The sequence below is a fragment of the Thermococcus sp. MAR1 genome, assembly GCF_012027305.1.
Classification (GTDB): Archaea; Methanobacteriota_B; Thermococci; order Thermococcales; family Thermococcaceae; genus Thermococcus.
Genome location: NZ_SNUF01000001.1, coordinates 1,312,981 through 1,365,845 on the forward strand (window position 1 = coordinate 1,312,981; position 52,865 = coordinate 1,365,845).

At 54.7% G+C, this 52,865-nt stretch carries 64 protein-coding genes and 1 CRISPR repeat array (2 of these 65 only partly in view); of the genes, 27 read left to right on the top strand and 37 right to left on the bottom strand.

What is annotated here, in order from left to right:
• From smc to E3E25_RS07480, 5 genes are all read right to left on the bottom strand, one after another.
• Nucleotides 1-974, bottom strand: partial view of a chromosome segregation protein SMC gene (gene smc, locus E3E25_RS07460; protein ID WP_167892457.1) — the 5' end (the start) only. Its footprint begins 2,593 nt before the window's first position; the window shows 974 of its 3,567 coding nt (coding positions 1-974); the start codon lies at nt 972-974; the stop codon falls past the left edge of the window.
• 58 nt (nt 975-1,032) lie between these two features.
• The gene (locus tag E3E25_RS07465; RefSeq protein ID WP_167892458.1) at nt 1,033-1,458 is read right to left on the bottom strand and encodes a DUF835 domain-containing protein; all 426 of its coding nucleotides are present in this window, start codon (nt 1,456-1,458) and stop codon (nt 1,033-1,035) included.
• A 173-nt stretch (nt 1,459-1,631) separates the two neighbouring features.
• Nucleotides 1,632-2,033, bottom strand: coding sequence for a methylmalonyl-CoA epimerase (gene mce, locus E3E25_RS07470; protein ID WP_167892459.1), 402 nt, complete (start codon nt 2,031-2,033; stop codon nt 1,632-1,634).
• The gene (gene meaB / locus E3E25_RS07475; RefSeq protein WP_167892776.1) at nt 2,030-2,989 is read right to left on the bottom strand and encodes a methylmalonyl Co-A mutase-associated GTPase MeaB; all 960 of its coding nucleotides are present in this window, start codon (nt 2,987-2,989) and stop codon (nt 2,030-2,032) included. Before meaB ends, mce begins: the two co-directional genes overlap by 4 nt.
• Before the next feature lie 47 nt (nt 2,990-3,036).
• Nucleotides 3,037-3,468, bottom strand: coding sequence for a cobalamin B12-binding domain-containing protein (locus E3E25_RS07480; protein WP_167892777.1), 432 nt, complete (start codon nt 3,466-3,468; stop codon nt 3,037-3,039).
• A gap of 119 nt (nt 3,469-3,587) precedes the next feature.
• Here E3E25_RS07480 and E3E25_RS07485 point away from each other — a divergent pair, with 119 nt between their 5' ends.
• Nucleotides 3,588-4,244 (top strand): PHP domain-containing protein, encoded by a 657-nt coding sequence (locus tag E3E25_RS07485; RefSeq protein ID WP_167892460.1) that lies wholly within the window; start codon nt 3,588-3,590, stop codon nt 4,242-4,244.
• Between the two features lie 82 nt (nt 4,245-4,326).
• A CRISPR array of direct repeats spans nt 4,327-5,373; the repeat unit is 30 nt; unit sequence CTTTCAATTCTCCTAGAGTCTTATTGCAAC.
• A gap of 455 nt (nt 5,374-5,828) precedes the next feature.
• Here the strand turns inward: E3E25_RS07485 and E3E25_RS07490 are convergent.
• The 7 genes from E3E25_RS07490 to E3E25_RS07520 form a co-directional block, all read right to left on the bottom strand.
• Entirely contained in the window at nt 5,829-6,389 is a 561-nt protein-coding gene (locus E3E25_RS07490; RefSeq protein WP_167892461.1) for a Maf-like protein, read from the bottom strand.
• Nucleotides 6,390-6,494: 105 nt separating this feature from the next.
• Nucleotides 6,495-6,680, bottom strand: a complete 186-nt coding sequence (locus E3E25_RS07495; RefSeq protein ID WP_167892462.1) for a hypothetical protein — start codon at nt 6,678-6,680, stop codon at nt 6,495-6,497.
• A complete protein-coding gene (locus tag E3E25_RS07500; RefSeq protein WP_167892463.1) occupies nt 6,658-6,906 on the bottom strand; it encodes a hypothetical protein in 249 nt (82 codons plus the stop codon). The genes E3E25_RS07495 and E3E25_RS07500 overlap by 23 nt, the downstream gene beginning before the upstream one ends.
• Nucleotides 6,893-7,132 carry a hypothetical protein gene (locus E3E25_RS07505; protein ID WP_167892464.1) on the bottom strand — a complete coding sequence of 80 codons (240 nt, stop codon included), beginning with the start codon at nt 7,130-7,132 and terminating at the stop codon, nt 6,893-6,895. Before E3E25_RS07505 ends, E3E25_RS07500 begins: the two co-directional genes overlap by 14 nt.
• Nucleotides 7,125-7,358, bottom strand: coding sequence for a hypothetical protein (locus tag E3E25_RS07510; RefSeq protein ID WP_167892465.1), 234 nt, complete (start codon nt 7,356-7,358; stop codon nt 7,125-7,127). Before E3E25_RS07510 ends, E3E25_RS07505 begins: the two co-directional genes overlap by 8 nt.
• A complete protein-coding gene (locus E3E25_RS07515) occupies nt 7,348-7,581 on the bottom strand; it encodes a hypothetical protein (protein WP_167892466.1) in 234 nt (77 codons plus the stop codon). The genes E3E25_RS07510 and E3E25_RS07515 overlap by 11 nt, the downstream gene beginning before the upstream one ends.
• 46 nt (nt 7,582-7,627) lie before the next feature.
• Nucleotides 7,628-9,436, bottom strand: a complete 1,809-nt coding sequence (locus tag E3E25_RS07520) for a PINc/VapC family ATPase (protein WP_167892467.1) — start codon at nt 9,434-9,436, stop codon at nt 7,628-7,630.
• A 108-nt stretch (nt 9,437-9,544) separates the two neighbouring features.
• Here E3E25_RS07520 and minD point away from each other — a divergent pair, with 108 nt between their 5' ends.
• The 7 genes from minD to E3E25_RS07555 all read left to right on the top strand — a co-directional run bounded on the left by minD (nt 9,545) and on the right by E3E25_RS07555 (nt 17,312).
• Nucleotides 9,545-10,282, top strand: coding sequence for a cell division ATPase MinD (minD, locus tag E3E25_RS07525; protein ID WP_167892468.1), 738 nt, complete (start codon nt 9,545-9,547; stop codon nt 10,280-10,282).
• On the top strand, nt 10,279-11,022 hold the full coding sequence (locus E3E25_RS07530; RefSeq protein WP_167892469.1) for an ATP/GTP-binding protein: 744 nt from the start codon (nt 10,279-10,281) through the stop codon (nt 11,020-11,022). The genes minD and E3E25_RS07530 overlap by 4 nt, the downstream gene beginning before the upstream one ends.
• 121 nt (nt 11,023-11,143) lie before the next feature.
• Nucleotides 11,144-12,586, top strand: coding sequence for an asparagine synthase (glutamine-hydrolyzing) (gene asnB / locus E3E25_RS07535; RefSeq protein ID WP_167892470.1), 1,443 nt, complete (start codon nt 11,144-11,146; stop codon nt 12,584-12,586).
• A 146-nt stretch (nt 12,587-12,732) separates the two neighbouring features.
• Nucleotides 12,733-13,932: a cell wall-binding repeat-containing protein gene (locus E3E25_RS07540; protein ID WP_206204685.1), complete on the top strand. Its 1,200-nt coding sequence runs from the start codon at nt 12,733-12,735 to the stop codon at nt 13,930-13,932.
• Between the two features lie 38 nt (nt 13,933-13,970).
• Nucleotides 13,971-14,999, top strand: coding sequence for a glycosyltransferase family 4 protein (locus E3E25_RS07545; RefSeq protein WP_167892472.1), 1,029 nt, complete (start codon nt 13,971-13,973; stop codon nt 14,997-14,999).
• Nucleotides 15,000-15,040: 41 nt separating this feature from the next.
• Complete coding sequence (locus E3E25_RS07550; RefSeq protein ID WP_167892473.1) at nt 15,041-16,060, top strand: L-threonylcarbamoyladenylate synthase; 1,020 nt, start codon at nt 15,041-15,043, stop codon at nt 16,058-16,060.
• Nucleotides 16,061-16,124: 64 nt separating this feature from the next.
• On the top strand, nt 16,125-17,312 hold the full coding sequence (locus tag E3E25_RS07555; protein WP_370456659.1) for a hypothetical protein: 1,188 nt from the start codon (nt 16,125-16,127) through the stop codon (nt 17,310-17,312).
• 16 nt (nt 17,313-17,328) lie between these two features.
• Here E3E25_RS07555 and E3E25_RS07560 read toward each other — a convergent pair whose 3' ends face one another.
• On the bottom strand, nt 17,329-17,757 hold the full coding sequence (locus tag E3E25_RS07560; protein WP_167892778.1) for a hypothetical protein: 429 nt from the start codon (nt 17,755-17,757) through the stop codon (nt 17,329-17,331).
• An 81-nt stretch (nt 17,758-17,838) separates the two neighbouring features.
• Here E3E25_RS07560 and E3E25_RS07565 point away from each other — a divergent pair, with 81 nt between their 5' ends.
• Nucleotides 17,839-18,543 (top strand): nucleotidyltransferase domain-containing protein, encoded by a 705-nt coding sequence (locus E3E25_RS07565; RefSeq protein WP_167892475.1) that lies wholly within the window; start codon nt 17,839-17,841, stop codon nt 18,541-18,543.
• 81 nt (nt 18,544-18,624) lie between these two features.
• Here E3E25_RS07565 and serS read toward each other — a convergent pair whose 3' ends face one another.
• The 3 genes from serS to E3E25_RS07580 form a co-directional block, all read right to left on the bottom strand.
• On the bottom strand, nt 18,625-19,992 hold the full coding sequence (serS, locus tag E3E25_RS07570; RefSeq protein WP_167892476.1) for a serine--tRNA ligase: 1,368 nt from the start codon (nt 19,990-19,992) through the stop codon (nt 18,625-18,627).
• A gap of 74 nt (nt 19,993-20,066) precedes the next feature.
• Nucleotides 20,067-21,269 (bottom strand): gephyrin-like molybdotransferase Glp, encoded by a 1,203-nt coding sequence (glp, locus tag E3E25_RS07575; RefSeq protein WP_167892477.1) that lies wholly within the window; start codon nt 21,267-21,269, stop codon nt 20,067-20,069.
• A gap of 64 nt (nt 21,270-21,333) precedes the next feature.
• The gene (locus tag E3E25_RS07580) at nt 21,334-21,489 is read right to left on the bottom strand and encodes a hypothetical protein (protein WP_167892478.1); all 156 of its coding nucleotides are present in this window, start codon (nt 21,487-21,489) and stop codon (nt 21,334-21,336) included.
• Between the two features lie 130 nt (nt 21,490-21,619).
• On the opposite strand from E3E25_RS07580, the gene E3E25_RS07585 reads away from it, so the two are divergent.
• From E3E25_RS07585 to E3E25_RS07595, 3 genes are all read left to right on the top strand, one after another.
• On the top strand, nt 21,620-22,381 hold the full coding sequence (locus tag E3E25_RS07585) for a hypothetical protein (RefSeq protein ID WP_167892479.1): 762 nt from the start codon (nt 21,620-21,622) through the stop codon (nt 22,379-22,381).
• Nucleotides 22,378-24,888: a CDC48 family AAA ATPase gene (locus E3E25_RS07590; protein WP_167892480.1), complete on the top strand. Its 2,511-nt coding sequence runs from the start codon at nt 22,378-22,380 to the stop codon at nt 24,886-24,888. The genes E3E25_RS07585 and E3E25_RS07590 overlap by 4 nt, the downstream gene beginning before the upstream one ends.
• Nucleotides 24,889-24,963: 75 nt before the next feature.
• Nucleotides 24,964-25,290: a PRC-barrel domain-containing protein gene (locus tag E3E25_RS07595; RefSeq protein ID WP_167892481.1), complete on the top strand. Its 327-nt coding sequence runs from the start codon at nt 24,964-24,966 to the stop codon at nt 25,288-25,290.
• Between the two features lie 9 nt (nt 25,291-25,299).
• Here E3E25_RS07595 and E3E25_RS07600 read toward each other — a convergent pair whose 3' ends face one another.
• Nucleotides 25,300-26,007 carry a metallophosphoesterase gene (locus tag E3E25_RS07600; protein ID WP_167892482.1) on the bottom strand — a complete coding sequence of 236 codons (708 nt, stop codon included), beginning with the start codon at nt 26,005-26,007 and terminating at the stop codon, nt 25,300-25,302.
• Between the two features lie 93 nt (nt 26,008-26,100).
• The gene (acs, locus tag E3E25_RS07605) at nt 26,101-27,495 is read right to left on the bottom strand and encodes an acetate--CoA ligase alpha subunit (RefSeq protein WP_167892483.1); all 1,395 of its coding nucleotides are present in this window, start codon (nt 27,493-27,495) and stop codon (nt 26,101-26,103) included.
• 194 nt (nt 27,496-27,689) lie between these two features.
• Here acs and E3E25_RS07610 point away from each other — a divergent pair, with 194 nt between their 5' ends.
• Both E3E25_RS07610 and fen read left to right on the top strand, forming a co-directional pair.
• Entirely contained in the window at nt 27,690-28,160 is a 471-nt protein-coding gene (locus tag E3E25_RS07610; RefSeq protein WP_167892484.1) for a phosphate-starvation-inducible PsiE family protein, read from the top strand.
• A gap of 48 nt (nt 28,161-28,208) precedes the next feature.
• The gene (gene fen, locus E3E25_RS07615; RefSeq protein ID WP_167892779.1) at nt 28,209-29,234 is read left to right on the top strand and encodes a flap endonuclease-1; all 1,026 of its coding nucleotides are present in this window, start codon (nt 28,209-28,211) and stop codon (nt 29,232-29,234) included.
• Between the two features lie 15 nt (nt 29,235-29,249).
• On the opposite strand, the gene E3E25_RS07620 is transcribed toward fen, so the two are convergent.
• From E3E25_RS07620 to E3E25_RS07650, 7 genes are all read right to left on the bottom strand, one after another.
• Nucleotides 29,250-30,149: a transcription initiation factor IIB gene (locus E3E25_RS07620; RefSeq protein WP_088864994.1), complete on the bottom strand. Its 900-nt coding sequence runs from the start codon at nt 30,147-30,149 to the stop codon at nt 29,250-29,252.
• Nucleotides 30,150-30,187: 38 nt separating this feature from the next.
• Nucleotides 30,188-30,466: a hypothetical protein gene (locus E3E25_RS07625; protein ID WP_167892485.1), complete on the bottom strand. Its 279-nt coding sequence runs from the start codon at nt 30,464-30,466 to the stop codon at nt 30,188-30,190.
• A gap of 15 nt (nt 30,467-30,481) precedes the next feature.
• Complete coding sequence (locus E3E25_RS07630) at nt 30,482-30,820, bottom strand: DNA-binding protein (RefSeq protein WP_088180786.1); 339 nt, start codon at nt 30,818-30,820, stop codon at nt 30,482-30,484.
• Nucleotides 30,821-30,923: 103 nt separating this feature from the next.
• Nucleotides 30,924-31,376 (bottom strand): 30S ribosomal protein S19e, encoded by a 453-nt coding sequence (locus tag E3E25_RS07635; RefSeq protein WP_167892486.1) that lies wholly within the window; start codon nt 31,374-31,376, stop codon nt 30,924-30,926.
• Between the two features lie 3 nt (nt 31,377-31,379).
• Nucleotides 31,380-31,796, bottom strand: a complete 417-nt coding sequence (locus tag E3E25_RS07640) for a YhbY family RNA-binding protein (protein ID WP_167892780.1) — start codon at nt 31,794-31,796, stop codon at nt 31,380-31,382.
• A gap of 57 nt (nt 31,797-31,853) precedes the next feature.
• The gene (locus tag E3E25_RS07645; protein ID WP_167892487.1) at nt 31,854-32,249 is read right to left on the bottom strand and encodes a type II toxin-antitoxin system VapC family toxin; all 396 of its coding nucleotides are present in this window, start codon (nt 32,247-32,249) and stop codon (nt 31,854-31,856) included.
• Nucleotides 32,246-32,494, bottom strand: a complete 249-nt coding sequence (locus E3E25_RS07650) for an AbrB/MazE/SpoVT family DNA-binding domain-containing protein (RefSeq protein ID WP_167892781.1) — start codon at nt 32,492-32,494, stop codon at nt 32,246-32,248. The genes E3E25_RS07645 and E3E25_RS07650 overlap by 4 nt, the downstream gene beginning before the upstream one ends.
• A gap of 93 nt (nt 32,495-32,587) precedes the next feature.
• Here E3E25_RS07650 and E3E25_RS07655 point away from each other — a divergent pair, with 93 nt between their 5' ends.
• On the top strand, nt 32,588-33,229 hold the full coding sequence (locus tag E3E25_RS07655) for an asparagine synthase-related protein (RefSeq protein ID WP_167892488.1): 642 nt from the start codon (nt 32,588-32,590) through the stop codon (nt 33,227-33,229).
• Between the two features lie 32 nt (nt 33,230-33,261).
• On the opposite strand, the gene rpl18a is transcribed toward E3E25_RS07655, so the two are convergent.
• The 7 genes from rpl18a to E3E25_RS07690 all read right to left on the bottom strand — a co-directional run bounded on the left by rpl18a (nt 33,262) and on the right by E3E25_RS07690 (nt 38,302).
• Nucleotides 33,262-33,492, bottom strand: a complete 231-nt coding sequence (rpl18a, locus tag E3E25_RS07660) for a 50S ribosomal protein L18Ae (protein WP_167892489.1) — start codon at nt 33,490-33,492, stop codon at nt 33,262-33,264.
• Nucleotides 33,493-33,509: 17 nt separating this feature from the next.
• On the bottom strand, nt 33,510-34,196 hold the full coding sequence (locus tag E3E25_RS07665; RefSeq protein ID WP_167892490.1) for a translation initiation factor IF-6: 687 nt from the start codon (nt 34,194-34,196) through the stop codon (nt 33,510-33,512).
• 27 nt (nt 34,197-34,223) lie between these two features.
• Nucleotides 34,224-34,493: a 50S ribosomal protein L31e gene (locus E3E25_RS07670; RefSeq protein ID WP_167892491.1), complete on the bottom strand. Its 270-nt coding sequence runs from the start codon at nt 34,491-34,493 to the stop codon at nt 34,224-34,226.
• A gap of 10 nt (nt 34,494-34,503) precedes the next feature.
• On the bottom strand, nt 34,504-34,659 hold the full coding sequence (locus E3E25_RS07675) for a 50S ribosomal protein L39e (RefSeq protein ID WP_088180793.1): 156 nt from the start codon (nt 34,657-34,659) through the stop codon (nt 34,504-34,506).
• Nucleotides 34,660-34,778: 119 nt separating this feature from the next.
• Entirely contained in the window at nt 34,779-36,467 is a 1,689-nt protein-coding gene (locus tag E3E25_RS07680; RefSeq protein ID WP_167892782.1) for a methylmalonyl-CoA mutase, read from the bottom strand.
• A gap of 87 nt (nt 36,468-36,554) precedes the next feature.
• Entirely contained in the window at nt 36,555-37,367 is an 813-nt protein-coding gene (locus E3E25_RS07685) for an ABC transporter permease (protein WP_167892492.1), read from the bottom strand.
• Complete coding sequence (locus tag E3E25_RS07690) at nt 37,364-38,302, bottom strand: ABC transporter ATP-binding protein (protein ID WP_167892493.1); 939 nt, start codon at nt 38,300-38,302, stop codon at nt 37,364-37,366. The genes E3E25_RS07685 and E3E25_RS07690 overlap by 4 nt, the downstream gene beginning before the upstream one ends.
• Nucleotides 38,303-38,366: 64 nt before the next feature.
• Here E3E25_RS07690 and E3E25_RS07695 point away from each other — a divergent pair, with 64 nt between their 5' ends.
• From E3E25_RS07695 to E3E25_RS07715, 5 genes are all read left to right on the top strand, one after another.
• A complete protein-coding gene (locus tag E3E25_RS07695) occupies nt 38,367-39,233 on the top strand; it encodes an MBL fold metallo-hydrolase (protein ID WP_167892783.1) in 867 nt (288 codons plus the stop codon).
• A gap of 262 nt (nt 39,234-39,495) precedes the next feature.
• Nucleotides 39,496-39,780, top strand: a complete 285-nt coding sequence (locus tag E3E25_RS07700; protein ID WP_167892494.1) for a hypothetical protein — start codon at nt 39,496-39,498, stop codon at nt 39,778-39,780.
• Between the two features lie 115 nt (nt 39,781-39,895).
• Nucleotides 39,896-40,384: an Hsp20/alpha crystallin family protein gene (locus E3E25_RS07705; protein ID WP_167892495.1), complete on the top strand. Its 489-nt coding sequence runs from the start codon at nt 39,896-39,898 to the stop codon at nt 40,382-40,384.
• A 134-nt stretch (nt 40,385-40,518) separates the two neighbouring features.
• Nucleotides 40,519-42,906: a CDC48 family AAA ATPase gene (locus E3E25_RS07710; RefSeq protein ID WP_167892496.1), complete on the top strand. Its 2,388-nt coding sequence runs from the start codon at nt 40,519-40,521 to the stop codon at nt 42,904-42,906.
• Between the two features lie 81 nt (nt 42,907-42,987).
• Nucleotides 42,988-43,485, top strand: coding sequence for a transposase (locus tag E3E25_RS07715; RefSeq protein ID WP_167892497.1), 498 nt, complete (start codon nt 42,988-42,990; stop codon nt 43,483-43,485).
• 3 nt (nt 43,486-43,488) lie between these two features.
• Here E3E25_RS07715 and E3E25_RS07720 read toward each other — a convergent pair whose 3' ends face one another.
• Together E3E25_RS07720 and E3E25_RS07725 are read right to left on the bottom strand one after the other, a co-directional pair.
• Complete coding sequence (locus E3E25_RS07720) at nt 43,489-43,638, bottom strand: hypothetical protein (RefSeq protein ID WP_167892498.1); 150 nt, start codon at nt 43,636-43,638, stop codon at nt 43,489-43,491.
• Between the two features lie 163 nt (nt 43,639-43,801).
• Complete coding sequence (locus E3E25_RS07725) at nt 43,802-43,951, bottom strand: hypothetical protein (RefSeq protein WP_167892499.1); 150 nt, start codon at nt 43,949-43,951, stop codon at nt 43,802-43,804.
• Between the two features lie 64 nt (nt 43,952-44,015).
• Between E3E25_RS07725 and E3E25_RS07730 the strand changes: the two genes are divergently transcribed.
• Nucleotides 44,016-44,540, top strand: coding sequence for a M67 family metallopeptidase (locus E3E25_RS07730; protein WP_167892500.1), 525 nt, complete (start codon nt 44,016-44,018; stop codon nt 44,538-44,540).
• Here the strand turns inward: E3E25_RS07730 and E3E25_RS07735 are convergent.
• The gene (locus E3E25_RS07735) at nt 44,537-45,271 is read right to left on the bottom strand and encodes a molybdopterin-guanine dinucleotide biosynthesis protein MobB (protein WP_167892501.1); all 735 of its coding nucleotides are present in this window, start codon (nt 45,269-45,271) and stop codon (nt 44,537-44,539) included. The two genes, E3E25_RS07730 and E3E25_RS07735, sit on opposite strands and share 4 nt — an antisense overlap.
• 9 nt (nt 45,272-45,280) lie before the next feature.
• Entirely contained in the window at nt 45,281-45,496 is a 216-nt protein-coding gene (locus E3E25_RS07740; protein WP_167892502.1) for an LSm family protein, read from the bottom strand.
• 62 nt (nt 45,497-45,558) lie between these two features.
• On the opposite strand from E3E25_RS07740, the gene E3E25_RS07745 reads away from it, so the two are divergent.
• Entirely contained in the window at nt 45,559-46,389 is an 831-nt protein-coding gene (locus E3E25_RS07745; RefSeq protein ID WP_167892503.1) for a hypothetical protein, read from the top strand.
• Between the two features lie 235 nt (nt 46,390-46,624).
• Complete coding sequence (locus E3E25_RS07750) at nt 46,625-47,905, top strand: sodium-dependent transporter (RefSeq protein ID WP_240910796.1); 1,281 nt, start codon at nt 46,625-46,627, stop codon at nt 47,903-47,905.
• 6 nt (nt 47,906-47,911) lie between these two features.
• Here E3E25_RS07750 and E3E25_RS07755 read toward each other — a convergent pair whose 3' ends face one another.
• Nucleotides 47,912-48,607, bottom strand: coding sequence for a 6-hydroxymethylpterin diphosphokinase MptE-like protein (locus E3E25_RS07755; RefSeq protein WP_167892505.1), 696 nt, complete (start codon nt 48,605-48,607; stop codon nt 47,912-47,914).
• 130 nt (nt 48,608-48,737) lie between these two features.
• Between E3E25_RS07755 and E3E25_RS07760 the strand changes: the two genes are divergently transcribed.
• The 4 genes in view from E3E25_RS07760 to E3E25_RS07775 are tightly spaced (at most 47 nt apart) and all read left to right on the top strand, a layout consistent with a single transcriptional unit that may run on beyond the window.
• Nucleotides 48,738-50,297, top strand: a complete 1,560-nt coding sequence (locus tag E3E25_RS07760) for an ABC transporter substrate-binding protein (RefSeq protein WP_167892506.1) — start codon at nt 48,738-48,740, stop codon at nt 50,295-50,297.
• Between the two features lie 47 nt (nt 50,298-50,344).
• Nucleotides 50,345-51,364, top strand: a complete 1,020-nt coding sequence (locus E3E25_RS07765; RefSeq protein WP_370456660.1) for an ABC transporter permease — start codon at nt 50,345-50,347, stop codon at nt 51,362-51,364.
• A 10-nt stretch (nt 51,365-51,374) separates the two neighbouring features.
• Nucleotides 51,375-52,223: an ABC transporter permease gene (locus E3E25_RS07770; protein ID WP_167892785.1), complete on the top strand. Its 849-nt coding sequence runs from the start codon at nt 51,375-51,377 to the stop codon at nt 52,221-52,223.
• Between the two features lie 5 nt (nt 52,224-52,228).
• Nucleotides 52,229-52,865 carry the 5' portion of an ABC transporter ATP-binding protein gene (locus E3E25_RS07775; RefSeq protein WP_167892507.1) on the top strand. It continues 335 nt past the right edge of the window, so only the first 637 of its 972 coding nucleotides appear in the window; it begins with the start codon at nt 52,229-52,231; its stop codon lies beyond the right edge, outside the window.

The window sequence follows — 52,865 nt, forward strand, 5'->3', positions numbered from 1 at the left end:
TGGCTGTCCTTTATCTCCTTCTGGGCCAGCTCGATGTTCTTCCTCGCCATCTCGATCTTCGACTGAACCTCGCTGATCTTCCGGGTAACCTCAAGGATGCCGTCCTCGCTCTTATCTTCAAGCTCCTTCTCGATGGCGTTCAGCTCCTTCTCTTTGGCGACTATCTCCTTGGCTATGTCCTTGAGGCGCTCCTCTATGGCAGCTATCTCTGCCTCTATCTCCTTGTCGCGGAGATTGTTCTCTTCAATCAGGGACTTCAGCTTCCGTATCTCACCAAGGAGGAGCGTCACTTTGGCCCTTTCAACGCGCTCCTTCAGATCGAGGTAGCGGAGGGCATCGTTGCGCTCCTTTTCGAGCTTGTCGAGCTGGGTCTTGACCTCGCGAATGAGCAGATCAACGCGCGCCAGATTCTCCTCCGCCTGCTTTAATTCCTTCAACGCTTTCTCCTTCTTCGCGTCGTACTCGGCTATTCCAGAGATTTCGTCTATGAGCATCCTCCTCTCAGTCGGGCTCATCTTGATGAACTTGGTTATATCCCCCTGGAGAACGAGGTTGTATCCTTCGGGCGAAATCATCGCGGCGCTGAGGACGTCGAGTATGTCGCTCCTGCTTGTTCTCTTGCCGTTGAGCCAGTAGGTGCTCCTGCCATCGGGGTAAACGCGGCGCTTTATCACGACCTCGTCCTCGTCGAGGGGAAAGCCCCTGTCCTCGTTGTTGAAGTACATCGCAACCTCTGCATACTTTGCCGGGGCCTCGGTTTTTGTGCCCGCGAATATAAGGTCGCTTATCCTGGTTGCACGCATGGCTTTGGCGGAGAGGCCACCGAGAACGAAGAGAACGGCGTCACCGATGTTGCTCTTTCCAGAACCGTTGGCACCAACGATCGCTGTAAACCCCTTAGAAAGAGGGACGACTACCTTCCGGTTACCGTAGGATTTGAAACCTTTCATTTCAATCTTCTCGATGTACGGCATGCCCTACACCTAAATTGGAGAATGATGAAGTAGGTTATATAACTTTACCTGCAGTGGTTCACTCGACTATTCTGCGGAGAACGTTGAGTAGTCGGTTATCCAGGCCATCACTAACCGTGACGTAGAAGTCCGAGTTCTTCATGACGGCCATGTCCCGTATCTTGCCCACAAAGCGAAGCGTGGGTTCGACCCCGTTCTCTATCATCAGATACTCGACGGCGTCCAGAACAACGTCGGATTTCTCACCCTGGAGCCTGTCCCACACGATCTGCTCGATGACGTGGAGCTTGGAGGGATGGACTGCGTTGGGATGGGAAACCTTGGTGATCCAGATCTGGTAAACGTTCGGAGCGTTAACCTCGAAGGGAGACCTTCTGGTTATGAGAATCTTCTTCCGGTTTGGGTTCCTCACCAGAATATCGTTAAGACGACGATAGTCCAGTATTCGTGATTCCTTTCTCAGGGGCCGCCCCCTAAACATCATAGGCCATCACTTCGCACACATTACTCAATTTATACGGTCATGGCATTACAGCCACAGTAAGTTTGTCAATGTTCTTATAAACGTTACTGTGTGCAATTAAATGCATCAATACTCGGACCATTGAGTTAAAGAGAAAAAGAAACTATGCACCCAAAATAGAGAGATTTCATGGATTACTCTTCCCTTTCGCAGAGTTCGAGAAGCACACCCGTTACTGCCTTCGGATGGACGAACGCTATCTTCGCACCACCCGCACCTATGCGCGGCTTTTCATCTATGAGTCTGTAACCCTCTTCCTTGAGCTTCTCGAGGTGCCCCTCGATGTCCTCAACGCCGAGGGCTATGTGGTGTATGCCCTCACCGCGTTTGGCTATGAACTTGGCTATCGGGGAGTCTTCGGAAGTGGCTTCAAGCAGTTCAATCCTGCTCTCCCCAACGTGGATTATGGCAGTTCTTACTTTCTGGTCTGGCACCTCTTCAATCTCCTCGACCTTTAGGCCGAGACCCTCCCAGACCTTGATGGCCTCGTCAAGGTTCTTAACGGCTATACCAACGTGGTCTATCTTCTTTATCATACCTTCACCCCCAGGGCTTTTTCAAGTACAAGATCCGCGGCAGAGTAAGGGTCAACCTCCCTCCTTACGACCTTTTCTATCAGGGCCGCCACCTCTTCTTCATCGAGCCTCTCGCTTATGGCCTTGGCTATTCTGCCCGAAACTATTGTCTTGACCTCTTCCTCGGCACGGAACTTCCTCTTCCGCTCTATCTCCCCGCTCTGAACAAGGAACCCATGGTGTTCTTTTATAGCTGACCAGAGCTCCCTGATTCCCTTCATCGTTGTCGCCACGGTCTCGACTATAGGCGGCCTCCAGCCGCGCTTCTCCCAGCGCTCCTTCTCAAGGTCGAGCATGAGGTTGAGCTCGAAGTAGGTCGCATCCGCTCCTTCCTTGTCGGCCTTGTTGATTACGAAGACATCCGCTATCTCCATAAGGCCTGCCTTTATTGCCTGCACATCATCTCCCAAACCGGGCACGGTTACGAGAACCACGGTATCGGCCGTCTTGACGATGTCAATCTCGATCTGGCCGACGCCGACGGTCTCAACGAAGATGACGTCACAGCCGTAGGCATCGAGAACCTTTATGGCATCGTTGGTGGCCTTGGCGAGTCCACCGAGGGAACCCCTGGTTGCCATGCTCCTGATGAAAACTCCGGGGTCGGTGGAGTGCCTCTGCATCCTTATCCTGTCGCCGAGCAAAGCGCCGCCGGTGAAGGGGGATGTGGGGTCTATGGCTATGACGCCTACGACCTTCCCCTCCTCCCTCGCAACGCGGATGAGTTTGTCGAGAAGGGTAGATTTTCCCGCACCGGGAGGCCCGGTTATGCCGACGATGTATGCGTTCCCCGTGTGGGGATGTATTTTCCGTATTATCTCCCTTGCCTTGTCCTCATCGTTCTCGACGAGGGTTATGAGCCTCGCCGTCGCGCGCCTGTCCCCCTGGAGCATGCGTTCTATAAGGTCGTCTATCATCGCCACCACTCGGACAAATTATCCAGAAAGAAATTATAAATGTTGGCTCATGCCGACCTGAACTTCTTGAGCTTCGTGACGTTCTCGTCTATGAAACTTATTATGTCACCGATCGGACTACCCGGGCCGAAGACCTTGGCAACCCCGGTCTTCTCAAGCTGCTCGGCATCGTCGGGTGGGATTATCCCGCCGGCTATAACGAGAACGTCCTCGTTGGGCTTTATACCGCGCTCCTCAAGGAGCCTGAGTATCTTGGGAATCAGAACCATGTGTGCGCCGGAGAGGATGCTTATTCCAAGGACGTCAACGTCCTCCTGAATGACGCTCTCCACTATCTGCTCCGGCGTCTGTCTTATGCCCGTGTAGATGACCTCAAAACCTGCATCGCGCAAGGCCCTCGCAACGACCTTGGCTCCCCTGTCGTGACCGTCAAGTCCGGGTTTTGCAACGAGAACCCTAACCTTGGAGCGCTCGACCATTTCCACCACCGGCTGAGTTTCTCTTTTGACGTATTTAAAGGTTGTCAAAACTCAAGGATGGGCTTTACGTTGGATATTTTGTCCAGAAGGCTTTTTAATCCCCCTACGGAGTTCCTAACATGCTAGACTTTCCCCACGATATGCACACTCACTCAGCGTACTCCGACGGCGTTGGCGGGATAGGAGACAACGTTGCGGCCGCAGAGGTCAGGGGCTTGAAACTTATCGGGATAAGCGACCACAGCCACTACCTAACCGGGAAAGCCTTCAACCGATATATCCGAGAGATCCGCCACTGGGGAGAGGAGAGCGAGATAACTGTTCTGGCAGGGATCGAAGCCAATATAACCTCCGGCGGCGTCGACGTGGCCGCGGGGATTGCTGAAAAGCTCGATTACGTCATTGCCAGCGTCCACCTCTGGCTAAATGACCCGGAGGAATACATTGAGCTCGTGAAAGCTGCAATACTAGACGAGAGCGTTGACGTAATCGGGCACTTCGGGGCGAGTTTTCCGTACATCGGCTATCCCGATGAGGAAAGCTTGAGGGAGCTCATAGAGCTAGCGGAGGCAGAAGGAAAGGCCTTCGAGATAAGCTCCCGCTACCGCGTTCCAGATATGGGCTTCATAAGGGAATGCATAAGGCGCGGTGTAAAGCTGGTCTTCGCGAGCGACGCCCACAGGCCAAGGGACGTTGGGAGCGTCTCCTGGAGCGAGAGGGTTTTCAAGAAGGCGGGAGGAAAAAAGGAAGACCTCTTGTTCGGAGAGTTATTGTAAGTTTGCTTTCAATTCTCCTAGAGTCTTATTGAGGGGGGACGTTCCGTCCCCCACACCCCCTCGAACTTAAACTCATAAAAACCTCGGAGTTCTCCTAGAGTCTTTTATTGCAACATGAAATATGCCTCAGCGATGAGGATCTCAAAAAACCTTTCAATTCTCCTAGAGTCTTATTGCAACACCCCTACATCGCCCTCGCGCTCCTGATGTTCCTCATCTTTCAATTCTCCTAGAGTCTTATTGCAACGAGCCGCTCCCGTTCTCGGTTCAGATGCCTTCGGAGCTTTCAATTCTCCTAGAGTCTTATTGCAACGTAAGGTAATTTTTCTTGTGACTGCAACTGTTCTCTACTTTCAATTCTCCTAGAGTCTTATTGCAACTAATACAAAATCAGCGTCTGTTAGTGTTGTCCCGTTCCTTTCAATTCTCCTAGAGTCTTATTGCAACGCCGGCCTCCATTCCTGCGGCGTACATCACAATCCCCTCTTTCAATTCTCCTAGAGTCTTATTGCAACGCGATGAAGTGATGATAGTATGCTAGTACAAAGCCAACTTTCAATTCTCCTAGAGTCTTATTGCAACTCCATTTTCTCACCCCGTCGCGAAGTAGTCCACAACCCTTTCAATTCTCCTAGAGTCTTATTGCAACTACCCGAGCTTAAGAGAATAATACAGGAGAAACCCCACCTTTCAATTCTCCTAGAGTCTTATTGCAACTTTCCACGCGGTGGTGGATTCGGCGTGTATTGAGAGCTTTCAATTCTCCTAGAGTCTTATTGCAACCAGGTTGGTCAGGAGAGGTTCGTGATGTTCAACGCTTTCAATTCTCCTAGAGTCTTATTGCAACCGAGGACATGGCCTACACAATCTTCGACGCAATAGTGACCTTTCAATTCTCCTAGAGTCTTATTGCAACTTATGGTGGGCCGCGTGGCTGAGCTTACCGAGTTCGACCTTTCAATTCTCCTAGAGTCTTATTGCAACTTTGTCACGAAACTCAAGAAACCCCACCGCTTGTCCGTGTATCTTTCAATTCTCCTAGAGTCTTATTGCAACGTACAAAAAGTTGTTCCGCCAGACCCCAGAGTTCTCAAAGCACCTTTCAATTCTCCTAGAGTCTTATTGCAACAGGCTGGAATTTCCTCCCATTTGCCTAATAAGCCTCTAAAACACTCCCAATATTTAAGCCTTTCTGGAAACCGATAGAAAAGGGACTCTCATAATGCCTGAAACGGTGAGGCCAGAGAGCTCGGAAGAGTTAAAGGGGAGTCCAAGAGACTGCAAACGTTCAGTGAACAGAAAAGTTCATGTAATTTCCCGAGCACCGTGGTACGTCCAAACGCCGAAAACAGCGATATTAATATTTTAAAATCCAAAATATCCAATTTTAACAAGTTGCCGGCGTTTTCGAACCCTGCTCCTTCCCTGTTATGATTCTCGAAGAAATTTCGTTACAATCAATGCTCAAAATAGTGACAATAAGTTATACTCTCGGAACCATAAAAAGTGATTTCCCGAGAGGCTCACCGGCGGAGTTTTAGAAACCACCCCCTCTGAAGAGAGGTATCTGAAAAATAAATGCCCTCAGCGTGATATGACGTCAAATCCAAGCTCCCTCAGCTTCCAGACTATCTCCAGCGGGAAGCCGACGACATTGTAGTAGTCCCCTTTAATCCACTCAACGAAGAGGCCGGCTTTTCCTTGGATTCCATAGGCACCGGCCTTGTCCATGGGCTCGCCGGTCTCGATGTAGGCCCATATTAACTCATCGTCCAGCTCGCGAAACTTGACCTCCGTGATAACTGATCCGGATATTTCTTTACCTCCATGGATTATGCAGTAGCCCGTCGTGACCCTGTGAACCCTTCCGCTGAGAAGCTTGAGCATTCTAAAGGCGTCTCCCTCATCTTTGGGCTTTCCAAGGATTTTCCCATCTATGCTGACCACCGTATCGGCGCCGATGACGGTTCCGCCCACGCGTTCGTAAACTTCCCATGCCTTCCTCCTGGCGAGTTCCAGGGCGTACTCGGCGGGGTTTTCCAGGTCGCACTCCTCACTCGCCCTGCTCGGAATAACCTCGAACTTATCTAGGAACCGGGCGAGTATCTCCCGCCTCCTCGGTGAGGCAGAGGCCAGAACCAGCATGTTCTCTCCTCCGGAAAAGGGTTAAAAAATCTTGCGAGAACTTAGCCCGGCGATGAAGACAATTTCGCTAGCTGAGGCGTGATGAGTACCCTCGCAGCTGAGCCGTTACGTGGATCTTTTGAATCCCGTCCACTTTTCGATGCTTGAAACGAGTAGGTAAACAAAGGCCAGTACCCAGAGGAAACTTCCCACCAGTAGGGCGTCTGAACCAACAAAGAACACCGACAGATATGCAAGTAGGCCTCCAATTGCCAGAGTCCAGAAAACCCTATCCTTCCATACCCTCACCATCGTCCTCTCCCCCACTGGACTCACCTAGGATGAACTCCAGTTCGAGAATCCTGTCTTCCAGGCGCTCCAGCTCCCTCCAGATGGCGAGAAGCAGAAAGGCCAGAACAACGAAGGAAACGCCAAGGTAGAAATCCACAGCCTTCCTGTGTTCTGGCTGGGCGTACATAAGCATGGAGATGGATATGAGAAGTGCAAAGAGCGCCGAGAGATCCCTAACGAGCTTCATCTCCCCTCACCTCCTCAAGCTCCTTCTTGAGCCTCTTTATTTCGCGGTTCAAAGTCGATATCTCTGATCTCAAAGTGCCTATCTCGTTCGCCACCCCGATGAATGTCCAGCCGACGAGGGCAAAGAGCAGAACAACCATGATGACAAAGAACCATCTCACAGGATACATCAGTAAGAGGATTGAAAGGACGATTACCCCAAAGCCCCTGGTGGAGACGTCAACCATCAATGGTGCCTCCCGGGCCTTTAAGAGACTCTATCTCCCCCCTTAGGGATTCGAGCTTCTCGTTGAACTCCCTCCTCATTTCGCCCATCTTCCATACAATGAGCCCCATTGCAAGCAGGAGAGGACCAAAGAGCAGCCCGGCTTCTCTGGCAATAAGGAGAACTACCAACCCAACCCCTGCCACGACTGCCCCAACGGCCTCAAGGACGTCATACTCATTCCCCATCTTCCCGGGCTTCCAAGTTCTTCAGCTCTTCAAGGGCCTTTTTCAGCTCTGCGAGTCTATCCTCGATCTCATAGACCTTAACCAGTAGGAGTACCATGATTACCAGGGGAAAGGCCAGAAGGAGTGTCCCCAGGAAGCTCATGCCCGTTGGAAGGAAGGGGGTGAGGATTAGGATAATGAAAAAGACCGCTCCAAGGGTGGCCAGCACATCGGCGGCTCCCACTTCTTACCACCATGAAAAAGAAGAAGGCAAACTATAAAAAGTTTTCTCAGGCGGTCGCCCAGATGGATATCCCCGCCTCGATGAGCCTTTTCAGCTCTTTTCCTATCGGCGTGCTCTTGCTGACCTTGACGAGGCCCTTCTTGCTGGGCGTTGCGGTGAAGACGTACTGCTCGCCACCGTAGAACTTGAGGGGTTTCTTCGCGTAGTCGGGTGAAACCCTCAGGACAATCGTTTTCTTCTTTTCCTCTATCTCTACGGGTATCTTTTCCTTCGGCCTCTCGGCTTCCCTCTCGGTGAAGCTCTTGACGTCGATGCTTATACCTATCCTCTTCTCCAGCTCTGTAATCCTCTTCCCCTTCTTGCCGATTATCGCAGGAATATCGAACTCGTCGGCGTAAACTATCGCCTTGTGCGGGCTTACTATCTCGACCTCGGTATAGACATCGGGCAGGAACTTCTTTATCTCCTGCTTGAGCCTCTTCTCTGCCAGCCTCAGCGCCGGGGCCTTCTCCTCCTTCTTGACGGGCACGACGCTTATCTCCTCGCCGTAAGTGTATATCTCGTACTCAAGCTCGCCAGTTTCAAAATCGCGAACCTCTATCACCGGCCTCGCTAAATCCTCCTCCCTCATGCCGCTCGGCACCTTGACGAGGTACTCCAGCGTCAGGACCTTGGCGACCCTTCCGGCCTTGATGAAGATGACGGTATCGACTATCTGTGGTATCATTCCGAGCTCCACCCTTCCGATGAAGCGCTGGACTGCATCTATCGGCTTCGTTGCGTGCACAACTCCTACCATACCCACTCCCGCCAGGCGAAGGTCAGCGTATATCTTGAAGTCGCTCGTCTTCCTCATCTCGTCGAATATCGTGTAGTCCGGCCTCACCAGGAGGAGTATGTCACCGGTCTTCTCCATCCTGCCGCTCAGGGCAGTGTACTGGGTTATCTCTTCACCGACCTGAAGGTCGCGGGGCTTCTCCATCGTCTTGACTATCTTGCCCATGCCCGCGTACCACTCAGCCAAGGCCTGGGCAAAGGTCGTCTTTCCTTCACCGGGTGCTCCGGCGATGAGTATCCCCTCCGCCTTCTCCCTGAGGCGCTCCATGAGCTTCTCGCTCAGCTCGTAGTCCTCTATGCTGAGCTTCTTGACCGGCCTGACGGCGGTTATCTCTATCCTGTCCGCGAAGGGCGGTTTGGCTATGACTATACGGTAGTTCCTGAGCTGAACGACAGTCGCTCCGGGCTCGTCGAGCTCTATGAAGCTCTCGGGGTCGCGCTTTGCCCTCTCGACTATGTCGTCGGCTATCTCCTCAAGCTCCTCGTCGGTCAAAACCTCCTCGCCCGTCGGAACGAGCCTCCACTCGCCCGGCCTTCCCTTCTTTGCGAGGGGCCTCAGCCCGGCCTTCAGGTGAACGCTCATCGTCGTCTCGTCAAAGAAATCCTCCAGGCGGTGCTTGACCTCTTTTCTGGCGGTCAGGTATATCACCTCTATGCCCTTGGCTATCGCTATATCCCGTTGCACCTGGTCGCCGGTTATCAGGGTGGCGCCCAGCTCCCTGGCTATCTCCCTGACTATGTTGTCTATCTCCCCGGACTTGGCCCTCTTTATCTGCCAGAGCTCGGGTCTCTCTCCATGGAACTCCAGTATGATCCTGCCCTCGTTTGCCATTTCGCGGAGCTTCTTGAGCTCCTCGAGCCCAACGTGGCCTATCGCCTTCCCCTCGTTGGCCTGGTGCTCTATCTCCGCTATGACCGCCTCGGGTATGATGACCTTGACCTTCCCTTCAACGCCCGCAAGGAACTGGGTCAGCCTGCCGTCAACGATCACGCTCGTATCAGCAACAAACATCCTCATCTCTCTCACCTCAGAAGATTTCAAACTCTCCTTCTTTTGCGTTACTTCCAAAGGGGGCTATAACTAAAGGTTCATAAAGGTTTAGCCGAAAAATAAATGGGTGGGACAATGGGTAGGCTGATATCCATAGCCTCCGGCAAGGGAGGCACGGGAAAGACCACAACGACGGCTAACCTCGCCATCGCCCTTGGGAAGATGAACTATCACGTCTGTGCCGTTGATGCAGACCTCACAATGGCCAACCTGAGCCTTGTCATGGGAATAGACGACGCTTACACTACCCTTCACGATGTTCTGGCCGGTAGGGCAACCATAAGCGACGCCATATACGCCACAGCTTATGAGAACGTTCACCTCGTTCCCGCGTCGATAGACTGGGAGCACGTTATACGGGCCGACCCAAGGAAGCTCCCCGAGACGATAAAGCGGCTGAAGGATAGGTTCGATTTTGTTGTCATAGACTCCCCGGCTGGCCTTCAAATGGACGCTATGAACGCCATGCTGAGCGGAGAGGAAGTTCTTCTCGTCACAAACCCCGAAATCTCGTGCGTTACCGACACCATGAAGGTGGGGATGGTTCTGAGGAAGGCGGGTCTGGCGATTCTGGGCTTCGTTCTGAACCGTTACGGGCGCAGCGAGACCGAAATTCCGCCCGAGGTGGCAGAGGAAGTAATGGAACTGCCCCTTCTTGCCGTCATCCCCGAGGATCCTGCCGTAAGGGAGGCGACCCTTGAGGGCGTTCCTGTGGTTGAGTACAAACCCGAATCTGAGGGCGCAAAGGCATACATGGAGTTGGCCGAGAGAATAGCAAGGATATCCGGCTTCAAGGCCAGGGTGATGAGATGATACTGACCTTTGTGGGGACTGCCGGAAGCGGAAAGACCACCCTAACCCGGGCGTTTGGAAAATACCTAGAGGAAAACGGCTACACCGTCTCGTACGTGAACCTGGACACGGGCGTAAAGAGGTTGCCCTACAGACCGAACCTCGATGTGAGAGACGATATAACGGCGTGGGAACTGATGGAGGAAGGCTATGGCCCCAACGGGGCAATAGTTGAGAGCTACGATAGGCTCCTCCCACGGGTTTCTGAGTACGTTTCTTCGATCATAGAGCTGGACGGAAAAAACGACTACGTGCTCCTAGACACCCCCGGCCAGATGGAGACGTTTCTCTTCCACGACTTCGGCGTCAGGCTGATGGAGAACCTCCCAGAGCCGCTCACGGTTTACCTCTTTAGTCCGGAGGTGTTGAAGAAACCGACGGATTTCTGTTTCGCCAGGTTCTTTGGTCTGATGATAGAGCTGTGCCTCGGAACCACCACCGTTCCAGCGATGAGCAAGGTTGACACCGTGCGGGATCTAGAGGAGTACAGGCGGTACCTCGACGACATTGAGTACCTCACCGCCAGGCTCAGATTGGAACCCTCCACACAGGGGCTCCTCGCCTACAGGATGTGCTCGACCCTTCCGGAGCTGGCTCCCCCGACGAGGGTTCTCTACATCTCCGCCAGGACTGGAGTGGGATTCGATGACCTTGAGACCCTGGCCTACGAGCATCGCTGCACCTGTGGCGACCTGACTTAGTTCATTCGAATATGAAGTTTTTGAGCGGACTTTCAGTCAGGGGAACGGATTGTGAAAACTTTTTCAATGGATAAGGAAGAAGTCTTTTGGCATCGTATGTTCAAATCCATACGGTGAGAGCATGTGCCTGATAGCCGGAGGAATCGGTGAGGGTTTAAGGGGTAGGTTCGTGAGGATGATACTCGCGGGAAAGCACAGGGGAAGGGACTCCTTCGGTGTGTGGACCGATAAGGGAGTGCTCAAATCAGAAGACTTCTCGCGCGTTGCCGAGATTCCGGACGGGATGATTGGCCTCATTCAGTGTCGGCTGGCGATGACAGGCTCCCCAGAATACACTCAGCCATTCTACAACGACCTCGCCCTCGTCCACAACGGGGAAATCTACAACCACCGCCATCTGAGGGGGTACCTGGAGGAAAAAGGTGCATCCTTCGAGACGGACGTCGACAGCGAGGTGATCCTGAGACTCATCGAGCATCTCCTTGAAAGCGGACTGGACGTGTGGAATGCAGTTAGGAAAACTATGACCATGCTTGAGGGCGACTACGCAGTGGCCTTCAGCGACGGGGAGAGGATATACCTCTTCCGCGATCCCGTGGGTATAAGGCCGCTCTACTACTCCCCAAGGGGTTTCTTCGCATCGGAGAAGAAAGTTCTTTGGGCCATAGGCGAGGAAGCGATTCCCGTGGAACCTGGTGAGCTCGTTGTAATCTCCCGACGGGGCGTGGAGAGAAGGAAGGTCCTCACGCTCACGGAGCTGAGGAGGGTAACCCTAACTCCGGAGGGAGCAAAGCGCGCCCTTATTAATGCCCTGACTCACGCAGTTAAAGTAAGAATAGGAAAAAGAACCGGCGTTCTATTCTCCGGCGGACTAGACAGCTCCCTCATAGCTCTGCTGGCCGCTCAGCACTCCGATGTCGTCTTATACACCGCCGGCGCCGAGGGCAGCCCCGACCTGGAGTGGGCCAGAAGGGCCAGTGAGCTTCTAGGACTTCCCCTCAGGGAATACGTTTTTGACCTGGACGACGTCCGTGAGGCCGTTCCAAGGATTATCTTCGCCATCGAGGAAGCGAATCCGATGAACCTCGCGATAGGGGTCCCACTGTATTTTTCCACGAGGCTCGCAGGTAGAGAGGGCTGTAGGCTCCTCCTGAGCGGGCAGGGGGCGGATGAACTGTTCGGCGGCTATGCCAAGTACCTCAAGGACCCAGCGCTGATGGAGAGGGATCTCCTCGAAATGGGGGAGAGAAACCTGGCCAGGGACGATAAAATATCCATGCTCAACTCCGTTGAGGGGCGCGTGCCGTTCCTTGACCTAGCGGTCGTGTCCGTCGCTCTGGGAACACCGGCTGGTGCAAAGATCGAGGACGGCGTCAGAAAGGCCATTCTTAGGAAGACGGCCGGCGAGCTCGGTCTACCGAAGGAGATAGTCGAGCGCGAGAAGAAGGCCGCCCAGTACGGAAGCCACTCTCAAAAACTCCTCGAAAAGCTGGCGAAAAGAGAAAACTTGACCCTGAGAGAATACACCCAAAAAGTCTTCAGAGATGTTTTTAAACGTGAGTAAACGTTTCTGAACGTCCGTTAATATTTCGACCGCCGGGAGAGGATTTCTATCCCCCTATTTTCCTCACCCTCGAACGGAGGCAAACGATTGCGTGAAAAAGGCTTAAATAAGCCTTTTCCCAAGGTAGAAGCAGGTGAGAAGACGTGATGGGTAAAAAAGGCCTTGTAATGTTCATCAGCTTTATCTTCATCCTGAGCTTAACACCCCTCCCCCGTGCATCCGCCGGGGAAACTCGGCTGGTCATCCTAGTCAGCGACAACGAGGCCGACTGGGCGATAGCCGGGAACGTGGCAGACCTTCTGGGGGCATACCTCGTGGTCAGCCCGTGGGGCACCTACGATCCGGCAGTGAGCGCCGAGATACTCAGCGCTGAGCCTGAGAGGGTGATAATCGTAGGCGGCCCCGTGGCGATACCGGAGGAGTACACAAGGGATTTTGATGAGTTTGGAATCCCGTACGAGCGCTGGTACGGCGAAACCAGGTACGAGACGAACCTCATAGTAATCCAGGCACTCAAGGAGGAGTTCCCGGAGGCTTTCAACGAGATAGGAACCGTCGTCATAGCCAACGGCCGTGATGCCCTTGCTATTGAGGGTTACCTGCGGGCCATGAAGCTTATGCCGTACGAGTTCAGAGGAAAGCCGATTCTCGTACTGACCGAGGAGGGTAGGGAAAACGTGACGATAGCCGCTCTGGAGCGCTTTATGCACGTATCCGAGGTCAAGTACGCGGCAACCTATTCTGAGGAAAAGCCGATGTTCCCGCTGAGCCGTGAGAAGATAGACGCCTGGATGAAGAGCCACTTCGTCTCCTACAACGAGGATAACCTCATCCAGTCCCCCACGAGGGAGGAGGTTTACTCCCTGCTCATCAACGTCCAGAACAAGACGGGCCGCGCCGAGGGGCTCCTTGATGGACTCCAGATACCTCAAGCTAGAAAGAAACTCGAAGAGGCAAAGACCGCATTAAAGGCCGCATGGGACGCTTACAACTCCGGCGAATATTCCAGAGCGTACCGGCTAGCCATGATGGCAAGCTTCAACGCGGACTTCGTCATATCGCGGGCATATCGCGAGATGAGAACCGTTTACCAGGGATCGGTGAAAATGCGGCTGGGAATGGAGATACATCAGTTCGAGGTGATGGCCAAGGTTCTCAAGAGGAAGGGCTACGACGTGAGCGAACTGGAGTCCCTTATCAGCCAGGCAAAGGAGGCCCTCAAGCAGGGCAAATACTCCCTCCTCCTCAACGAGCTAATCCCCGAGATAAAGGGCACCCTAGCCAAACTGACGACCAAGAGACCCTCACCCGGAACGCCCGGCGGAAGGAACCACGGAAGACCATAAGCCTTTTTAACGTCTCTTCTCCATTTTCTCCGGTCAAAATGCGGATTCTGATGGTAGGACACTACCCACCCCACGGCGGAGGCGTTGCGAACCACCTGGACAACCTCGTGAGGGAGCTGAGAAGAAGGCACGAGGTTCACGTTCTCACCTACGGGCCGGTTAAGCCGAGATCATTTGAGGCTGAGTTTGTGCATCAAGTCAGCGTCCCACCGGTGTACGGGATCAGGGGGACGACCTTTGCCCTGCTGGGGGCAAAGAAAATATGCAGGCTCCACCGGGAATTTGACTTCGATTTGATTCACGCCCACTTCGTGGGGACGACCAGCTACGCCGCCGTCCTCGCGAAAGAGAGAACCGAACTGCCCCTGGTAGTCACTGCCCACGGCAGCGATCTGGAGCACACGGCAAGGCTAACCCTGGGACGGTTCTACGTCAAGAGAACACTAACCAGTGCCGATGCAATCATAGCCGTTAGCCACTGGCTCGCGGGAAAAGCCGCATCCCTTGGTGCGGGAAGGGTCAGAGTCGTGCCCAACGGAGTGAAACCTCTCCAACCGGCGGAGGGAAGGAGAGAGTACATCACGTTCATCGGTGCGCTCAGAGACTACAAGAGCCCGGAGACGTTCATAGAGCTGGCACGCGCCCTTCCGAACGAAAAGTTTCTGGTCGTCGGCGACGGTCCCCTCAGGAGAAGGCTCCAGGCGACTGCACCTCCGAACGTCGAGTTTGCCGGCTATCGCCGCGACGTTGGCGCGGTACTGTCAAGGAGCAGGCTTCTGGTTCTGCCGTCCAAGAGAGAGGGCTTTGGGCTGGTCATACTGGAGGCCAACGCTCTCGGAGTCCCTGCCGTCGGGAGGCGTGTTAGTGCAATACCCGAGCTGATCCGGGAGGGCAAAAACGGCCTAACGTTTCGAAGCTTCGATGAGCTGGTTAATGCGGTGAAATTGTTCCTCGAACCGAAGTCTAATGCTAAAGCTGGCCACATCGGGAGGAGGATCGCAGGGTTGTACTCCTGGAGCAGAACAGCTCTGGAAGTCGAGAGGGTCTACGAGGAAGTCGCTGGGTAACGTTTTTAACTGCCTTATCCCGCTGAATCCTTGGTGAGAGAATGACGGTAGTAATTAACATGCGAGATGGACTTGACGAGAGGGGGATAAGAATAGCCGCGAGGTTCATACTGGGAGGAAGGCTCGTCGCGTTTCCTACAGAGACCGTTTACGGTCTTGGCGCAGATGCACTCAACGAGAACGCTGTGAGGAGAATCTTCGAGGCCAAGGGAAGACCAGCCGACAATCCGCTCATAGTTCACATCGCAGAATTTGACGACCTGAAAAAGCTCGCTGAAGAAGTTCCCAGGGAGGCAAAGCTTTTGGCTGAAAGATTCTGGCCGGGCCCCCTGACGATGGTCCTGCCCAAGAGGGGAGAGGTTCCGTACGTTACCACCGGCGGCCTCGACACAGTCGCGGTAAGGATGCCAGCGCATCCAATAGCACTCGCCCTCATAAAGGCCAGCACTCCGATTGCGGCGCCTTCAGCAAACATAAGTGGAAAGCCGAGCCCAACGCTGGCGGAGCACGTGATAGACGACTTCTACGGGAGAATCGAGTGCATAATCGATGGCGGCGAAACGAAGATCGGTGTCGAGTCAACGGTTATAGACCTGAGCTCAGAGAGGCCGACCCTGCTGAGGCCCGGTGGCCTGCCACTCGAGGAGATAGAGAAGGTAATAGGGGAAGTCGAGATACACCCCGCTGTTAGGGGTAAACTCGTCGATGTGGCCCGTTCCCCGGGCATGAAGTACAGGCACTACTCGCCCAGTGCTCAGGTGATAGTTGTCGAGGGGAAGAGGGAAAACGTGAAGGGAAAGATAGCCGAGCTGGTGGAGGTGTACCGTTCCAAGGGCCTGCGAGTTGGAGTCATGGCAACGGAGGAGTACGAGGCGGACGAGTTCTTCCACCTGGGGAAAACGGAGGAAGAGGTGGCGAGAAACCTCTTCAGGGCACTCAGAGAGCTCGATAAGAGAGGCGTTGACGTGATAATCGCCGAGGGCATCGAGGAGAGGGGCCTTGGATTCGCGGTTATGAACCGCCTGAGAAAGGCAGCAGGGTACAGAATAGTATGGGCATAGACAACGCTTAAATATCCCGAGCCCTTAAATTTAGCCAGCAAGCCCTGGACTTGAATCATGTGGGGTGAGAAATTTGCCAGCGAACGTTGGGCTAGAGGGGCCAGAAGAGCTAGAACAGCTCGCTTTCAAGAGGCTCAATGAGGGAAGAATCAAGGATGGACTCAAATTGGTCCTTCGCGCCGCCAAAGGTTATGAGGAAGAAGGTAAAACCGAAGATGCCGCAAGGCTTTACAAGTACCTAGGATACGTTCTTCTCAAAAAGACGAAGGCCATTGAGAAGGCCCGCCCCTCCCTCCTGAAGAGCGCTTACCTGTATATCGACCTCATAGAGGAGGAAATCTCCCGGGCCGAGGTTAATCTCGATATTCTCGATGAGTACTGCTCAAACGTCCTTGAGATTTTCATGACGCTTAACGATGAGAGGAACCTTATGAAGTACGCAGAGGAGTTTGCGGCCATCTACGAGGACCTGGGCAACTCCTACCAGGACAACGATGACATACCCATGGCCATAAGGGCGTACGAGGCGGCTTACCGTTACTACAGGACCATAAACGACGTTGAGTCTTACAAGAGGCTCGCCGAGACCCTGATAACCCTCTATGGTCAGATTGCCGAGGGTAGGCTGGAGAAAGGCGATGCCAAGGGTGCGGCGGAGGCGTTCTACCGGCTTGCGGGATTCATTCGTGCCATATTCGGCTACGACATACATTTCATTGAGATGATGGACACCGCAGCCAAGAACTTCGAGAAGGCAAGCAAGGTAGCTTACTCCCAGGGTGACCTCGACGGGACGACAAGCTGCCTCGTGAAGGCTCAGTACGCGTATCTGCTTGCGAAGAACTTCAGCCGGGCCAAACTCATCGGACTCAACACCGCGAGGATGCTCTACCAGATAGTGAGCTCCTACAGAGCCAAGGGGAACGATGAGATGGCCGCTGAGAAGCTCACCGAGCTAACTGAAGCCCTCATTGGAATGGGCAAGCTCAACGAGGCTATGGGGACGTACAAGAGCGTTCTGGAGACCAAGAGCGACCTTAGGTTCCGGGTCAGGGTCCGCATAGCTGCGCTCAAGCAGTTCGCGGCATCCACTGGATCGGAGGAAGTTCTGGCGGATATAGAGACCGTTGAGTACTACTTCAACAAGAAGGCCTACCTTCGGGCGCTGGAGCTGGCAGAGAACGCCATGATGAGGGAGGGTCTCAAGGAAGCCGCGAACAAAATCCACGAGGCCGAGGGAATATATCATTAGAAAGAAGGGAAAGGTGTCACTGGGGCTGAGGCTTGACCTCAACCCTCGGAAGGGGTATATGGTAGGGCAGACGCATCTCCTTGGCCATCAGCATGAGGATCGGGGAAATCTCCTTGGTTATGAAGTTGACGACCTCCGCGAAGGTCAGGGAGTCTATCTTTTTCTCATCTTCCCAGAGGTTAAGTATATCATCCATTCTATCCTTCTGGGGCGGAACGTAGAGTATCACGCCCTCGATCGCACCCTGGGCGATTTTGGGGTTGTAATCGATCTCGTATCTGAAGAGTACTTCTATCCCGTTCAGCTTCCCCGTGGGAGTGCGTATCTCTCCGAGGCGCATCTCTTTAACCTTGGGGGAGAGCCTGACCTCTATTTGGCCCTGAGGCACCGCGAGGGTAATCCTCTCGAGCTCTATTTTGGTTACGTTGAATCCCAGCACTGGCATCTCTTTCACCACCCAAAACTGGTTCCAGCTATATAAAACGCTATCGGTAGGGCTTTAAACGTTCCGGTCGAGCTTAGCTCGATGCCGCGTGAAAAAGTTGTCCGTGTCTGGGACGAGAGGGAGGTCAGCTACTCCCCCAAGAGATGGCGCTACCTCCAGGAGAAGCGGGAGAAAGCACTTGAGATTATGGAACGCCTCAGTCAGTTTGACCCACAGCTCTACGGCAGCGTCGCCAGGGGAGATGTAAGAAGGGACAGCGACATAGATATCTTCATCCCCTACCGGGTGCCGAGCTACCTAATCGAGCTCGCTCTTGAGGGGCTTGTGAGCAGGAGAAAAATAGTCATGGCAACCCCCTGGCACCTCATCAAGGGCGTCATCGAGATAGATGGGGAAACGACGGTCACCTTTCCATTGATCGACCCCACCGACAGGGAGCTTGAGTTCTACAGGTGGGGCGGGATGATAGACATGTGGGGAGTGAAGACCAGGCAACGCGTCCCTGGCGTTAATAAGAAGCTAATCCTGATAATCCCCACCGAGAGGGGGCACATCGAGAGGGAAGTCATGGGAAGGGAGAGCGAGGTGGCGAGAGTTTTAGGAGTGAGCATAGACATCGTCACCGAGCGCGTTCACGTTCTGACGAGAAGGGACAGCATCGGGAGAACAGGAATCTACATCAACGAGGAAGTTCCCGACTGGATGAGCTTCGAGGAGGCTCTGAAGCTCATAGCCGACCGCGACCCAAACGTTAGGAGGAAGGTAAGGGAGCGGGGAGGGGTTTAAGGTTGTACCATGCACAGTACAACCCTTTATAAACTCCTGTACTGCACATAGTACAAGAGTGCAGAAAAGGAAATAAGAAGCTCAGCCCTGACAGCACTTCTCCTTCATGTGGGCCGGCAGAATCTCCTTGAAGCCCGTGTACTTCCAGATGGCTCTTGGGAGCTTTACGACCCCCTCCTCGGTCTGGAAGTTCTCAAGTATCGCCACTATCGCCCTTGAGGTTGCTATGGCCGTCGAGTTAAGGGTGTGGAGGAACCTGGGCTTCTCGTGGGTCTTGTCGCGGTAGCGGATGTTTAACCTTCTCGCCTGCCACTCGGTGCAGTTGCTCGCGCTTACAACCTCCCTGAACTTGCCCTGGCCGGCCATCCAGGCCTCGATGTCGTACTTCTTTGCCGCAACGTATCCCAGATCGCCGGTGCAGATGTTCACAACGCGGTAGGGAATCTCAAGCTCCTGGAATATCTCCTCGGCGTTGGCTATGAGCTTCTCGTGCCACTCCCAGCTCTCCTCGGGCTTCGCATAGACGAACTGTTCAACTTTATGGAACTGGTGGACGCGAAAGATTCCCTTTGTGTCCTTTCCTGCCGTCCCTGCCTCCTTCCTGAAGCACGGGCTTATTCCAACGTAGAGCAGCGGTAAGTCCTTCCCTTCGATTATCTCGTTGGCGTGCATTCCAGCGAGCGGGTGCTCGGCGGTTGGGATCAGGTAGAGGTCCTCGCCCTCGACCTTGTATATGACATCCTCGAAGTCACCGAAGCTCGTGACGCCCTCCTCCACAAAGCGCCTGACCATGTACGGCGGTATGACTGGAGTAAACCCTTTCTCGATGAGCTTGTCGAGAGCAAAGCGGAGGAGAGCAAGATCGAGGATGACAAGCTCGTTCATGAGGTAGTAAAAGCGCGCACCGCTGACCTTCGCGGCCCTCTCAAGGTCGGCACCGCGGAGGAGTTCAAGCATGTCAACGTGGAGCCTCGGTCTCCAGTCGAGGATTTCGTACTCCATCTTTCCGAGGCTCTGCTCCTTAAAGCTCTCAAGGAAGCCCTCCCAGACTCTCGCCCTGCCCCAGAACCTTATGGGAACGTTCTCGCTGTCGTCCTTACCGATGGGAACGGTTTCATGGGTGATGTTCGGGAGACGCCAGAGGTAGTAGTCTATCTTTGCCCTCAGTTCCTCGACTTCCTTCTCAAGGGCCTCAATCTGCTTCACTATCTCATTGCTCCTCGCAAGGAGGTCGTCTATCGGCTCGCCGGCCTTCTTGCGCTTGCCTATCTGAACCGCCAGCTGGTTGCGCTCCTTTCTGAGGGCGTTTATTCTCCTCAGGTTCTCGCGCCACTTCCTGTCGAGCTCCAGAATCTCGTCTATCCACTTGAGCTTCTCAAGCTCGCCGCGCTTTATGAGGTCACCCTTAACGAGGTCGGGATTTTCACGGATGAGCTTTATGTCCAGCATAGTCCTTCACCTGGGAGAAAAAGGTGAAGGAGTTTAAAAAAGGTTTTGATGGGGTATTTGGAGGGACGACAAACTCAGCCGAAGAGAGTAACCTCGACCTCCTCTCCTGCCTCCAGTATCTCGACGTTCTCCGGTACCTCAATGAAGCCGTCGGCCTCTATGAAGCTCGTGACCGCGCCGCTTCCCTTGAGTATGGGTATCGCTTTTTCGCCCTCTACCCTGACAGGCAGGAACTGACGCCTGCCCTTGACGGAGAAGACCTTGTGGGCGAGTCTCTTCCTGACCTTTCTGACCTCGATCTCCCTTCCGAGAAGCTTTCTCAGGAGGGGTGCAACGAGCAGGGTGAAGTTGGTCAGGCAGCTGGTCGGATATCCAGGCAGGCCAAAGACGGGCTTTCCGTTGATCAGGCCGATTATCGTCGGCTTACCCGGCTGAATCGCTATGCCGTGAATCTTCACTTCGCCGAGCTCTTCGACTATCGAACTGGTCAGGTCCCTTATTCCCCCGCTCGCGCCGCCGCTGAGGATTACCATGTCGCAGCACTCGATTCCCTTCTCTATGAGGGCCTTGAGGCTCTCGCGGTCGTCCCTGGCTATGCCTAGGAAGAGAGCCTCGCCACCGAGCTCCCTGACGGCATCTGCTATGGCGCGGCCGTTTATGTCGTATATCTGCCCGTACCTCAGCTCAGTCCCCGGGAAAACCACTTCGTTTCCTGTGCTTATCACGGCAACCCTGGGCTTCCCGAAGACTTTGACTTCCGAGAAGCCGACAGCAGAGAGAAGTGCGGTGTCCTTGAAGGTCAGCCTCCTTCCGCGTTTGAGAAGGACCTTCTCCTTCGGGATGTCGGCTCCGGCCTTCATGACGCCGAGGCCTGGATATGCCGGCTTGTAGATGATTACCTCGTCGCCTTCTCGGTCAACGTCCTCGAACTGTATCACAGCATCGGCATTCCTGGGCAGGGGTGCACCCGTGGAGATGTAAACGCTCACACCGGGTTTAAGTTCCACAGTAGGAGTGTCCCCAGCGTTTATCTCCCCCACGACCTTCAGCTTAACCGGTTCGCTCTCGCTCGCCATGAAGGTATCCTCTGCGCGAACTGCATAACCGTCAACGGTGGCGCGGTCGAAGGGCGGGACGTTTATCGGTGATGTCACATCCTCTGCTAAAACCCTGCCCAGGGCTTCGTTCAGGGGAACGGTTTCGATTTTTGGCTCTAGCGGGAATGAGTTTATGACCTCGAGAGCCTTTTCCAGGGAAACGACCTTCAGGAACGCCATTCCATCACCGGGAGAAAAGAGAACTCCGTTCTATAAATGGGTTGCGTAAAAGAAAACGTTTAACTCACCACTCCTCCTCTTCCTCCCAGTCTTCATCCACCCATTCCTCTTCCCAATCCTCATCCTCCCAGTCCTCTTCGAGTTCCCATCCCTCCTCTTCCTCGAAGAGTTCTTCCTCCTCAAACTCCTCGACCTTCTTCTTTTTCTTAGGAGGCTGCATACGTATCCCCCTTTCTACTTGCCAATAATGGCTTATAAACTTTTTTCTAAAGAATCAAAGCCTTTCGTGGCCAAAATTTTTGATTAGAACGGTTAGAAAGGTTTTTAATTGTGGAGACGTATCAGAGACCATGAGAGTAGCGATCGTAACAAGCGACGCCAGGGTTTACTACCTGGCAACGAAGGTGCTGAAGGAGTACCGCATACCATTCCACAGCCTTAGGGTAGGGGATAAAATACCCTTCGACGTCGAGGTAGTCCTGACGGGTGAGGAGGACTACTCCAGGGTAGATTTCCCAGTCAAGGTGATCGTGAGGAACGAGAACTTCATAGACGAACTCCTCGCCAAACTCGAAGGAAGGGAGAGGTTTAAAAAGATATACATAGCCATTGACCCCGGTGAGAGACCCGGCCTGAGCGTCGTCGCCGATAACCGCGTGCTCGAGGTTCACCACCTCAAGAGCCCACGCGACGTTGAAATAATCCTCGACCTGCTGGAGAAGTATCCAGGCGCTAAAATCAAGATAGGACACGGGGCCAAGAGGCAGAGGGTTCTCATGCTGAAAGCCCTCGCCGACCTGCTAGGATACGATTATCCAATCACCATCGTCAACGAGTCGAGGACGACCCCCAAGGTTGGGGGGATAGACGTCTCCCAGGTTCAGGACATCGTGGCGGCCATAAACATAGGCCTGCGCGAGGGAAGAGAAACGTCCATTGGAGAGCTTATAGATGCTAAGGAGCCCACCAAGCGTGAGATTGATGACATAAAGAGACGAAGCAGGGAACTGAGCGGGAACATCACGATATCCTCAAAGCTCGCCCGTGAGGTGGCCCTGGGCAATCTGACGCTTGAGGAAGCTATAGAAAAGCAGAGGAGGCGGTCAAGATGATTTTTGGTAAAGACGAGGAGAGGTACGAGAAGATAAAGCTCCGAGTTGCTGAGGCTTTGAAGAGAGACGTTGGAAGGGGAATAGTCCGCTTCGACCGAAAGTACCAGAAGCAGCTCGGCGTTGAACCCGGAGACATCGTCGAGTTGATTGGGGAGAGAACCACCGCCGCGATAGTCGCGAATCCCCATCCCGACGACCGCGGACTGGACATCATTAGGATGGACGGATACATCAGAAGGAACGCAGGGGTGAGCATAGGGGATTATATCACCGTCTCCAAGGCAGAGGTTCAAGAGGCGAAAAAGGTAGTTCTCGCTCCCGCCCAGAAGGGAGTTTTCATCCAGATACCCGGCGATATGGTCAAGGGGAACCTCCTGGGGAGGCCCGTTCTGAAGGGAGACTTAATAGTGGCGAGTAGCAGGAGCGAAACCTACTACGGTGGCTCACCCTTCGACGAACTGCTCAGGGGTCTCTTCGAGACCATGCCCATCGGCTTTGGAGAGCTCAAGTTCGTCGTCGTGAACACAGTTCCAAGGGGCATAGTCCAGATAACCTATAACACCGAGGTTGAAGTCCTCCCGCAAGCCGTTGAGGTGCGTGAGGAGGCCATTCCTGAAGTAACTTACGAGGACATCGGCGGCTTAAGCGATGCGATTCAGAAGATACGCGAGATGGTCGAGCTTCCGCTCAAGCACCCGGAGCTCTTCGAGCGCCTTGGCATTGAGCCGCCGAAGGGTGTTCTCCTCTACGGTCCACCCGGAACGGGTAAAACGCTCCTGGCTAAGGCAGTGGCCAACGAGGCCAACGCTCACTTCATAGCCATCAACGGGCCCGAGATAATGAGCAAGTTCTACGGTGAGAGCGAGGAGCGTTTGAGGGAGATATTCAAGGACGCCGAGGAGAACGCACCGAGCATCATCTTCATAGACGAGATCGACGCGATAGCTCCAAAGAGGGAGGAGGTCGTCGGAGAGGTTGAGAAGAGAGTCGTCAGCCAGCTGCTCACGCTCATGGACGGCCTGAAGGGCAGGGGCAAGGTCATAGTCATCGCCGCCACCAACAGACCCGATGCCCTTGACCCTGCATTAAGAAGACCGGGCAGGTTCGACAGGGAGATCGAGGTCGGTGTTCCGGACAAGAAGGGCAGGAAGGAGATACTCCAGATACACACCAGGGGAATGCCCCTTGAACCGGACTACGACAAGGCCACCGTCCTCAGGGTTCTCAAAGAGCTAATGAAGAGGGAAACCTTTGAGAGGGCGAAACTGGAAAGGCTCATCGAGAGGGTTGAGGCCGCGAAGAGCGATGAGGAGGTCAAGGAGGCCCTTAAGAGCGAGAGCGAGGTCTATCCGGAGGTCAGAAGCAGATTGGTGGACAGGATGCTTGAGGAGATAGCCGAGAAAACGCACGGCTTTGTTGGCGCTGACCTTGCGGCCCTGGCAAGAGAAGCGGCAATGGTCGTCCTCAGGAGGCTCATCAACGAGGGCAAGATAAGTCCCGAGCAGGAGAGGATCCCTCCGGAGGTTCTTCAGCAGCTACGCGTTAGAAAGGCCGACTTCTACGAGGCCCTCAAGATGGTCGAGCCTTCCGCTCTGAGAGAGGTGCTCCTTGAGGTTCCGAACGTCCGCTGGAACGACATAGGCGGACTGGAGGAGGTCAAGGAGGAGCTGAAAGAGGCAGTGGAGTGGCCGCTAAAGTATCCGAAGGCCTTCCAGAGGCTCGGAATAGAGCCGCCGAGGGGAGTTCTCCTCTACGGCCCGCCAGGAACCGGCAAGACTCTACTGGCAAAGGCGGTCGCAACAGAGAGCGAGGCCAACTTCATCGGCATCCGCGGGCCTGAGGTGCTGAGCAAGTGGGTCGGTGAGAGCGAGAAACGCGTGAGGGAGATATTCCGCAAAGCCCGCCAGGCGGCGCCAACGGTCATATTCATCGACGAGATAGACGCCATCGCTCCGGCCAGGGGAAGCGACATGAGCAGGGTCACCGACAGGCTCATCAACCAGCTCTTGACAGAGATGGACGGCATAGAGCGCAACAGCGGCGTGGTCGTCATTGCCGCAACCAACAGGCCCGACATACTCGACCCAGCTTTGCTGAGACCTGGGCGCTTTGACAGGCTGATACTCGTCCCAGCTCCGGACGAGAAGGCCAGACTGGAGATACTCAAGGTCCACACGAAGCGCGTCCCCCTGGCTAGCGATGTTAACCTCCGCGAGCTGGCGAAGAAGACGGAAGGCTACTCCGGGGCCGACATAGAAGCCCTCGTGAGGGAGGCAGCACTGCTGGCGATGCGCAGGATAATGGCCGAACTTCCATCGGAGATCGTCGAGGAGGAGAGCGAGGAGTTCCTTGAGAAACTCAGGGTTTCAAAGAGGGACTTTGAGGAGGCCCTCAAGAAGGTCAAGCCGAGCATAACCCCATACATGCTCGACTACTACAGGAACTTTGAGGAGAGCAGAAAGTCGAGGGTCGAGAAGAGGGGAGGGCCGGACTACTACACCTTCTGATTTCTTTTCCCTTTGGAAAAAGTTTTATACGTTGGTGCCCAAGAACTTACACGATTAAACCGAGGGGTGGCGAAAATGGTCAAGATAATAGCCTCCAAGCTTAGGGACGTGGAGCTGATAACAGACACGGGTATAAGGCTCGGCTGGGTCTATGACCTCAGCTTCGATGAGGAAACGGGTGATATTCTCGTGATAGTTGCCGAGCCGGATGAAGACCTCGATACGAGCGAGTTTGTCACCGATCACGAGGGTCTTCTCCTCATCCCGATCAGCGCGGTTAAGAGCATAGGCGAGGTAATCATAATAGACTCCAACAAGCTCGCCGTTAAGTCCAAGCTCAGAAGGGTCGGGGCGATAAAGAGGAAGCTCACGGAGGAGGAGTCAGGAACCCTTGGGGAGTGATCCCTTCTTTTAATACCCTTCGTAGAGCCTCATGGCCAAGAACCTCGGAAGTCCGGCTTCTACTATCTTCTCCGCGGCAGAATCAACATCGTATTCCACCCGGTGGAACTCAACGTTGTCAGGGGGCTCTTTTTCGGTATCGATCAGCGCATATGCAGCCCTCCAGTCCCCGTCCCTGGGCTGGCCGACACCGCCGGGGTTTATTATTCTCCTGCCATCTATCACCCTCAGCATGGGCACATGGGTGTGGCCGACCAGGAGGTCATCCTGTCTGACGTAGCTCAAAACGGCACGAAACTCACCCTCCGGGAGCCAGGGGAAGAGGTACTCGTCCAGCGGCGCCCTCGGCGAGCCGTGGATGAGGAGATGGCTCCTACCGGTATCGTCCGTAAAGAGCTGCCTTACCGGCAGCCTCCTGAGGAACTCAAGGTTCTCCACGCTCATAACTCGCTGGTGCCACCTCACTGCCTGCCTCGCGTAGGGATTGAACCCCCACTCGGCGCCGAATGCAATAGCGTTGTCGTGGTTGCCACGGACGCAGAGGAAGGTTCTTTTCTCCATTTGCCGCCTTAAGAACTCTACGACCTCGTTTGGACTGGCTCCATATCCGACCAGGTCCCCCATGCATAGAATTGCGTCGGCGCGCCTCACCTCTCTCCAGGCGGCCTTCAAAGCTTCAAGGTTCGAGTGGATGTCGGAGATGAGGGCGATGAGCATATGACCCCCCATAGTTATCTGAGAAGTGAACGTTAAAAACACTTGCCGGGGAACCATACGGCAAACCGGAGAATTGGAAAAAAGGGGAGGAAATCACTCCCTCCTCTGTCTGGCCTTCCACCTGCTCCAGCGGTAGAGCGCGGCTAAGGCCTTTATGGCCCTCTCCGGCTCCGGATAGGCCGGAATTCCTTCCTCGTTGAGCATGTCTATTGCCTCTTTGGCCTCTATGCCACCGACGATGGCAACGACGAGGGGCTTCTTCCTGCCGCTCTCATTGTACTCGTGTATGACTATCTTGGCCAGGTCGCGCGGGTCTAGCACAGCGGTCTGGCAGTAGAGCACTGCTATGGCGTGCATGTTCGGGTTGGCGAGGGCGTCTCTGACGGCACCCTCGTAGCTCTCGGCACCGGCCATACCGGTGAGGTCAACCGGGTTCTTGTAGGAGCCGAAGGGCGGCATGTGGTTGGCGAAGACCTTCAGCTCATCGAGGTCATCGTAGAGGTGTAGCCCCTCCTCCTCAGCTGCATCGGTGGCCATAACTCCGATTCCGCCGCCGTTGGTGAGTATGACGAGGTTTTCTCCAGCGGGCTCCGGAAGATTGCTGAGCGTTCTCGCCCAGTCGAAGGCCTCGCCGATGGTAAGGGCCCTGAGAACGCCGCTCTGCTTGAAGGCGGCCTCGTATATCTTGTCGGCACCGGCGAGTGAGCCAGTGTGAGAAGCTGCGGCCTTGGCCCCGCGCTCGCTCCTTCCAGCCTTGATGATGATTATCGGCTTCTCCTTGCTGACCTCCTTGGCGACCTCCATGAAGCGCCTTCCGTCCTTCACGCCTTCCATGTAGATGAGAATTGCCTTGGTGTTGTCGTCCTCCTTAAAGAACTCAAGCAGATCAGCATCGTCGATGTCGCTCTTGTTTCCGACGCTGACCACTGCCGAAAGGCCGACCTTCTCAAGTATCGTCCAGCCCATGAGGGCTATTCCGAGCGCTCCGCTCTGGCTGATGAGGGCAAGGCTGCCAGGCATGACGTCCGTCGGGCCGAAGGTGGCGTTCATCTTGGCAGGCGTGTAGACGACACCGAAGATGTTCGGACCGAGGATTCTCATACCGTACTTGTGCGCTATCTCAACTATCTGCCTCTCGACCTTCTTGCCCTCCTCGCCGAGCTCGCCGAAGCCCGAGCTGATTATCGGGAGGACCTTAACGCCCCTCTTTCCGGCCTCCTCGACGACCTGCGGGACGAATTTGGCCGGAACGACGATGACGGCCATGTCAACCTCGTCCGGAACGTCGAGGATGCTCTTGTAGGACTTGAACTTCTTCCCGTTTATCTCTATCTCGACGCCTTTGATGTTAACGGGGTATATCTTCCCCTCGTAGCCATACTCCACGAGATTCTTCATGACTGCGTACCCTATCTTGCCAGGCTTCTCAGAAGCGCCGATGACGGCGATGCTCCTGGGTCTGAAGAGAGCCTCCAAGTTTCCGTCCATCTCAATCACCTCTCGATGAAAGTTACAGTTTCACGTCCGTAAAATGGGTTATAACCTTTCCCTTCTCGTTTTGACGATAGGAAAATCGACGGACGTTAAAAAACCGAAGGTTGGGCACCGTTTATTCAGAACGGACGTTGAAACGTCGAAACCCTTTTAGACAATGAGGGTAAACCTAAAGGGCAGGTGAGTTCATGAGGGAAAACCCCACCCAGATAGAGAGGAAGATGCTTAGATGGCTGGGAATGCTCTTTGACCTGGTTGTCATGGCCCTCGGAACAATAACGATGCTCTACGTCGTCTGGATGATATACAAGCTCGCAGTAATGTCCCTCCAGCATTTCAGCCCGGAGGAGGCGCTCCACGGCATAGTGCTCATCCTGATATTCCTCGAGATGTTTGAGATAATAACCCTCTACGTCATCTACCATCACGTCCCCATGAAAAACGTCGTCGAGATCGGGGTTCTCGTCATTGTAAAGGAACTTATAGTGGCCATAGACCTGACGACCCTTGGATGGCAGATGCTCCTGGGAATGGCGGTTCTGATAGCGGTGATGGGCTGGGTCTACACCAGGGAAAGGATGCGTGAGGACGCCCACAAGCAGTTCCTCCTCGAGCATGGAATTAAAGATACTGAGGGGAGACTCCGGGGGAAAGACTGAGGCAAAGGCTAAATATTCTCCCTCCTACCTTTCTTTCAGGTGATGGATATGGGCGTACAGATAGGCGAGCTCATTCCGAGGAAGGAGATAGAGCTGGAGAACCTGTACGGCAGGAAAGTTGCTATAGACGCTTTCAACGCCATCTATCAGTTCCTCTCGACCATAAGACAGCGCGATGGGACGCCGCTCATGGACTCCCGCGGAAGGATAACCTCCCATCTGAGCGGCCTCTTCTACAGGAATATCAACCTCATGGAGGCTGGGATAAAGCCCGCCTACGTTTTCGACGGAAAGCCGCCGGAGTTCAAAAAGAGAGAGATAGAAAAGCGCCGGGAGGCGAGGGAAGAGGCGGAGGAGAAGTGGTATGAGGCCCTGGAGCGCGGCGACCTTGAGGAGGCCAAGAAGTACGCGATGCGTGCAACCAGGGTCAACGAGCAACTGATAAACGACGCCAAGAGGCTCCTTGAGCTGATGGGAATTCCCGTAGTTCAGGCGCCGAGCGAGGGTGAGGCCCAGGCCGCCTACATGGCCGCCAGAAAGAAGGTCTATGCATCGGCCAGCCAGGACTACGACTCACTTCTCTTTGGGACCCCAAGGCTGGTGAGGAACGTCACGATAACCGGCCGGAGAAAGCTCCCAGGGAAGAACGTCTACGTTGAGGTCAGACCCGAGCTCATAGTCCTGGAGGAAGCTCTTAAAGAACTGGGCATAGACAGGGAAAAGCTCATCGAAATGGCCATACTGGTCGGCACGGACTACAACCCCGGCGGGATAAAGGGAATCGGCCCGAAAAAGGCTCTGACCATAGTCAAGCGCAGCAAAGACCCGCTGAAGAAGTACAACAAGGACAGTGAAGTTGACCTCTACGCGATAAAGGAGTTCTTCTTGAACCCGCCGGTCACGGACGAGTACGAGCTCAAGTGGCGCGAACCGGACGAGGAGGGAATCCTCAAATTCCTCTGCGACGAGCACGACTTCAGCGAGGAACGCGTTAAGAACGGACTTGAGAGGCTGAAAAAAGCGGTAAAGGCGGGAAAGCAGGCGACACTGGAAAGCTGGTTCGGGAAGCGCTGACCCTTTTTCTTTTCCTCAGACAGGGATCTTCAGGTTGAGCTTGTCCACGAGCTCTTTGTACCTGTTCCTGACGGTGACCTCGGTGACGCGCGCTACCTCCGCCACCTCGCGCTGGGTTCTCTTCTCGTCCTCCAGCAGGCCAGCGATGTAGAGAGCGGCCGCGACCAGACCTGCAGGGCTCTTTCCACTAGTCAGTCCTTTCTCGTACGCCTCGTCAAGAATCTTAACTGCCCTTCTCCTCACCTTCTCGCTCAGGCCGAGCTCGTCGGCGAACTTGTTGACGTAGTCGGTCGGTTTAACGAAGAGTTTCTTCGGTGTGAGGTTAAGGTTCCTTGCTATGAAGCGGAAGCTCCTTCCTATCTCCTTCTTGTCAACGCGCGATATGTCGGCTATCTCGTCGAGGGTCCTCGGAACCTTGAGAAGCCTGCAGGCTGCGTAAACACAGGCGGCAATAACGCTCTCAATGGAACGGCCCCTTATGAGGCCCTTTCTAACTGCCTCACGGTAGAGCCTTGCGGCTTCTTCCTCGACGTGCCTCGGGAGCTTCAGCTGGGAGGCGATTCTATCCAGCTCGCTCAAGGCGAAGGCAAGGTTACGCTCGGCGGCATCGCTGACCCTCAAGCGGGACTGCCACTTTCTAAGTCTGTACATCTTCTCACGCATCAAACCGGAAAGGTTCCTGTCGATGCCGATGTCGGTTGAGAGGCCCTTATCGTGAAGGAGAATGCTCTCAGGAGCACCAACGCGCGCCCTCTTCTCCCTCTGGCTCGCGTCAAAGGCGCGCCACTCGGGGCCCATATCTATGACGTTCTCCTCAATAACGTAACCGCAAACCTTACAGACAACCTCTCCCCTACCCGGGTCGTAGATGAACTCCGTTGAGCCACAAACCGGGCAGACCCTACGCTTGCTCACTCAAACACCCCCAACCGGCCGGCTATTTTATAAAGCCCTTATAAACCTTCTCCTTTTTTTACAACGTAGCGGAGTAACCAGGCAAGGTCCTCGCGCTTGAAGGTTATCCTCTCCAGAACCCGGACGTCCCAGTCGTCCTCAACTACGTTGGCATAGATCCAGAGGAAGACCGGATCCTCATCCGTCCCAACGTGGAGGTTCTTGTAAAGAACATCAACGGTTCCGTCTTTGTTCTTTTTCACCGAGACGGCCTTCCAGGTTTCGAGACTGACCTCTCCCTTTTCGTCGAGTATTTTTATTATCTCCCTGGCGTCCATGGGAGCACCTTCTGACTACCACTTGATCTTGAAGTCCCGCCTCGTTCTGGCGTCTATCTGCGCGAGTATCTTCTTCAGCTTGGCGTCGTCTATCGGCTCCCTTATCTGTCCGGCCTGGTAAAGCTGAACGAGAACCAGTTCAACCTGCCTCGCCAGTTCGGGGCGAACCAGCTTCACCCTACCGAGCCTCTCCCGGGCATCCTGCGTGAGAATTCTCCTCATTATGGCATCAAGCTGGGCCTCAAGCTCCATCTCCTGCCTCAAAGCTTCTTCCTGAGCCTTCTGCTGCTCAAGGTACTTCTTCTGCAGTTCCATGAGCTTCCGCTTCCTGATCTCCTCTATGTCCTCGGCCATCCTCTCACCCCCATGCTAAGGTTAGACCTCCGGTTAAAAAGGTATTGGGTTTTGGGAACTGGAAAAGACCGGCAGAAATCAACAAGGGAAAGGGCCAGGGCCCTCAGTACTTCTTGAGCTCGGGGATCTGCCCCTCAAGCTCCTTCTTGAGCTCGGTGGCAATCTTGTCAAGGAAGCTCTGTCCCTGCGGGGTGACGATCCTGCCCTCACCCGGAACCTTCTGAACGAAGCCGGCAGCCTCAAGCTGCTGGAGGGCCTTCCTTATGATGCTCCCTCCTGCCTTGTAGAAGTGCTCCGGGGCGTGCCCGCGGTTCTTCCTGCCGCCGTACCAGGTCCTAAGGCGCTCGATTCCGACCGGACCGTCGATGTAGATCTTCCTGAAGATGCTGGCAACCCTGTAGTACCACCAGTCCTCCTGCTCAGGGATCCTCTCCTTGTGTCTTCCGGTCTTGACAAAGGGCGCCCACTCGGGCGGCTTTACAGCCTCGATCTCCTTGAGAGCCTTTGCAACCCTCTCAACGAGCAAATCACCGGGAACGTCGTAAACAGTCGCCATCCTTCAATCCCTCCCCTTCTTGAATTTCCTCCTGAATTGAGCGATATCGAGCCTGACTTTCTTAACGGGCTTCTCCTCCCGCTTTTCCTTCGAAAGCTCCTTTCTCTGGAGCTTCCTTAAATACTTTTCCCAACCTTCCCTCGGTTTGAACAATATAAACCTTTTGCCGCGAACCTCGATGAGTTCGCTGTCGGTAAGCTCAGCTACCTTCTCGGCAAGCTGACGCCTGTCAAGCTCAGTGCTTATGAGCGCCCCCTTCCTTATCTCAACCTTCAGGATTCCGTCCTTCTCAAGCTGGGTGTTTATCTCTTCGATGACACCCTCATCCAGCCCTCTCTTACCTATCCAGGCTCTCGGAGGGATGTCGTAGTATCTCGCCCTTATCGCTCTTCTCACCTTTCCGGGTAAGCGTTTCTCCATCTCTCTCACCTCTTAGCTCTCGCGGTCAAGGGCTTTAAAAAGGTTGGCCTTTTAAAGCTATTTACTGAAGAGCTCCATAGCTTCTTCTGGTGTGAAGATCTCAGGAAGCCATCCGAAGTGCTTCTTGTTGTAAGTGATCAGCGGGGCGTTGAGTTTCAGCGCCAGGGCACCTATCAGGTAATCCCTGGCGTTTTTGGAGAAGTCCCAGTGACCGATAGCGGAATTCACGGCAAGTTCAGCGCAGGTTTCATCAAATCCCATAACTTTAATTCCCAGAGAATCGAAGATTGCCATTAACTTGCTCTTCGCTTCGGGCAGGCCTTTTCGTCGGGCGTATCTGTAGAGCAGTTCCATGTAAACGATGGAGCTCGTAAATGGTTCGAGGCTGGATTCCATTAGCCATTCCAAAAAAGTACTGTTGTTGAAGGCGTTTGTGTCCAGGACTATCTTCATTTCTCTCCCTCCAGCTCGCGAAGAGACCGCTCTATACCCCTCGCAAGTCCCTGCCTGACCTCTTCAACGGTCTCGTCTATGTCCTTTGTTATTTCGCTCAGCTCCTTAAGGAGGTCCGTTAGTTTCATCAGAACATACCTGTCCCCTTCACGAACGAAAACAACCTCGTCCCCGGCTCTTATCCCCAGTGCCTCCCGCACCTCCTTGGGGATCGTGACCTGGTATTTCTTAGTGACGACTGGCATTACCTTCACCAACATGGTATTACATTCTTGGCCTAATAACCATTTCGGGGTGAGGTTAATAAGGAGCTCCGGACACTCAAAATGGGGATTGCCATGATCGTTCACCACCTCTACTCCGGGGGCAAGGACTCAAGCTTGGCCGCGTGGATTCTAACCAAGCTCGGCTACGAGGTGAGATTGGTTACCGTCAGCTTCGGCCTCCTCGACAACTGGCGATTCGCGAGGGAGACTGCCGAACGGCTCGGCTTCGAGCACCGGGTTCTCTACCTGCCGCGCGAGGTTCTGGAGAAAGCCGCGGACATGGCAGTAAGCGACGGCCACCCGAACAACGCAATACAGTTCATCCATGAGCAGGCTTTAGAGGCGCTGGCATCGCTTCCGGAGGTCGAGAGGGTCAGCGACGGGACGAGGAGGGACGACAGGGTTCCTTTCCTGGATCTGCCGAGGGCCCGCTCGCTGGAGGACCGCTTTGGAGTTGCGTACATAAGGCCCCTCCTCGGCCTCGGCTACAAGACGATACGGGAGCTGACAGAAAGGCTTTTCCTCGTTGAAATCCGCGAAAGCGAGGAGTTAGAAAAGGCCGACTACGAGGTCGAGCTGAGGCATCTCCTCCGCGAGAGGGGAATCGACCCGCTGAAGATATTCCCGAAGAGGCACTACCAGTCGAGGGTTCTCGGCTGGAGGGAGAGACCTGATTCCCTACCTTTTCCAAAATCCCCGCGAAGAAATCCCTGATTGGGCCCGGGCTGGGAGAAGAGAAAAGGAAATCAGAGCCCGCTGAGCTTTCTGACTATCGGGTTCTCGGCCTCTTCGGGAGCTATTTCTTCCACGCTCTCGATCCATATCTTGTTTCTCGGAACGCGGTGTTTACTTCCAACCTCGGAGTAGAGTATCTCAACGACATCCTCGGCCTTGAGGCCGCGGTACTCCCTGGTGAACCTCTCCCTCTTTCCGTTCCTCTCAAAGATTCCCTTAACGCGGAAGACCTTAACCTCCATAGCTCACACCTCCATCATCAGTCAAGGAAGCCCAGGGCTTCTTCAATCTTAACTATTTCAGGTCCGGTCGTTAGATGTCCAACGACGACACCGTGAGAGTTCGCCAGCATGCAGGAGCCAACGAAGGGAACGCCCATGTTGGCGGTTCCAATGTAAACATCGACCTTGAACAGGTCGCGGAGCCACTCGAGCTCCTCATCGGTTGCCTCGGGGTGGACTAAACCGCCCCTGTTGGTGACCACTCCAACGCTTCCAACCGCGTGGAAGTCACCTATCATGCCCCTCTCGACCTCGACGCCGAGTACATCCTCGAGCTTCCTGGCCTCCTCGCGGCTGAACTTTGCACTTATCAGGGCCGCCCTGTCGTTGGCGAGGATGAGGTTGCCGAAGGCCGTGAGGGTGCTCTGGAACGGGACTATCTCGGTGTCAATCCCATACTCCCTGAGCTGGCCGTTTATCTTCTCCAGCTCGGCGTCCCAGACGTACCAGGGAACGACGATAGCGTTGGAGTTGCCGGCCGCGAATATGCCCACTATGCGCGACTTCATTATGCTTGTCTCAATGATAGGAACCTTGAGAACCTCCCTGAGAACCTCGAGCTTCTTCTCGCCAAGGCCCTCCCTGATGAGGACTACCCTGTCGGTGGCGGTGCCGTAAACGCCCAGATACGGGGAGTTCTCAAAATCGAGCCTTTCTATGTGCATCTCGTCACCTCGTTAAATTAAAAGGAATCAGGCGAGGGAGACCTTGGCAATCCTCTTGCCCTCTTCCTCTTCAACAACAACCTTGACGCGGAGCTTGTTGGGTGGCTTCTCCGCCCCGCGCTCCCAGAGCTTCTCGTTGACGTCGGTGCCAATTATCACTTCATCGGCCTTGGCGTGCCTGGCTATCCACTCGCGGACGAAGCGAGCAGCCCTCGGGGCCCTCTTCCAGCGCGGAACGCGCTTCTTTATCTTCTTGATGGGAACGACGAATATGACTTCCTCTCCGGGCTTGATCATCTAAATCACCTCACTCCTTAAGCTTGGTTCTTCTCCACATCCTTCTCTTCGGGTGGGTCATGACCTCTCTGTTGGTCTTGACGATGACCCAAACCGGAATGCGCCTGTTCTGCTTGGCGGCCTTGGCAAGTCTGAGCTTCTTCGCAAGCGGCTTGTTTCTCGCCATAACTACACCTCCCGGGATTATCATGATGCCTGTTGATGCTTTGGGATAGCATTTTTAAGCTTTTTCGTGGGGTTTCAAGGTTTTCCACGATAGAAATAGAGGGAGAGAAAAGTCCACCCTCAGAACACCAGCGGAGCGCGATACTCGCCCCAGACCTCACGGAGGACGTCGGTGACCTCTCCGAGTGTTGCCAAATGGCGGTGGGCCTCGATGATGTAGGGCATGAGGTTCTCGTCCTCGGTTTCGGCAGCCTTCCTAAGCCTGTCCAAGGCCTCCTCGACCTTCTTGTTATCGCGCTCAGAGCGGAGCTTCTTGAGCCTCTCTATCTGCTTCTCCCTGATGCTCGGGTCCACCTTGAGTATCTCGACGTCGAGCGGTTCATCAACTATGAACTCGTTCACGCCGACGATGATGCGCTTCTTCTCCTCTATCTCCTTCTGGACCTTGTAGGCGCTCTCGGCAATCTCCTTCTGGATGTAGCCCCTCTCGATGGCCCTCATCATGCCGCCCATCTTCTGGATCTTCTCGATGTACTTCAGAGCTTCATCATAGATGTGGTCCGTGAGCCACTCGATATAATAACTACCTCCGAGCGGGTCTATGGTGTCAACGACGCCGCTCTCGTAGGCGATGATCTGCTGGGTTCTGAGGGCTATCCTGACGCTCTTTTCGGTCGGCAGTGAAAGGGCCTCATCGTAGGAGTTGGTATGCAGGCTCTGGGTTCCGCCGAGGACGGCAGCCAAAGCCTGAATAGCAACCCTCACGATGTTGTTCTCCGGCTGCTGGGCGGTGAGGGTTGAGCCTGCCGTCTGGGTGTGGAAGCGCAGGAGCATTGAGCGCGGGTTCTTGGCGTTGAACCACTCCTTCATTATGTATGCCCAGAGCCTTCTGGCAGCTCTGAACTTGGCTATTTCCTCAAGGAAGTTGTTGTGGGCGTTGAAGAAGAAGCTCAGCCTTCCGGCGAACTTGTCAACGTCCATGCCCCTGTCTATCACCGCTTTGACGTACTCTATACCGTCCGCCAAAGTGAAAGCGACCTCCTGGACGGCGTTGGCGCCGGCCTCACGGATGTGGTAACCGCTTATCGAAATCGGGTTCCACTTGGGGACGTTCTCGGCGCAGTACATGATGATGTCGGTCGTAAGGCGCATGCTCGGCTGGGGCGGGAAGATGTAGGTGCCCCTGGCTATGTACTCCTTGAGGATGTCGTTCTGGACCGTTCCGCGGAGCTGGTTCTGGGCAACGCCCTGCTCTTCGGCAACGAGGATGTACATCGCGAGGAGGTTTGCCGCGGTCGAGTTGATGGTCATGCTCGTCGAAACCTTGTCGAGAGGGATTCCGTCGAAGAGGACGCGCATGTCCCAGAGTGAGTCGATGGCGACGCCGACCTTTCCGACCTCGCCCTCGCTCATCGGGTGGTCGGAGTCGTAGCCTATCTGGGTGGGCAGGTCGAAGGCGACGCTGAGACCGGTCTGCCCCTGTTCGAGGAGGTACTTGTAGCGCCTGTTGGACTCCTCAGCGGTTCCGAAACCGGCGTACTGCCTCATCGTCCAGAACCTGCCGCGGTACATGGTGGCGTAGACGCCGCGGGTGAACGGGTACTCACCGGGGAAGCCGAGCTTTTCGAGGTAATCCCAGTCCTCACCGAGGTCAGCCGGAGTATAAACCCGCTTTATCTCAAAGCCATCATCGGTCATGAACTTCTCCTTTCTCTCGGGCCTTTTCTCGATGAACTTTTTGACCGTCGTTTCCTCCCAGCGCTTTTCCTCCTCCCTAATCTTCGCGAGCTTCTCCTTATCGAAGGTCATGCCTACCACCTGCCCCTATTTGGGCGCCGGCCTATAAAAAGCTTTTACATAACTAAAGGTAGGGCTTGACGTTGGATAAATTATCCATCAGTCGGGGAAGTCGAGGTTTATGAGAACCGCCCAGGCAACGGCCAGGAAGATGGCCCCAACGGCGCCGAAGAAGACGGCGGTGTAGGCGGAGTCCCCAACGAAGGCACTCAGGTCAACCTTGTCGAACCCGGCCTTCAGCAGAACCACAGCCTGATAGCCGAGGGTGTAGCGCTCCGGGTTTTTGATGTAGGGGATCTGGGGCAGGAGGAACTGGAGAAGGAACACAACTCCGAAGGTGGCCAGCGAGGCGTAGAGCGGGCGCGTTATGATGACCGAAACCAGCATGGCCAGAGCACCAAGGAGAGCTAAAACGAGGAGTGTTGCCCCCAGGGCAAGGAGAAAGTCGGACAGACCTTCCCAGAGGCCCTTCGCGCCTGCACTGTAAACGACCGAATTGTAGAGCCAGATAACGGTATAGGGAACCCCGAAGAGAACCGCGAGGGCGCTGAGTCCGGCGAGGAATTTGGCCGTGACAACCTCGCTTAGTCTCACCGGCCTGGCAAGGAGAAGCCTTATCGTTCCCCGGTCTATCTCGCCCGCGAGGAGGTCGCTCATGAGGATTATCGCGATGAGCTGGCAGATTATGCCGAGCCAGTAGTTGGGGATCAGGTCGAGCATCAGCGATTGGAATGCTTTGAGCATGACGTCGACACCACTGCCTGTAGCGTTCGGGCTGAGGAGGTAGATGAACGCGGGAAAGAACGTGGCCAAGAAGAGAACCTTGAGCTTCCTTGAGCGAACCAACCTCCTGAACTCGCTCTCAAAGACCACCCAGAGGGCGCTCTGGAAGGGCTTTAGATTACCCCTCATTCCTTCCACCCCACGTTGAAGCGCTTCATCAGGATTCTCTCCAGCGGGCTTGTATGGGACTTGAAGAGCTTGAGTGCAAGCTTGTTCTCGGCCAGAAACATCGGAAGCTCTAAAAAGAACTGCTCCGCGAACCTCTCGTCGAGCCGCACCCTCAGTATTCCCTCTTCTTCCCAGGCTTCCCTGACGTAGACCTTATCCTTCAGAAACTCCAGGAGCTTCCCGTTGTCCGAGACGAGGACGTCGTAGTCAGTCCCCTCGACGTTCACCAGGTCCCTAACGCGCCCCTGTTCGATGAGCTGGCCGTCCTTGATCAGGCCAACGTAGTTGCAGGTCCTCTCTATCTCACTGACTATGTGGGAGCTTATGAAGATGGTCTTCCTGGCCTTGGCCAGCTCCAGAACCTTGCCGATGAACTCCATTCTCCCGAGGGGGTCGAGGTTGCTCGTGGGCTCGTCGAGTATTAGAAGCTCAGGGTTTCCGAGGAGGGCCATGGCAAAGCTGACCCTCTGCCTCTGACCGCTTGAGAGCTCCCTTATCCTGTTAAAGGCCAGCTTTCCAACTCCCGCGTAGGCCATCAGCTCCCTCGCCTGCTTTATTGCCTCCCCCTTAGGGAGCCCAATGAGACGACCCATGTACGTCAGGAACTCGAAGATCGTCATGTCTTCATACGCGAGGGGCTTTTCGGGCATGTAACCGACCTTCCGCATTATTTCAACCCTCTCGCGCGGCATATCGAGGTCAAAAATCCTTATCTCACCGTAGGTCGGCTTCAGAGCCCCGGTCAGCATCTTTATCGTGGTGGTCTTCCCGGCACCGTTGGGGCCGAGGAAGCCGTAGACTGCACCTCTGGGAACCTTCAGGTTGAGATGGTACACAACGTTCATCCTGCCGAAGAACTTGGTGAGCTTTTCGGTCTCGATGATGTAGGTGGACATCTCAACACCCAGAGGGATATCGAAACGAAGCTAAATAAGGGTTTCGGGGGTTTATATTCAAGTAATAATAATAGGGAAAGTTGGCCTCGACAGCTCCGCAAAGCTCGCCTTCCAGAGCCACGCCCACACCGACCACTTCGTCAGCGGTGAGGTCATCTACTCCACCAAAGCAACCAAGTTCCTCAGCCACCTCCGGAAGGGCGGCTTCTACAGGGAAATCGAGTTCGGGAAGAAGTTCTACCTCGGCGATTTCAAGGCGAAGCTCTATCCGGCTGGACACATGCTCGGCTCGGCAGGGATAAAGCTGTGGCTCGAAAACGGCACGCTGTTCTACACCGGCGACACCAAGTGGTTCAAGATGAGGACTGCGGAAAAAAGCCGCTTTCCGAGGGCAGACTTCCTCATCATTGAGGCCACCTTTGGCGTTCCGCACTTCACGTTTCCAACGCCGCGGGAAGCCGAGAAAAAGCTAATCGCCTTCGTCGAGGAGGCCCTTGAGAGAGGTAGAAGACCGGTTCTCTACGTCAACCAGATGGGGAAAGCCCAGGAGGTCATGAAGATACTCGACCTTCACGGCTACACAGTCAAAGCATCGAGGGAGATGCTCAAGGTGGCGCGCGTTTATTCGAAGTTCGGGGTTAGGTTCGGCAACATCTCGGCCGACGGCGAGGTCGTCCTTCGCTCCTACCGCTCGCCCCGGGTTGAGAACTCCATCTCACCCTGGGAGCTTACGGTTTCCGGTTTTGGACGGTTAAAGCTCAGCAACCACGCCGACTTCTGGGAGCTGGTCCGAATAGTGGAGAAGGTGCACCCGGAGAGAATTTTCACTGTTTATGGCTTTGCAGAGGAGTTCGCGAGGATTTTGAGGGGACTCGGCTACGATGCTCAGCCAGTATCCCAGAATTCCACCATGAGCTTGCCGACATTATGACAAAAACATGAATCCAGCAGGATAAAAACTCAAACTTTTTCCTTTGAAAGCCATTTAAACAGAGAAATCTTCCAAAAAATTGGCCAAAAAGCTAATATTTTTTAAACTCGTATAAGTTTGATGGACCCACTGTGAGTTATGGATAGCGTGGCAGTGCCTTGAATCCGCCCTGAAAAATAGGTCGGTCGTGCCAATAAGCTAAAAGGGGGTGGTAGCCAAGCGCCCCTTCCCTTCTTCTCCCATTACCCCAGGGGGTGAACCCATGGAGGCCCTAACCAGACGAAGGTTTCGCCCGAAGTGGGTTACCGGGCTAAGGCCCAGGCTTGAGGAGATTATGAATAAGGGCATCGGCAGGGGTTCTCTTCTCGGGAGGGGTCGGATAGTCAGCGACATGCTCGAAGTTACGGAGCTCACGTTGGTAAAAGAGCCCAGAGAGATGGAAGTCAGGGTGGACGGAAGGGAGGTCAGGTTCGTTTATCCCCTCAGAGGAAACGAGAGCTTCGATGACGTCTACTACCCGCTCGTCCGTATGCTGAGCAACCTTTGATCTTTCCCCGTTCTTTTCAGATTTTAGTCACCGATGCACATTAAAAGACGAAAAACTTTATAAACCCCAAGCTTTTAGTTACTACTGGTAACCAAAAGGTTGAGGGGGTGAGGGTATGGTCTGGAGGAGGGACCGCTACTGGGACCCCTTCGACCTGATGAGGGAGATTCAGGAGGAGATCGACGCCATCTTCAGGGACGTCTTTAGGGGCCCAAGACTCTGGAGCTACCGCGAGCCAAGCGAGCGCTACGAGTTCGTCAGCGAGACCTGGCGCGAGCCATTCGTGGACATCTTCGACAGGGGAGACAGATTCGTCATAACGGTTGAACTGCCAGGAGTGCGCAAGGAGGACATCAAACTCCGCGTTACCGAGGACACCGTCTACCTCGAAGCCCAGGTGAGGCGCGAGAAGGAGCTTGAGACCGAGGGGGCAATAAGGATCGAGCGCTACTACAGCGGCTACAGGAGGGTCATTCGCCTTCCAGAGGAGGTCATTCCAGAGAAGGCGAAAGCCAGATACAACAACGGCGTCCTTGAGATAGAGGTGCCCAAGAAGGCCCCGAAGAAGGAGAAAGGCGAGGGCTTCGAGGTCAAGATCGAGTGACCTTTCGTTGTTTTCCATCTTGGCTTCGCCCCACATTGATTTAATACCGGGCTCCGCCCCCAGCAACCCCCTGATAAAATAAAAACATTGAATCTCACGATCATCGGTCATGAAAAGTGTGGAGGTGGTGAAAGATGACCGAAAAGAGAGAAGTTAAGCTCAAGGTTGCCTCTGCCTATCAGCGTGACGTTGGCAGGGGGATAGTTAGAATAGACCGCAAAGCCATGCGCGAGATCGGTGTCCAGAGCGGCGACATCATCGAGATAATCGGAACCAAGAACACTGCTGCCGTTGTGTGGCCGGCTTACCCTGAGGATGAAGGACTGAGCATCATCAGAATGGACGGAACCATAAGGAAGAACGCCGGCGTCGGCCTCGGCGATGAGGTTACCGTGAGGAAGGCCGAGGTCAAGGAGGCGAAGAAGGTCATCGTTGCACCAACCGAGCCGATTCGCTTCGGCCACGACTTCGTTGAGTGGTTCCACAGCAGGCTCGTCGGAAGGCCGGTCGTCAGGGGTGACTACATCAAGGTCGGAATCCTCGGCCAGGAGCTGACCTTCGTAGTCACCGCGACAACTCCAGCCGGGATAGTCCAGATAACCGAGTTCACGGAGTTCCAGGTCAGCGAGAAACCTGTTAAGGAGGTCTCCAAGACCGCCGCCCTCGGAGTCACCTACGAGGACATAGGCGGCCTTAAGGACGTCATTCAGAAGGTCAGGGAGATGATAGAGCTCCCGCTCAAGCACCCGGAGATATTCGAGAAGCTCGGCATCGAGCCGCCCAAAGGTGTCTTACTCTACGGCCCGCCCGGAACCGGTAAGACCCTCCTGGCAAAGGCCGTCGCCAACGAGGCAAACGCGCACTTCATAGCCATCAACGGGCCGGAGATAATGAGCAAGTACTACGGCGAGAGTGAGGAGCGCCTTAGGGAAGTCTTCAAGGAGGCTGAAGAGAACGCTCCGGCGATAATCTTCATAGACGAGATCGACGCGATAGCTCCAAAGAGGGAAGAGACCCACGGCGAGGTCGAGAAGAGAGTCGTCAGCCAGCTGCTCACGCTGATGGACGGCCTCAAGAGCAGGGGTAAGGTAATAGTCATCGGCGCAACCAACAGGCCGGACGCTATAGACCCGGCACTGAGGAGGCCCGGCAGGTTCGACCGCGAGCTTGAGGTCGGCGTCCCCGACAAGGCCGGCAGGAAAGAGATACTCCAGATACACACCAGGGGAATGCCCATCGAGCCGGAGTTCAGAAGGGGAAGGGTCATCGAGATACTGGAGGAGCTGGAGAGGAACGACGCCTACCGCGAGAGCGCCGAGAAAGCTTTGATGAAGGTCAAGAACGCGAGGGACGAGGAGATCCCGGAGATACTCAGGGGCATAGACGAGAGGCTCTACGACGAGGTCAAGGCCAGGCTCATCGATGGACTTCTCGAAGAGCTGGCTGAAGTCACCCACGGCTTCGTCGGTGCCGACCTCGCAGCACTGGCGAGGGAGGCAGCGATGGCCGCTCTGAGAAGGCTCATCAAGGAGGGCAAGATCGACTTCGAGGCCGAGCACATACCCAAGGAGGTCCTTGAGGAGCTCAGGGTCACCAGGAAGGACTTCTACGAGGCCCTCAAGATGGTCGAGCCTTCCGCTCTGAGAGAGGTGCTCCTTGAGGTTCCGAACGTCCGCTGGGACGACATAGGCGGACTGGAGGAGGTCAAGGAGGAGCTGAAAGAGGCAGTGGAGTGGCCGCTCAAGTACCCGGAGGCCTTCCTCGGGCTCGGCATAACCCCGCCGAAGGGCATACTCCTCTACGGACCGCCGGGAACGGGTAAGACTCTCCTGGCCAAGGCCGTCGCCAACGAGAGCGAGGCCAACTTCATAGCCATCAAGGGCCCAGAGGTGCTCAGCAAGTGGGTGGGCGAGAGCGAAAAGAACATCCGCGAGATATTCAGGAAGGCCCGCCAGGCGGCTCCAACGGTGATATTCATCGACGAGATAGACGCGATAGCCCCTAGGAGAGGCACGGACGTGAACAGGGTCACCGACAGGCTCATCAACCAGCTCTTGACAGAGATGGACGGAATCCAGGAGAACAGCGGAGTGGTTGTCATAGCTGCAACCAACAGGCCCGACATCATAGACCCTGCCCTGCTCAGGCCCGGCAGGTTCGACAGGCTGATACTCGTTCCAGCTCCGGATGAGAAGGCCAGACTGGAGATATTCAAGGTGCACACCAGGAGAGTTCCGCTGGCAGAAGACGTCAGCCTCGAAGAGCTTGCCAAGAGAACAGAGGGCTACACCGGTGCGGACATCGAGGCGGTGGTGAGAGAGGCAGCGATGCTCGCCATGAGGAGAGCGCTCCAGGAGGGCATCATAAGGCCCGGCATGAAGGCCGACGAGATAAGGGGGAAGGTCAAGGTGACGATGAAGGACTTCGAAAGCACTCTCAAGAAGATAGGCCCCAGCGTGAGCGAGGAGACCATGGATTACTACAGGAAGATTCAGGAGCAGTTCAAGCAGTCACGCGGCTGACAACAAGATCAGCGTTCGCGCAGGCGGGGCTGAACCCCTCAACCTTTTAACTTTTGAGACCGACTCTTCTACGGTGATCCCATGAACGTTAGAAGGCTTGAGCTTCTTTTCGCGCTCACGCTGGTTCTGATGATGTACGTCTACCCGCTGGCCCTCATGGGCCTATGGCTCCTCATGAGGGAGCTCGTGGAGTATAGGGGGAGCATCAGAAGGTCGCTCATCGTTTTCATCGCCTCACTCCCCCTCTACGGGGCAAAGATAGTCCTCGGGATCTCCGGATGGAGCAGAACACTCGGAATAACTCCCGTGGAGACCAGCCCCGCGGTGATAAACGCCGTCCACGTATTCTTCCTGGCCCTGCAGTTCCTCAGCCTGTACTTCCTCTACCGCGCCCTCTCGAGGATGTCCGACGACACCGGGGCGGAGATGCTGAAGACCGGCGGGCTCATGCTCCTCGTTGCCATACCACTCCACTTCGTCGCGATAACGGCCTACTTTATTGCGACGTGGATGGGGCTAGTCCTGATAATCTACGGGCTTGAGCAGACGGTCGGTCCACCAAACATCGGAAAAGCCTGAGCTTCAGGCCACCCACTCAACCTCGTACTCCCTTGCTCCAAGCCTTTTCATTTCTTCCTTCGCCAGCTCTTCGGCTTTTTTGACGTCGTTAGTGGCAACTATTCTTTCCTCCGGCAGGGTGTTTTCGAAATAGTAGACTATCCTCACGAGCATTGGTGAGCGCCTCCATTCTTCGTTGTGAACTAATGGACATTATAACGAACTTAAAAACTTTGCTGAATGCAAAGGTTCACCAATGTACCTAAATGGCATCAAAACCATAAGTTTGAGAACTCAAGATGAGGAAGCGTATAGAAATAGATGTGGAAACAGAGATTTACTCAAGTTTCTCCAGCTCGAAGACCCTTGCGTCCTTCCGCTTTAATTCCCGAACCGCGAAACGCCTTGCCTCGTCAGCAGTGTCGGTTTCGAATATTATGGTTTCGCCGTGGTTTTCTCCACCGTGGAGTGTAAGGGCCCATTTCATCGTATCACCGGCAGAGACTTCTCGGCGCTCCAAAACTTATAAGGTTAACGGGAAATTTATTGACATGATGATGGTTATTCACCCAAAAGATTTAAAACGGATTATCAAAGCAGCGGAAAATTCACGGGGGGAGATATGCGGCTTCCTCTTTGGCCACAGGGACGGGGAGCGGATTGAAGTCAAGGAAGTCCGCTTCGTCCCCAACAGACTGAGTGGAGATGCCTTCGAGATGGAGCCGCTCGAAATGGTGAGGGCCATCGACGATGCCGAGAAACGGGGCCTTGAGGTGGTAGGCATCTTCCATTCCCATCTGAAGTGCCCGCCGAGACCGAGCGGCAGGGATTTAGGGGGCATGAGGCTCTGGCCGGTCGTCTGGCTGATAGTTACGTCGAAGGGCGAGGTTAGAGCATGGATTCTGAAGGAGGGAAAGGTTGAGGCGGTGGAGGTTGAGGACGAGGTTGACTCTGTTAGGGGGGATATAGAGGAACTCGCCAAGAGCGTGAGGAGGGGGATGTTCAACGGAGGAGGAACAGGGAAAGAACTCGAAGAATTGAGAATCGAAGCCCACGCACAGAGGGAACTTGATTAATCGTCCCTAATCACGATCTCTATCCTTCTCCCCTCGCGGTAGCCCTTCATAGCCGAGAGCATGCCTTTGATAGTTTTCTCGACGAGCTCCTGCACCCAGTCCTTCATGGGCAATGGTTGCCCGTCTATCTTAACGGTCACCTTGGGCTTTGAGCTGAGGACAACGCAGTCCCTCAGCGTTTTCTCGCCGCTCACTATCATCCTGGCCATTTCCGCACAGCGGAAGCCGCAGAGGCCGCAGTCTATGTTGGGGAGCATGAAGGCCCTCTTCTCCACCAAATCCGCTAGCTTTTCCGGCTCTTTGGTGGCATCTATAACCTGGAGACCATCTACCTCATCAACGCCGGCTGAGGCAATGACCCCACTCACCGCTATTGCTAGGCCGTCGTTGAGCTCCCTGACTTCATTTGCGTCCCTCGCGCATATGACCTTGGGGACGTGCTGAAGGTATTTGAACCCCTCGAGCAGGAGGAAATCGGCGGAGATCATCGAGAAGAGCGCGTTGATGTCCTTGGCGTTGAAGAGCAGTGCATCGGTATCGTTCGCCCTGAGGAGGACGGCATCGGCGACCTTTGAGAAGCGCCACGTATCGCTCCCCTCTCTGTCGAAGTCGGCGTGCATGCTCTTAGCTATTACCACCCGGTAGCCGCGTTCCTTCAAAACCTTCGCGACGGCCTCAACCGTCGTCGTTTTCCCGCTCTTCTTGAAGCCCACGAAGGCAATGCCCCTCATCCGAATCCCTCACAGGAGCATTATCCAGTTGAGGTCGTCTATCTTCACCACGAGGGCCTTTGCCCTGTTTCCCGCTATATCGACGACGTCCCTCAGGAGTATGACCTCCTCATCGAAGTCCTCCAGGATTCCGGTGAAGGAATGCTCGTTGCTAACCGCCAGGGCAACCCTCTTCCCCTTCCAGGTCTCAAGGGTCTTATCAAGCAGGTACTGCTTCTCGCCCATGCGCTCACCTCCAGAAACCAAAAGCCTATAAGGCTTTTAACCGTTTCCGGTTCGGTGATAGAATGAGGTTCGTCACGAAGAGTGAGGCTGTGAAGAAATCCTTTTTCGAGGATCTGAGGAAAGCTGGAATAAAGTTCGAGCTTCATGAGAGACTTGGATACGAGGCGTTCGTGGGGTACCTGCTCGAGGGGACCCTTGAGGAGATAAGCGCGCAGATAGACGTCATAGAGGGGGCAGACAGGGAGGCCCTCAGGGAGGGCTTCGTCTCCTTCAGGGAGAGCCTCAACCACATACTTGAGCACATCAAGGTCGGCGAGAGGTTCGAGACGCTCCTTCAGGAGGGCCCATGGGTGGCTGAACTCCTCGACCAGCTCACAAGGAACGGGGCAATAGACTACAGCGACGGCGTCATCAAGCTGAAGGAAGGAGTTGACGTCACGAAGCTCCGCTTCGAGTTTAAGTTCCCCTTTAACCTCGTCCACAGCCCCGAGAGCGCCGAGAGGATAGCCAAGCAGTTCGCGTTTACAGACCTAACCATGGAGTACGAGTTCGAGATACTCGAGCTGGACATAGGCAAAATAAACACCCTCGGAAAGATCGCAGCGCGCTACTTCCCCGAGGATTACCTCCTCAGGGTCTACTTCGCGCTGATAGGCCGCTCGATTCTCTCTGGGGAGATACTCAAGTCCCTCGGCAACGAGAAGGTTCCTGAGGAAGACCTGGTCAAGGCGTTCGTGAGGGCCTCACCCATCTCGATACCCACGGAGAAGGGAACCCTCGTCATCAACTACTCCCCAAAGGCCGTCGAGGAGGTTCTCCGCTTCCTCAAGAGGGCAGGCTACATCGAGATAAAGGCTGGAAAGGTGAAGAAGCTCAGGGACCTAAACTCATAATTTATTTTTGATTTTTTGTTATTGAAAACTTAACTTGGAATGTAAACGGTTGTATATCCCCCAATGGGATATGTTAAAACATGAACAATTATTTGGAAACAGAACGTCACGTTATTTAGATTTTCGACGCTCTTGTTTTCTGTTTTTAACTGTTAAAAAATTATAACAACTTCGAGAAGAAAATGATATATACTATCAAATCTCCAATGGACTGAGGTGGTCTTCCGTGAACAGAATGAGTCTTGGATATCTAAGCTTGGTCGTGGCGGCCTTTATGATAGGTCTCGGAAACATATGGAAGTTCCCGGCCCTGGCATTCCAGCACGGACTTGGAGGAATAATAGTGTACGTAATCTTCGTCGCAATGATGATTCCCCTTATAGCGGTTGCCCTGGAGAGCACCAAACACAAGAGGTATGAACTGCTCGAATATTACCTAAAGGAGTACCAAAGGCCCGCGTTTGGCTTCATGTTCCTACTGTTCAACATACTCCTCTTGAGCTACTATTCGATAGTCGGGGGATGGACCCTCAGTTCTCTGGTCATTGAAGACGTTACCTCCAGTTTTACCGGGAACATCATTACTTTGCTCTTCGTCTTTGCACTGCTGATATTGATACTGGTCAGGGGAAGGGAGAAAACGCTTGACGTTATGGTTATCTCCGTTGGTCTGTTTTTCCTGGCAGTTGTAGCCACGATAATCGGCATGTACACTACCGTTCCGGACAAAGGGGCAATAGGACACTTCATAGGACAAGCGTTTGCATGGAAAGGAATAAGCGGCACGACCATCAAAGATATGGCAGTGCAAGCCGCATATTCCGTGAGTCTCGGTATGGGTTTCTACCTAATCCTCGGTGCATTCCTTCCAGATGAGATATCGGGAACAAAGCTCGCTTCTATTGGAGTGGCCCTTGATACGTTTGCCTCAATATTGGCCACCTTTGTCATCGCAATGGTCCTCGCGGTTGACCCGAGCATACCAATCCAGGGGACGGCATTGCTCTTCCAGGGGCTTCCACGGGTGATGCTTGATATCCTAAAACTTCCAGCTCTCCTATACCTCCTCAGCTTCGCGGTCTTCCTTGCGGCACTGTCAAGTATGATCCCAATTGGAGAGACCATCGTGAGAATATACGAGGAGTTCACGAGACTCCCCAGGGAGAAGGCAGTTATTATCATCATCGGAGCAACCGCGGTAATTGGTCTCGCAAACGTTTTTGGAATGCACTTCGGCGTTGACACCATTACCGTTCTTGACGGTGCGGTGTCCACCTTCGTCCTCTTTGGAGGGATAATAGCCGCTTGGGCGGCGATAGAGCACAGGGAGTACGTTCCAAAGGAGGTAAAAAACGCCGCGTATCCAGGCATTGTCCTTGTGGGAATACTTGGACTTTATTCGCTATTCCACATGATTAAGGGAGGACAGTACGTCTCGTTTGTGCTTTTGGTCGGCATAGTTGGAATGGCCCTTGCGTTGAATGGCAAGCTAAGGGATTATCTTGAGGCAAGGTAAAGTACTTCAGAGCGTTCTTACCTTTGCTTTTCCATTTTTCTTCAGCCATTCCAGCAGTTCCTTTGCGAACTCAAACTTCTTCCTCTTGCTCTCCCAGACCGGAACGTGCTCCCTCAAGCCGGGCTTGCTCCACCTCCCCACGGTCTCGCCGAAGTCGAAGCCGACGAGGATTATTTCCCTCGCCCCCAGTTCCTCTGCCAGAAAAGCGGCCCTGTCGCCGTCAGTAAAGCCGCCGAAGTTGTAAACTATGTCCAGCGGTTCAGTCTGGGTCGTTCCCAGTATCCTAGAGAAGAGCGGCACGTAGGCGGTCAGTTTATCCACGTTGTCACCGTGCGCATGGACCACCATGAACGCTCCCCGGTCGTTTGCCAGCTTCAGATCGGGAATCCTGCCGTCGAGGTCGGAAACGATGATGTCGGGCACCATATCATGCTCGAGGAGCGCTGATGTTGCCCCATCGGCCGCTATAAGAGTCCCATCTGAGAAGTCGTGCTCTGCCAAAGCATTCTCCAGACTTGGACCGCAACCGAAGACGTAGACCCTTTTCCCGACGACGGTGGCTAACTCATCCCTCAGGATGTACTCATCACCCTCAAGGAGCAGTGCCCTCAGGATTCTGGCGGATCTTCTGTCTCCCTCCACCGAGTACCCCATCTCCCGAACGATGCGGAGGTAGAAGGGCCTCCATTCTTCCCAGTCCATGGGTAAAGATGGAGACGGAGAATATATCAACTTTATCCCCGCCCCAAGTTCGAACTTCGTCGGTTCGATAATGAACACTACGAAAGGTTTAAATCCATGGATGTTCGTAAATATCCATCGGTGACACCTTATGCGACGGCAGTACGCGACATTGGCTCTGGTGTTTTTGGTTGTTTTTTCTGTAGTCGCCAGCGGCTGCATCAGCGGCGGCGGAGGCGGCGGTGAAGAGCAGCCAACGACGATAGTCATAGGAGTCACTGATAAGGTGACTGACCTCGATCCGGCCAACGCCTACGACTTCTACACCTGGGAGGTCCTCAACAACGTCATGGAGGGCCTGGTGAAGTACAAACCAGGAACCCTCGAAATCGAGCCGGCTTTGGCCGAGAGCTGGGAGGTCAACGAGGACTCTACCGTTTGGACCTTCCACCTGAGGAAGGACCTTAAATTCGCGGACGGAACCCCCCTAACAGCTAAGGACGTTGTTAGGAGCATTGAGAGGGTAATGACCATCCAGGGTGACCCGTCCTGGCTCGTTACGGACTTCGTGGACAAGGTGGAAGCCAAGGACGATTATACTGTTGTCTTCTACCTCAAGCAGCCCACCGCATACTTCCTGGCCCTTCTCACGACCCCGCCGTACTTCCCGGTCCACCCCGACTACGCCCCGGACCAGATACAGAGCGACCAAACAGCTGGCGGTGCGGGTCCCTACAAGATAACCAAGTGGGTGCGCGATGAGGAGCTCGTCCTCGAGGCCAACCCGAACTACTACGGCGAGAAGCCCAAGACAGAAAAGATAATCATCAAGTTCTACCGCGACGCGTCAACTATGCGCCTCGCCCTCCAGAACGGTGAGATAGACATCGCCTGGAGGACGCTCAGGCCGAGCGACATAGACAGCCTGAAGAAGGACGGAAACTTCAACGTCATAGAGGTTCCGGGTGGGTTCATCCGCTACATCTGCCTCAACACCAAGAACGACCCAACGAGCAACGTCAAGGTCAGGCAGGCGCTTGCTGCAGCAGTCAACAGGCCGGAGATAGCCCAGAAGGTCTTCATGGGAACTGTCGAGCCCCTCTACAGCCTGGTTCCGAACGGAATGTGGAGCCACAAGGACGTCTTCAAGGATAAGTACGGCGACGGCAACCTGGAGCTGGCAAAGAAGCTCCTAAGCGAGGCCGGCTACTCCGAGAGCAACCCGCTGGAGATACAGCTCTGGTACACGCCGACCCATTACGGCGACACCGAGGCGGACCTCGCCCAGATACTCAAGGAGCAGTGGGAGAAGACCGGAATGATAAAGGTCACCATCAAGAGCGCCGAATGGGGAACCTACACAGACTACGCCAGGAACGGCCAGATGCAGGTCTACCTGCTCGGCTGGTATCCGGACTACCTCGACCCCGATGACTACACCACGCCGTTCCTCAAGACCGGCGCCAACAAGTGGGCGGGAACCGGCTACTCCAACCCGACGATGGACGACCTCTTGAGCCAGGCCCAGAGGCTCAGCGACCAGAACGAGAGGACGAAGCTCTACGAGCAGGTTCAGGACATACTCGCCCAGGACGTTCCGTACATACCGCTGATACAGGGCAAGCTCTTCGTGGTGACCCAGAAGAACGTCAAGGGAGTGACCATAGGCCCGGACATGATATTCCGCTACTCGACCCTCTACAAGGAGTGATTTCCTTCTTTCACTCCTTTTTGTCTCAACTTTAAAGGGGTGATAACGTGGCCAGGGGACTTGGGCAATACATAATAATCAGGGCGCTGATGATAATCCCCACGATCCTCATTCTCTACACCCTCGTGTTCTTCTTCCTGAGAATCCTTCCCGGAAACCCCGTTATGGCAGTCGTGGGAACGAAGAACATTCCCCCGGAGCAGCTGGAGCACCTGATGCACATGGCCGGGCTGGACAAGCCCCTCTACGTCCAGTACTTCGACTACCTCAAGGGCGTCCTCCACGGCGATTTCGGCGTTACTCTGGCGTTTCCAATGGGGAAGCCCGTGTGGGACTACATAGCCCAGCGCTTTCCGGCGACGCTTGAGCTGGCCCTCTGGGCCTTCACCGTCAGCGTTCTCCTCGGCCTCCTCACGGGAGTGATAGGGGCAACGAAGAAGGGGACGAAGACCGACAGTGCCATGAGGGTCTACAGCATCGTCGCATACACCCTCTTCATACCCTGGTTCGGCATGATGCTCCAGTACCTCTTCGGAATCCACCTGCACTGGCTGCCCACTTCGGGCAGGCTCGACCCCGGAATAAACCTTCACGCGGTAACAGGCCTCTACGTCCTGGACAGCATAATAACCGGGAACTGGGACGCGCTGGTGAGCTCGGTGAGGCACCTGATTCTGCCCGCTTTGACACTCGGAATCGTTCTCAGCGGTGCCTACACGAGACTGGTGAGGAACAACATGGTTGACGTCCTCAGTCAGGACTTCATAAGGGCCTACCATGCGAGGGGGGTGGAGGATAGAAAGGTCATGTGGTACGCGCTGAAGAACGCCTTCATACCCGTCGTTACCCTCATGGGACTCCAGTTCGCCATACTCCTCGGCGGTGCGGTTCTTACCGAGACGACCTTCAGCTGGCCGGGAATGGGAACGTTCCTCGTGGACAGGATAGACTACCGCGACTACAACGCCATACAGGGCGCGGTGATATTCTTCGCCTTCTTCGTAGGGATCATCAGCCTCATAGTGGACATAGTCTACGCACTCCTCGACCCAAGGGTGAAGTACTGAGGTGGTGGAGATGGAGATAGCAGGAAAACTTACCGAGTTCGTCTTTGGAAAGAAGCCCGGCAGGGGTATGCTCATCTTCGGCATAATCATCGTCCTCATTGTGGTCATGATGGCCCTCTTCGCCCCCTGGATAGCACCCTACGACCCAACGCAGAGCAGCGACGACGTTTTTGCCCCGCCAAGCTGGAACCACCTAATGGGCACCAACAGGCTCGGCCAGGACATGTTCTCCAGGATAGTCTGGGGCTCAAGGGTCGTCCTCTACGTCGTATTCATAGCGACGCTGCTCTCGATGGCGATAGGAATTCCCCTCGGACTGCTATCCGGCTACCACGGTGGGAAAATCGACAGAACGCTGAGCGTGATAATGGACAGCATCTACGCGTTCCCGGCTTTGATCCTCGCGATGGTCATCGCGGTGGTTCTGGGCCCGAGTCCAATAAACACGGCCATAGCGATAAGCTTCGTCTACGTGCCGACCTACTTCAGGATGGTTCGCGGGCAGACACTCAGCTTCACCGGCCAGCTCTTCGTTGAAGCAGCTCACGCGATAGGAGCGAGGGACAGGGAGGTCATGTTCAAGTACATCCTGCCCAACCTCGCACCGACGATACTCGTCGTCTTCACCCTGAGTGTAGCAGATGCAATACTGACGGAGGCCGGCCTGAGCTTCCTCGGCCTGTCGGTGACTCCTCCAACCCCGGACTGGGGATACGACCTGCGCGTCGGCCAGCCGTTCCTGCTCGACGGCTACTGGTGGCTGGTCTTCTTCCCGGGAATAATGATAATGCTCCTGGCCATGGCCTTCGCGCTGATAGGAGAAGCCCTCAGCGAGAGGCTCTCCCTTGGAACGAGGTGATGTGAATGTTACTTGAAGTCAAAAACCTTAGCATCTACTACTACACCCTCGCCGGGGTCGTCAAAGGGGCCGAAAAAGTTACGTTCAGCATAGGCAGGGGAGAGTGGGTCACCTTCGTCGGGGAGAGCGGAAGCGGAAAATCTACCGTCGCCCACGCGGTAATGAACCTGGTTCCTTCCCCGGGGAAGATAGTCTCGGGAGAGGTCATCTTCGAGGGAAAGGACCTCCTCAAGCTCAGCAAGGACGAGCTCAGGCAGATCCGCGGAAAGGACATCAGCATGATATTCCAGGACCCGATGACCAGCCTCGACCCCCTCAGGAAAGTCGGCGACCAGATGGTCGAGGTCATGACCGTCCACGGTATCGAGGAGGATGAAGCTAAAGAGAGGGCGAAGGAGCTCCTCGAGAAGGTCAACCTTCCGCGGGACAGGCTCGACTACTATCCACATCAGCTTTCAGGAGGGCAGAGGCAGAGGATAAGCATAGCGATGGCGATGGCCTTCAACCCGAAGCTGCTCATCGCGGACGAGCCGACTACTGCCCTAGACGTTATCGTGCAGGACTCCATAATGGACCTCATAGATGCCCTCAAGGCCGAGGGAACGAGCATCTACTTCGTTACCCACGATATATCTCTTGCAG

Excerpts from the sequence above, each read along its gene's own strand:
- E3E25_RS07540 (WP_206204685.1), top strand. The coding sequence starts at position 12,733 with ATGGGTAAAAAAGGCCTTGTAATGTTCATCAGCTTTATCTTCATCCTG.
- E3E25_RS07645 (WP_167892487.1), bottom strand. The coding sequence starts at position 32,249 with ATGAAGATAGTCCTGGACACAAACGCCTTCAACAACAGTACTTTTTTG.
- E3E25_RS07705 (WP_167892495.1), top strand. The coding sequence starts at position 39,896 with ATGGTCTGGAGGAGGGACCGCTACTGGGACCCCTTCGACCTGATGAGG.
- E3E25_RS07640 (WP_167892780.1), bottom strand. The coding sequence starts at position 31,796 with ATGGAGAAACGCTTACCCGGAAAGGTGAGAAGAGCGATAAGGGCGAGA.
- E3E25_RS07625 (WP_167892485.1), bottom strand. The coding sequence starts at position 30,466 with ATGGACGCCAGGGAGATAATAAAAATACTCGACGAAAAGGGAGAGGTC.
- E3E25_RS07745 (WP_167892503.1), top strand. The coding sequence starts at position 45,559 with ATGAGGTTCGTCACGAAGAGTGAGGCTGTGAAGAAATCCTTTTTCGAG.
- E3E25_RS07520 (WP_167892467.1), bottom strand. The coding sequence starts at position 9,436 with ATGAGGATGTTTGTTGCTGATACGAGCGTGATCGTTGACGGCAGGCTG.
- E3E25_RS07635 (WP_167892486.1), bottom strand. The coding sequence starts at position 31,376 with ATGGCGACTGTTTACGACGTTCCCGGTGATTTGCTCGTTGAGAGGGTT.
- E3E25_RS07670 (WP_167892491.1), bottom strand. The coding sequence starts at position 34,493 with ATGATCAAGCCCGGAGAGGAAGTCATATTCGTCGTTCCCATCAAGAAG.
- acs (WP_167892483.1), bottom strand. The coding sequence starts at position 27,495 with ATGGACGGAAACTTGGAGGCTCTCTTCAGACCCAGGAGCATCGCCGTC.
- mce (WP_167892459.1), bottom strand. The coding sequence starts at position 2,033 with ATGATAAAGAAGATAGACCACGTTGGTATAGCCGTTAAGAACCTTGAC.
- E3E25_RS07600 (WP_167892482.1), bottom strand. The coding sequence starts at position 26,007 with ATGCTCATCGCCCTCATCTCCGACATCCACTCGAACCTTGAAGCTTTG.
- E3E25_RS07725 (WP_167892499.1), bottom strand. The coding sequence starts at position 43,951 with ATGAAATGGGCCCTTACACTCCACGGTGGAGAAAACCACGGCGAAACC.
- E3E25_RS07755 (WP_167892505.1), bottom strand. The coding sequence starts at position 48,607 with ATGGACTGGGAAGAATGGAGGCCCTTCTACCTCCGCATCGTTCGGGAG.
- E3E25_RS07700 (WP_167892494.1), top strand. The coding sequence starts at position 39,496 with ATGGAGGCCCTAACCAGACGAAGGTTTCGCCCGAAGTGGGTTACCGGG.
- E3E25_RS07665 (WP_167892490.1), bottom strand. The coding sequence starts at position 34,196 with ATGCACATAGAAAGGCTCGATTTTGAGAACTCCCCGTATCTGGGCGTT.
- E3E25_RS07630 (WP_088180786.1), bottom strand. The coding sequence starts at position 30,820 with ATGGCCGAGGACATAGAGGAGATCAGGAAGCGGAAGCTCATGGAACTG.
- E3E25_RS07580 (WP_167892478.1), bottom strand. The coding sequence starts at position 21,489 with ATGCAGCCTCCTAAGAAAAAGAAGAAGGTCGAGGAGTTTGAGGAGGAA.
- E3E25_RS07740 (WP_167892502.1), bottom strand. The coding sequence starts at position 45,496 with ATGGGCGAGAAGCAGTACCTGCTTGATAAGACCCTTGAGACCTGGAAG.
- E3E25_RS07490 (WP_167892461.1), bottom strand. The coding sequence starts at position 6,389 with ATGCTGGTTCTGGCCTCTGCCTCACCGAGGAGGCGGGAGATACTCGCC.
- E3E25_RS07505 (WP_167892464.1), bottom strand. The coding sequence starts at position 7,132 with ATGGTTGACGTCTCCACCAGGGGCTTTGGGGTAATCGTCCTTTCAATC.
- minD (WP_167892468.1), top strand. The coding sequence starts at position 9,545 with ATGGGTAGGCTGATATCCATAGCCTCCGGCAAGGGAGGCACGGGAAAG.
- E3E25_RS07650 (WP_167892781.1), bottom strand. The coding sequence starts at position 32,494 with ATGCCAGTCGTCACTAAGAAATACCAGGTCACGATCCCCAAGGAGGTG.
- E3E25_RS07730 (WP_167892500.1), top strand. The coding sequence starts at position 44,016 with ATGATGATGGTTATTCACCCAAAAGATTTAAAACGGATTATCAAAGCA.
- E3E25_RS07585 (WP_167892479.1), top strand. The coding sequence starts at position 21,620 with ATGAGAGTAGCGATCGTAACAAGCGACGCCAGGGTTTACTACCTGGCA.
- E3E25_RS07750 (WP_240910796.1), top strand. The coding sequence starts at position 46,625 with ATGAGTCTTGGATATCTAAGCTTGGTCGTGGCGGCCTTTATGATAGGT.
- E3E25_RS07770 (WP_167892785.1), top strand. The coding sequence starts at position 51,375 with ATGGAGATAGCAGGAAAACTTACCGAGTTCGTCTTTGGAAAGAAGCCC.
- E3E25_RS07610 (WP_167892484.1), top strand. The coding sequence starts at position 27,690 with ATGAGGGAAAACCCCACCCAGATAGAGAGGAAGATGCTTAGATGGCTG.
- E3E25_RS07675 (WP_088180793.1), bottom strand. The coding sequence starts at position 34,659 with ATGGCGAGAAACAAGCCGCTTGCGAAGAAGCTCAGACTTGCCAAGGCC.
- E3E25_RS07760 (WP_167892506.1), top strand. The coding sequence starts at position 48,738 with ATGCGACGGCAGTACGCGACATTGGCTCTGGTGTTTTTGGTTGTTTTT.
- E3E25_RS07595 (WP_167892481.1), top strand. The coding sequence starts at position 24,964 with ATGGTCAAGATAATAGCCTCCAAGCTTAGGGACGTGGAGCTGATAACA.
- E3E25_RS07550 (WP_167892473.1), top strand. The coding sequence starts at position 15,041 with ATGACGGTAGTAATTAACATGCGAGATGGACTTGACGAGAGGGGGATA.
- E3E25_RS07680 (WP_167892782.1), bottom strand. The coding sequence starts at position 36,467 with ATGACCTTCGATAAGGAGAAGCTCGCGAAGATTAGGGAGGAGGAAAAG.
- E3E25_RS07590 (WP_167892480.1), top strand. The coding sequence starts at position 22,378 with ATGATTTTTGGTAAAGACGAGGAGAGGTACGAGAAGATAAAGCTCCGA.
- E3E25_RS07480 (WP_167892777.1), bottom strand. The coding sequence starts at position 3,468 with ATGGTCGAGCGCTCCAAGGTTAGGGTTCTCGTTGCAAAACCCGGACTT.
- E3E25_RS07735 (WP_167892501.1), bottom strand. The coding sequence starts at position 45,271 with ATGAGGGGCATTGCCTTCGTGGGCTTCAAGAAGAGCGGGAAAACGACG.
- E3E25_RS07465 (WP_167892458.1), bottom strand. The coding sequence starts at position 1,458 with ATGATGTTTAGGGGGCGGCCCCTGAGAAAGGAATCACGAATACTGGAC.
- E3E25_RS07560 (WP_167892778.1), bottom strand. The coding sequence starts at position 17,757 with ATGCCAGTGCTGGGATTCAACGTAACCAAAATAGAGCTCGAGAGGATT.
- E3E25_RS07655 (WP_167892488.1), top strand. The coding sequence starts at position 32,588 with ATGATCGTTCACCACCTCTACTCCGGGGGCAAGGACTCAAGCTTGGCC.
- E3E25_RS07510 (WP_167892465.1), bottom strand. The coding sequence starts at position 7,358 with ATGGGGAATGAGTATGACGTCCTTGAGGCCGTTGGGGCAGTCGTGGCA.
- E3E25_RS07685 (WP_167892492.1), bottom strand. The coding sequence starts at position 37,367 with ATGAGGGGTAATCTAAAGCCCTTCCAGAGCGCCCTCTGGGTGGTCTTT.
- glp (WP_167892477.1), bottom strand. The coding sequence starts at position 21,269 with ATGGCGTTCCTGAAGGTCGTTTCCCTGGAAAAGGCTCTCGAGGTCATA.
- E3E25_RS07720 (WP_167892498.1), bottom strand. The coding sequence starts at position 43,638 with ATGCTCGTGAGGATAGTCTACTATTTCGAAAACACCCTGCCGGAGGAA.
- E3E25_RS07690 (WP_167892493.1), bottom strand. The coding sequence starts at position 38,302 with ATGTCCACCTACATCATCGAGACCGAAAAGCTCACCAAGTTCTTCGGC.
- E3E25_RS07485 (WP_167892460.1), top strand. The coding sequence starts at position 3,588 with ATGCTAGACTTTCCCCACGATATGCACACTCACTCAGCGTACTCCGAC.
- serS (WP_167892476.1), bottom strand. The coding sequence starts at position 19,992 with ATGCTGGACATAAAGCTCATCCGTGAAAATCCCGACCTCGTTAAGGGT.
- E3E25_RS07495 (WP_167892462.1), bottom strand. The coding sequence starts at position 6,680 with ATGGTGAGGGTATGGAAGGATAGGGTTTTCTGGACTCTGGCAATTGGA.
- fen (WP_167892779.1), top strand. The coding sequence starts at position 28,209 with ATGGGCGTACAGATAGGCGAGCTCATTCCGAGGAAGGAGATAGAGCTG.
- E3E25_RS07500 (WP_167892463.1), bottom strand. The coding sequence starts at position 6,906 with ATGAAGCTCGTTAGGGATCTCTCGGCGCTCTTTGCACTTCTCATATCC.
- asnB (WP_167892470.1), top strand. The coding sequence starts at position 11,144 with ATGTGCCTGATAGCCGGAGGAATCGGTGAGGGTTTAAGGGGTAGGTTC.
- E3E25_RS07545 (WP_167892472.1), top strand. The coding sequence starts at position 13,971 with ATGCGGATTCTGATGGTAGGACACTACCCACCCCACGGCGGAGGCGTT.
- meaB (WP_167892776.1), bottom strand. The coding sequence starts at position 2,989 with ATGATAGACGACCTTATAGAACGCATGCTCCAGGGGGACAGGCGCGCG.
- E3E25_RS07715 (WP_167892497.1), top strand. The coding sequence starts at position 42,988 with ATGAACGTTAGAAGGCTTGAGCTTCTTTTCGCGCTCACGCTGGTTCTG.
- E3E25_RS07565 (WP_167892475.1), top strand. The coding sequence starts at position 17,839 with ATGCCGCGTGAAAAAGTTGTCCGTGTCTGGGACGAGAGGGAGGTCAGC.
- E3E25_RS07530 (WP_167892469.1), top strand. The coding sequence starts at position 10,279 with ATGATACTGACCTTTGTGGGGACTGCCGGAAGCGGAAAGACCACCCTA.
- rpl18a (WP_167892489.1), bottom strand. The coding sequence starts at position 33,492 with ATGGAGGTTAAGGTCTTCCGCGTTAAGGGAATCTTTGAGAGGAACGGA.
- E3E25_RS07710 (WP_167892496.1), top strand. The coding sequence starts at position 40,519 with ATGACCGAAAAGAGAGAAGTTAAGCTCAAGGTTGCCTCTGCCTATCAG.